This is a genomic window from Serratia sp. GW822-FHT06E05 (assembly GCF_058799445.1).
Genome location: NZ_JBXALM010000011.1, coordinates 1 through 57671, shown reverse-complemented (window position 1 = coordinate 57671; position 57671 = coordinate 1). Strand labels below are relative to the sequence as shown.

Below are 57671 nucleotides of genomic sequence, written 5' to 3'. Positions count from 1 at the left end.
CCCAGTCGGTAGCCCCCAACTCCCTGCTCGGTTTTGAGCTAACGGTGCTGGCTGCGGTGGTGCTGGGCGGCACCAGCATGACCGGTGGGCGCGGCTCCTTGACCGGCACGCTGCTGGGCGTGGTGCTGTTGGCCTTCCTGCAAAACGGCCTGACGCTGCTCAGCGTGTCGGCCTATTGGCACCAGGTGTTCAGCGGCGCGATCATTTTGATCAGCATCAGCAGCACCGCCTGGAATGAAAAACGCAAGCTGGCCAAGGAGCTATGACATGATCCAGTTAACCCGTCTGATCCCCAACGATCGGATCATCCGCCTGCAGAGCGCGATCATTATCGCCGTGGCGCTGCTGTTCGCCGGGCTGCTCGGATCGCGCTTCTTCAGCCTCGGCAATTTCCAGTCGATCGCCTCGCAGCTTCCGATCCTCGGCATGCTGGCGCTCGGTATGGGCATTACCATGCTGACCGGCGGCATCAATCTGTCGATTATCGCCGGTGCCAACGCCTGCTCGCTGGTGATGGCAGCGATTATCGTCAGCCACCCGGACCAACCGCTGTTTCTGGCGCTGGCACTGCTGGCCGGGCTGCTGGTCGCCGTCGCCATTGGCGCGCTTAACGGCGTGTTGGTCGCCTGGATTGGCGTTTCGCCCATCCTCGCTTCGCTCGGCACCATGACGCTGATCACCGGCCTGAATATTCTGCTGTCCAACGGCGCGGTGATCTCCGGCTTCCCGGCGGCGATTCAGTATCTCGGCAACGGTAGTCTGCTCGGCATTCCGGTGGCGCTACTGCTGTTCCTGCTGGTATCCGTTGGCCTGTGGCTATTGCTGGAGCACACCACGCTCGGGCGCAGCCTGTATCTGATTGGCTCCAACGAACAAGCCACCCGTTTTAGCGGCGTAAACACCGCCCGGGTACAGATTGCGGTCTATATTTTATCCGCCCTGCTCGGCTGGGGTGCGGCGCTGCTGATGATGGCCAAATTCAACTCGGCCAAGGCCGGTTACGGCGAATCCTATCTGCTGGTGACCATTTTGGCCTCGGTGCTGGGCGGCATTAACCCGGACGGTGGGTTTGGCCGGGTGCTGGGTCTGGTGCTGGCGCTGATAGTGCTGCAAATGCTGGAAAGCGGCCTCAACCTGCTGGGCGTCAGCAGCTATCTGACCATGGCCCTGTGGGGCGGTGTGCTGATCCTGTTTATCGCATTACAGAATCGAAAAGCCTGACTGGAGAAAAACAATGGCGAGCTATTTTATTGGCGTAGATGTAGGCACCGGAAGTGCGCGCGCAGGGGTATTCGATCTCAACGGTCACATGGTCGGGCAGGCCAGCCGAACCATCGACCTGTATCGTCCGAAAGCGGACTTCGTTGAGCAGTCTTCGGACAATATCTGGCAGGCGGTGTGCAACGCGGTGCGCGATGCGGTCAACCAGGCCGACATCAACCCGATTCAGGTTAAAGGACTGGGTTTTGACGCCACCTGTTCTCTGGTGGTGTTGGACAAAGAGGGCCAACCGCTGACCGTCAGCCCGTCCGGCCGCACCGAGCAGAACATCATCGTGTGGATGGATCACCGGGCCATCACCCAGGCCGAACGCATCAACGCCACCAAACACCGGGTGCTGGATTTCGTCGGCGGCATCATTTCGCCGGAAATGCAGACCCCCAAAATGCTGTGGTTGAAACAGCATATGCCGACCACCTGGGCCAATGCCGGTTACCTGTTTGACCTGCCGGACTTCCTCACCTGGCGGGCCACCCAGGACGCCACCCGTTCACTGTGTTCGACGGTGTGCAAATGGACCTATCTCGGCCATGAACAGCGCTGGGACAAAAGCTATTTCAAACAGATTGGATTGGAAGACGTGCTGGAGCACGATGCCGCCAAGATCGGCAGCGACGTCAAAATGATGGGCGAACCGCTCGGCCACGGCCTCACCCAGCGTGCCGCCAGTGAAATGGGCCTGATTGCCGGCACGGCGGTCAGCGTCTCGATCATTGACGCCCACGCCGGGACGCTCGGCACGCTTGGCGCTACCGGGGTTTCCGGTGAAGTGGCAGATTTTAACCGCCGCGTTGCGCTGATTGGCGGTACTTCCACCGGCCATATGGCGATGTCCCGTACCGCGCGTTTTATTGGCGGCGTATGGGGGCCATATTACTCGGCGATCCTGCCGGAATACTGGCTGAACGAGGGCGGCCAGTCCGCCACCGGTGCGCTGATTGACCACGTGATCCAGTCGCATCCTTGTTACCCGGAGCTGCTGGCACAGGCAAAAACCCAGGGACAGACGATTTATGAAGTGCTGAATGCCCTGCTGCGCCGCATGGCAGGTGAGCCGGAGGAGATTGCCTTCCTCACCCAGGATATTCATATGCTGCCGTATTTCCACGGCAACCGTTCACCACGTGCCAACCCGACGCTGACCGGTACTCTGACCGGGCTGAAGCTGTCGCGTACCCCGGAAGATATGGCCTTGCATTATCTGGCGACCATCCAGGCGATTGCGCTGGGTACCCGCCATATTATTGAAACCATGAACCAAAGTGGCTACAGCATCGACACCATCATGGCCAGCGGCGGCGGTACTAAAAACCCGATTTTCGTGCAGGAACATGCCAATGCCACCGGCTGCGCCATGCTGTTACCGGAAGAGAGCGAGGCAATGCTGTTGGGGGGAGCGATGATGGGCACGGTGGCAGCCGGGGTATACGACACGCTGCCGGAAGCCATGAGCGCCATGAGTCGCATCGGTAAAACCGTGACGCCACAGACCAACAAAATCAAACGCTATTACGACCGTAAATACCGCGTGTTCCATGAGCTGTATAACGACCACATGAAATACCGCCAACTGATGCAGGAGGAAGCCTGATGCAGCAGGAATGGCAGCGGGCCACTGAAGCCTGGGCAATCTACAGCCGGGAACTGGCACAGCTGAGCCAGCGCATCGACGCACAAAGCTGGCAACGGTTGCTGACGGCATTGGCCGAGTGCCGGGGGAAAATCGTGGTCACCGGCGTCGGGACTTCCGGCATCGCAGCACGCAAGATAGCCCATATGCTGGCCTGCGTGGAACGGCCAGCCATCTACCTGAACGCCACCGATGCAGCACACGGCGATCTGGGCTTTTTGCGCAGCGATGATTTGATGATTCTGATTTCGCGCGGTGGCAATTCCGACGAATTGACCCGCCTGCTGCCAACGCTGCAGGCCAAGGGTGTGCCGCTGATCGGCGTGACGGAAAATCCGGATTCGGCGATCGCCAAAGCGGCACGGTTGGTGATCCGCACCGGGGTAGAAAATGAGATAGATCCACTGAATATGCTGGCAACGACGTCTATCGTGCTGGTATTGGCAATCTTCGACGCGGCCTGTGCCTGCCTGATGGAACGCAGTGGCTACGATAAAGAAACGTTGCTGGCGGTACACCCAGGCGGTGACGTCGGCAAGCGCTTGCTGCAGGGGAAATAATCCACGGGTGTTGGTAGGGCTCAGCATACCTACGCCGAGCCCATTATCTCTATCAGGCTTTGTTAATCGCCTCGAGAATCACTAACCGATCGCTCAGGCGTTTTTTCGCCACCGGATCGCTGGCGGCGGCCAATTCTGCCTTCAATGCCGCCTGTTGCTGCTGACGGGCCTTCGGCTCGCCGATCAGCAGTGGCTTCACGTTGAACGACGCGACATTGCCGTAACGCCCATCTTCACTGGTAGGTACGCTGATTTTGCCGTCGTTCAGCAGTTTTTCGACGATTTTACGCTCACGTTCGTAGCCTTCCAACCCAACCAACTGCCAGCGCTGCACCGCCTGTCCCTGATACTGGCCTTTTTTCACTTCGGTCAGATAACGGATAGTCAGGTTGCGGATGGTTCCGGCCTCTTCGCCATATTCAGCCTTGCTGTCCGACAATACCGGGAACTGCATGCCTTCCAGTGCGCCGCCTTTTTGCGTCAGGTGCCCCATGCGATAGCTGTTCATGCCCAGACGGATCGGCGTGCTGTCAGTCACCGGCGTGCCGTCGGCCATGCGCAAATCACGGATGCGCTGCCCGACCGGTTGGCGCAGGTCGATTTTATAGGTCACGCCATCGAAGAAATCATTGGTGGAATACTTGGACGCGCGGCGCTGCGGGTTGAAGCTGTAGGTGACATCGCCGTCCTGCAGCTGATTGAAGTAGCCCGCCGACCATTCCATGTACTTCTTCAGCTCTTTGCCACTGAGTTGGTACACGGTGATCTCGCCGCCGGCATATTGATAATTGAAGGCGATATCTTTGGCCGTAATGGTACCGACGTTTAATTTCGGCCGGTCATTATCAATCTGCAGCGCGATCACCTGCGCCTGTGGCGCATAGTAACGGCTGGCTTCCTGATACAGTTTGCTGATGCCGGTATCCTGCACGTGTACCTGCGGGATCCCCTTCACGGCATCCGGCGGCACCAGATCCTGGCCGCTGAGCTGGGCAATCGGCCGGTTGGCGTTGGCGCGCAAAATCTTGTGATAAGGCTGATAAATCTCTTCCAGCTTTTTATCCGACGCGATGCCTTTGATTGGGTAGGTATAGCTGTCTTTGTTGATCAGCACGTACTTGCCGTTATGCTGCTCAAACTGCAAATCGATGCGCGACAGCGCACGGCCATATTTGTCCGGTTCGGTAACGATCACGCCGTTAATCACTTCTTTATCGACTTTGACGTGCATGTGCCCGGCGACAATCGCCGCCAGTTCCGGGTTCGCACGAGCGATATCGCCAACGCCGGTACCAGGGCGCTGGTTCTCGTTGTCGATGCCCATGTGCGCCACCAGCACGATAGCGTCCACTTCACCCTGAATTTGCTGAATGACCTGCTTCACCGCCTGCACCGGATCGGTAAAGTTCAGCCCTTTCACCCGGTCGGTGCCTTTGGCAAACTCTGCGGTCATCGGCGTATCCATGCCAATAATGCCGATTTTCACTCCCTGACGTTCAATGATTTTATACGCCGGCAGGTAGGGTTTGCCGCTCTCCCACAGAATATTGCCGGCCAATGCCGTGCCCTTGAACTGGTTCAGTGAGGTGGAAAGCGGTTTGAGGCCGAAATCGAATTCATGGTTACCCATCACCCAGACGTCATAGTCCAGCGCGTTAAACCCGAGGATCATCGGGCTGGTTTTGTCGTTTTTAAAAGTCTCGACAAAGTTGCCCTGGATGGTGTCGCCGGCATCGACCAGGATCACGTTGGGCTGCTTCGCCCGTACCTGTTGCACCTGAGTGGCGATTTGGCTCAGGCTGCCGGCCAGGTTTTCGGTGTCGGTCGAATAATCCCAGGGCACAAAGGTACCGTGCAGATCGGACGTGCCGAGGATGGTGATATTGACTGGTTCAGAAGCCATTGCAGAGGTACCCAGGCAAAGCAAAACAGCAAGGAGTGTCTTCTTCATTATCATCTAATTATAGGGAGGGGAACGAACAGGAATCATGCGATCTGGAACACAAGCTTGCCAGTATCTTTGCAAGGTAAAAAATAAAATTGGGAGGTGGATCAATGAATACCTCCCTATTTCGCCCTCTATGCCCTAAATAATTGGCGTTGTATCAAGGCGGCAAGTTTGTCAGTCCCCAGGAGCTTACTCAAGTAAGTGACTGGGGCGCACAACAAATCTGTCGGGAACAGATTTGAACAACGTTTGCGTTGGCCCCGTTACGGGGCGAGGCCCATGGACGGGCCGAGTAATGCAGCCAACACAGATACAGCCTCAAGTATGAAGGGGATAGGGCATATAAATATCGAAACGGTGACTTTTGGTGGTCGAGGCCGCATGCGCGGGCACGTTAGCCAATGGTGGAGCATAATCCGGCCGTTTAACCACCACGCGCTTGGTCGCCAGACGGCGTGCCGGCTCCAGCAGACCATCGGCATCGTCGTCGCTGCCCACCAGCGACTGGAACACCCGCATCTCTTTCTTCACCAGCGCGCTTTTCTGCTTGTGTGGGTACATGGGATCCAGGTACACCACCTCGGGGGGTGAGTCGAGCTCGGCTAACGCCGTCAGACTGGAGGCGTGCAGCAGAGTCATGCGCTCGCGCAGCCATGGGCCGATTTCCGCATCCTGATAGCCGCGTTGCAGTCCATCGTCCAGCAAGGCAGCCACCACCGGATTACGCTCCAGCATCCTCACCCGGCAGCCCAGCGAGGCCAGCACAAAGGCATCGCGCCCCAGCCCTGCCGTAGCGTCTACCACGTTTGGCCGATAGCTGCCCTTGATGCCGACCGCTTTCGCCACCGCTTCGCCACGCCCGCCGCCAAAGCGGCGTCGGTGCGCCATAGTGCCGGAAATGAAATCGACGTAGATCGCCCCCAGCTTGGGTTCGTCACGCTTACGCAACTCCAGACGTTCCGGCGTCAGCACCAGCGCCATCGTCGCGTCGTCGTCCGAAACCAACTGCCAGCGTTCCGCCAGAATAGACAAGGCGCCGGGATCGGCGCCTTCTTCACACAATAAACACACGCTCACCGGTGGGGTTATCCTTTAATGCCGTAATGGCGCAGCATAGCATCCAGCTGCGGCTCACGGCCACGGAAGCGTTTGAACAGTTCCATCGGCTCTTCGGAACCGCCACGCGACAGGATGTTGTCGAGGAAGGATTTACCGGTTTCGGCGTTGAAAATCCCCTCTTCTTCAAAGCGCGAATAGGCATCTGCCGACAACACTTCTGCCCACAGGTAGCTGTAGTAACCCGCCGCGTAACCGCCGGCAAAGATGTGGCTGAAAGCGTGCGGGAAACGGCCCCAGCTTGGAGAAGGCACAACCGCCACCATTTTTTTCACTTCTGCCAACGTCGGCAGGATCTGCGCACCTTTCTCAGGGCTGTATTCGGCGTGCATGCGGAAGTCGAACAGGCCAAACTCCAACTGACGCAGGATGAACAGCGCAGCCTGGTAGTTTTTGGCGGCCAGCAACTTGTCCAGCATCTCCTTCGGCAGCGGCTCACCGCTTTGATAATGGCCGGAGATAAACGCCAGCGCTTCCGGCTCCCAGCACCAGTTTTCCATAAACTGGCTCGGCAGTTCGACCGCATCCCATGGCACACCGCTAATACCGGAAACACCGGCGGTGTCGATTTGGGTCAGCATATGGTGCAGACCGTGGCCGAACTCGTGGAACAGCGTGGTCACTTCGTTATGGGTGAACAGCGCCGGCTTGTCGCCCAGCGGACGGTTGAAGTTACAGGTCAGATAGGCAACCGGTTTTTGCAGCTCGCCGTTGGCCTTGCGCAGGCTACCGACACAGTCATCCATCCAGGCCCCGCCGCGCTTGTTTTCGCGGGCATACAGGTCGAGGTAGAAGCTGCCGCGCAGCTCACCGTTAGCGTCGAACAGATCAAAGAAGCGCACTTCTGGATGCCAGGTATCCACATCCTTACGCTCTTTGGCAGTGATGCCATAAATGCGTTTCACCACTTCGAACAGGCCTTGTACCACACGTTGTTCCGGGAAGTAGGGGCGCAGTTGCTCGTCGCTGATCGAGAACAGGTGCTGTTTTTGTTTTTCGCCATAATAGGTGATGTCCCAGGCTTCCAGCTCATCCACACCGTAATGCTGTTTGGCAAAGGCACGCAGCTGCGCCAGTTCCTGCTCGGCCTGCGGACGGGCGCGTTTGGCCAAATCACTCAGGAAACCCAGTACCTGTTCCGGGTTTTCCGCCATTTTGGTCGCCAGCGACTTGTCGGCGTAGCTGTCAAAGCCCAGCAACTGGGCCAGTTCGTGACGCAACGCCAGCGTTTCCGCCATCACTTCACTGTTGTCCCATTTGCCGGCATTTGGCCCCTGATCGGAGGCGCGGGTAGCGAAAGCACGATACATTTCTTCACGCAGCGCGCGGTTATCGCCATAGGTCAGCACCGGCAGATAGCTTGGCATATCCAGCGTCAGCAACCAGCCTTCCTGCTCTTTGGCCTGCGCCATCGCCTGAGCCTGAGCCAGCGCGCTTTCCGGCAGGCCGCTCAGTTCGGCTTGATCGGTGATCAACTTGCTCCAGCCCATGGTGGCGTCGAGCACGTTGTTGCTGTAAGTGGAACCCAGTTCGGAAAGGCGTGCGACGATCTCGCCGTAACGACGCTGTTTTTCCGGCGACAGGCCAATGCCCGACAGTTCGAAATCACGCAGCGCGTTTTCTACCGACTTGCGCTGCGGTACCGTCAGTTGATTGAAGGCTTCGCCTTCTTTCAGGCTACGATAAGCCTGGTATAGCCCTTCGTGTTGCCCTACCCAGGTGCCGTACTCAGACAGCAACGGCAGCGCCTGCTCATAGGCAGCACGCAGTTCCGGGCTGTTTTTCACCGAGTTCAGATGGCCGACCGGCGACCAGATGCGCGACAGGCGATCGTCAGACTCCGCCAGCGGCTGACACAGGTTATCCCAGGTAAATGGCCCCGGCTGCGCGACAACGCGCTCTACCGCAGCGCGACAGTCGTCCAAGGCGGATTGCACCGCAGGCACGATATCTTCTGGGCGAATGGCGGAAAACGGCGGCAGGGAAAACGGAGTCAGCAACGGATTTGTCATAGGGCAGTCCTGATTAGCGTTGGGGCCCGCCACGACGGGCAGGCCTTAAAATGCGTATGAATATCTAACATGGTGCCAAGCGGCAGGAAAATCAATGGCCCGGCGTTGATAGATAGTGCCTTAAACCGCACTCTGACGGATCTTCGCGGCCAGCACGGCCAGATGCTCGTCGTCAGCGCGCGCCGCGTCGTGGGACGAAAGGTAACCCTCATAGCGGTCGAAGAATTTCGCCGAGGTCGATTCGATAGGCTGCCACTGTTCCAGCGCAGCGGTACCGTGCATCGGGATCAGCTTGGCATGCACATGGTCGACGCCAAAACCTTCGAACACCATGCCGCAGCGGCCCACGTCGTCAAACGCCCGGTCGAGCAACTGCGCTACCCGCTTGGTCGCCAACATCAGCTCGCTGAGTACCTCGTCCGGCAACGCAAAGGCATAGCTCTCATAGTGCGCCTTGGGGATCACTACGCTGAAACCCTCGGTATTCGGATAAATGGAAAGGAACGCCATATGACTCTCGTCTTCCCAAATTTTATGGCACGGCACTCTGCCCGCCACCATTTCGCAAAAGATGCAGCTCATCGTCTCCTCCTGAATGGGACGGCGAGCCAAGAGCCCGCCGTAAAAGCCTTTCAGCAACATAGCGGATATTTTGCCTTTTGACTGCTATTCCCCTGCATTTCCCGCCCAAACAGCCGGACGCCGTTGATGCCACGGCGCTGCCCGTTCCAGCTGCCCTGCCAACCGCAGCAGTTGATCTTCGCGGCCAAAACCGGCAACAAATTGCATGCCTATCGGCAGATTGTGCTGCGCATCATGCGCCAGCGGCACCGACATCGCCGGCACGCCTGCCACATTAAACACCGGCGTGAACGGTGAATGATCGAATAAATGCGCGGTCCACTCCAGGCCACTCATATCCGCAGTTCCGGTACCGTAGCGACCGATCCGCCAGGGCAAGTCAGGCATGGTCGGGGTCAACAACAGATCGTACTGCTGGAAATAGGCGCCCACGGCACGAGTCACCCGGTTACGCACCTCAAGCGCCGCAACCATATCCACCGCCCTGGCGGCCAACCCGTAGCGGTAACAGGCCAGCGTTTCCGGCTCCAGCATGTCGGTTGAAATCGCGCGTCCGGTGGTTTGGCTCAACCCCTCAACCCAACCGACCAGATTGGCGCACCAGATCTGCGCATTGGCGAATACCAGTTCCTGCCAGCTGACGCCGATCGGCATCTCCGCCTCAGTGACCTGATGGCCCAGCTCGCTCAGCAGCACTGCGGTGTCGTTGGTGGCCTGAACGATGTGCGGTGCAGTTTTCCCGCCATTCCACGCCTGAGTCATCATGCCAATACGCAACCGACCAGGCTCGCGGATGACCTGTGACAGCCAGCTTTCTGGCTGCGGTGCCGTGTAATAAGGTTCGCCGGGATGGGGATGTTGTAGCGCATCCAGTAAAGCGGCACTGTCGCGTACTGTGCGACTCAGCCCCAATTGAACGCCAAAGCCGTTGAACACTTCATCCATCGCCGGGCCATGTGATACCCGGCCGCGCGTCGGTTTAAGGCCGAACAACCCATTGGACGAAGCAGGCACGCGAATAGAGCCTGCAGCATCAGTGGCATGCGCCATAGGCACGACCCCGGCAGCAACCGCCGCGCCAGCACCGCCGCTGGAACCGCCCGCGCTGAAATCAAGGTTCCAGGGATTGCGCGTAGCACCGTAAAGCACCGCTTCGGTGGTGGTGCTGAACGCCATCTCCGGCGTGGTGGTTCGGCCAAAGGTCACCAGCCCCGCGCGATGGATATTGCGCATCAGATAACTGTCTTCCGTGGCAATCTGCCCCTGCGCCAACCGGCTCCCCAATTCAAGACGCTTGCCAGCCATGCTGATGGCGATATCCTTGATCAGAAAGGGAACGCCTGACAGCGGGCCGCGCCTCTCCCACAGAGGTTGTGGCCAATGCTCCACCACCGCGTTGATCGCCGGGTTTACCGCCTCAACCGCTGCCCTCGCCGTTTGCTGCAGCTCTTGTGCACTGACTTCACCCGCCTGTACCAATGCTGCCAACCCCAGCGCGTCGTAGCTAACGTACTCGCTCAGTTTCATCGTCTCTTCCTTCATCCGTTATGGTTTCGCCGGCTTTTCCGACGTCCGTTCCACGGTAGGAGGATTGGCGCTATAGTTGAAATTGATAGATTTAATACGAGGAATAGTTATCAACAATTTAAAGCGGGTCGATCTCAACTTGCTGGTCACGCTGGAAGCGCTGCTCAGCGAACGCAACGTGACGCGGGCGGCGGCACGCCTCAATCTGAGCCAGCCGTCAGTCAGCATTCAACTGGCCAAACTGCGCGAGATTTACCATGATCCCCTGCTGCTGCCCGGCCCACGAGGGATGTTGCCCACGGCGCGCGCGCTAAGCCTGTTGACGCCTCTGCGCCAGACGCTGGCCGACCTCGGCCGCCTGCTGGCGCCGGAACACCCCTTTGATCCGCTGCTGGCCGAAATGACCTGGCAACTGGCCGCCGCCGACGCAGCCGAATATGCCATCCTGCTGCCGATGCTGCCCAAACTGCGGCAGGCAGCACCCCAATCCCGCCTGGCGATCCGCGAAGCATCGCCGAAACACATGAGTCGCGATCTGGCGGATGGCGTGATCGACCTCGGTTTTTTGTCCCGGGAAGAAGCCCCCGCCGAGCTGCGCCACCGGCAGTTGTTTCGCGAGGAGTACCTGCTGGTAGGCCGCCGTGACCATCCGTTGTTGCAAAGCCCCCCTTCGCTGGAGCAGTTTTGTCAGTTGGAGTTCGTGATGGTTTCGCAAGACGGCGGCGGTTTTCGCACCCTGATTGACACGCTGTTGGAAGCGCAGGGATTAGCGCGGCGTGTAGTGATGTCGCTGCCGCACTTCCTGTTCATCCCCGCACTGCTGGCGAGATCCGATATGGTCGCGATGCTGCCTTCACGCATGCTGGGCGAACTGCTTGGCGACCTGCGCACCTGGCCGGCCCCCTTGGCAATTCCCGGCTATGACATGGTAATGGTGTGGCATGAACGCTCGCACCTGGATCCGGCCCATGGCTGGTTGCGTGAGCAGGTGGTCAACGCCCTGGAGGCCCCGTCGACATCACTGTAAAACGTCAACCAGCTCAAACTGTTGAAACACCAGCCACATCTGGGGCGAGAACGTGCCTTCACGCGTAAAAAAATCCTGGTGCCCCTGCCGCCAGAACGCCAGGCTCTTATCCCCCTCACCTTCCTGTGCCGCCATCTCGGCCGTAACGTCGCAATAGCGAATCAGCTTCAATGACAGGATCCTGATGACGCAGGCCGGTTCGCCGCGGCCGTCAAGCACGATGTTGTAATCCCCGAGCATCGGCTCTTGCTCTTGCCGATATGCAAGATAAGAACAGCAGGTGGCGGTTTTTTGCCCCTCAAGCACCCGTTGCAACAGCTCGTCCGCCAGCATGGGGCTGTCGCCGAACGCCCAGCGAGACGCGCCAGGGTATTTAGCCAAAATGGCCGCTTTAGTCATCGCCTTTCTCCTTGATTGAAGGGCTGAGGTCACGCATTTCACTTTTTCCCGCCCAGACAGTTTATACTGTGCAGAATATAAGCCTTTATTCTGTTCAGCAGGCTCCGTCGGGAGCACAAGGAATTACCACAAGCCATGTTAAGTTACCGCCACAGTTTCCACGCCGGCAACCACGCCGACGTGCTTAAGCACACCGTTCAAAGCCTGATCATCGAATCGCTGAAAGAAAAAGAGAAGCCGTTCCTGTACCTGGATACCCACTCCGGCGCAGGTCGCTATCAGCTGAGCGGTGAACACGCCGAGCGCACCGGGGAATACCTGGAAGGCATCGGTCTGCTGTGGCAACGTGATGACCTGCCGCAAGAGCTGGCAGCCTACATGAGCGTAGTGCACAACTTTAACCGCACCGAAAGGCTGCGTTACTACCCTGGCTCGCCACTGATTGCCCGTCAGCTGCTGCGTCCGCAGGATAAAATTCACCTGACCGAACTGCACCCGAGCGACTTCCCGTTGCTGCGCAGTGAGTTCCAGAAGGACGAGCGTGCCAAGGTGCAACGCGCCGATGGCTACCAGCAGTTGAAATCCCAACTGCCGCCGCTGTCGCGCCGCGGGCTGATCCTGATGGACCCGCCGTACGAAATGAAAACCGATTACCAGGACGTGGTAAAAGGCCTGCAGGAAGGCTACAAGCGCTTTGCCACCGGCACCTACGCGCTGTGGTACCCGGTGGTGATGCGCCAGCAAATCAAGCGCATGCTGAAAGACCTGGAAGCCACCGGCATCCGCAATATTCTGCAGATCGAACTGGCGGTAAGACCCGACAGCGACCAGCGCGGCATGACCGCCTCAGGCATGATTGTGATTAACCCGCCGTGGAAGCTGGAACAACAGATGAAAAACGTGCTGCCATGGCTGCACAAAACCCTGGTGCCGTCAGGTAATGGCCACCATTTGGTGAACTGGGTAGTGCCGGAATAAGCTTCCGGGGCGCGGCCTGCCGCGCCTTTACCCCACCTATCACAGCCATTGACGCAATCTTTGCGACAAACCTGCATCAGGCGTTAAACTCTTACGCTCTTCGATTCACACAATTCATGGAAATCCCAGATGACCAAACATTACGATTATCTAGCAATTGGCGGCGGCAGCGGCGGCATCGCATCGATCAACCGGGCAGCCATGTACGGCCAGAAATGCGCACTGATTGAAGCCAAAGAACTGGGCGGCACCTGCGTAAACGTGGGTTGTGTACCGAAAAAAGTTATGTGGCATGCGGCGCAAATCGCCGAGGCCATCCACCTGTACGGCCCGGATTACGGTTTCGATACCACCGTCAACGCGTTTGACTGGAAGAAGCTGGTCGCCAACCGCACCGCTTATATCGACCGCATCCATAATTCCTACGACAACGTGCTGGGTAAAAACAAAGTCGACGTGATCAAAGGCTTCGCGCGCTTTGTCGACGCCCACACGGTGGAAGTGAACGGTGAAAAAATCACTGCCGACCATATCCTGATCGCCACCGGCGGCCGTCCAAGCCACCCTGACATTCCGGGTGCAGAATACGGCATCGATTCAGACGGTTTCTTCGATCTGGACGCCATGCCAAAACGCGTTGCGGTGGTGGGTGCTGGTTATATCGCAGTAGAAATCGCCGGCGTGCTGAACGCGCTGGGGGCTGAAACCCACCTATTCGTGCGTAAACACGCGCCACTGCGGACTTTCGACCCGATGGTTGTCGAGACTCTGGTGGAAGTGATGAACACCGAAGGGCCAAGCCTGCACACGGAATCCGTGCCAAAAGCCATCGTCAAAAACGCCGACGGCAGCCTGACGTTACAGTTGGAAAACGGCAAGGAATTCACCGTCGACAGCCTGGTGTGGGCGATTGGCCGCGAACCGGCAACCGATAACCTGAACCTGGCCGTTACCGGGGTGAAAACCAACGAAAAAGGCTACATCGACGTCGATAAATACCAAAATACCAACGTAAAAGGGATTTACGCCGTGGGCGACAACACCGGCGCCGTCGAGCTGACTCCGGTTGCCGTAGCCGCAGGCCGTCGCCTGTCCGAACGCCTGTTCAACAACAAGCCGGAAGAGCACCTGGATTACAGCAACATCGCCACCGTGGTGTTCAGCCACCCGCCGATCGGCACCATTGGCCTGACCGAACCGGAAGCGATTGAGAAATTCGGTGCGGACAACGTGAAAGTGTACAAATCTTCCTTCACCGCCATGTACAGCGCCGTGACGCAGCACCGTCAACCGTGCCGCATGAAGCTGGTCTGCGTGGGCAAGGAAGAGAAAATCGTCGGCTTGCACGGCATCGGTTTCGGCATGGACGAGATCCTGCAGGGCTTTGCCGTAGCCATTAAAATGGGTGCGACCAAGAAAGACTTCGACAACACCGTGGCGATCCACCCGACCGCCGCAGAAGAGTTTGTGACCATGCGCTAAGCTTGGGCACCCGCTAAAACTCAGGCCAGGTTAACCCCCTGGCCTTTTCTTTTCGTCCTCTTTACCCTTTACTTCGACACCGCCCTCTATTTTCTGCCATTATTTTGCCTGATATATGGGCAAGGCTCATGCAAGCATCCGCGACTCTGGAGAACATTGATGCTGTTCAATCTGTTTAAAAACACGCTGTGGGCATTTTTTGCGCTGGCCATCCTTCAAACCAGCGCGCTAAGTTTCACCCTGGAAGTCGCGGGAAACATCGAAAACACCACCGATCCGGTAAAGAAAAGCTATCTGTTTACCGATAAACAACTGTTGGCAATGCCGGTGCGCAGCATCACCACCTCTACCTCCTGGACGCCGCAAAGAAAGTTCGAGGGGATTGGCGTGGCGGACATTTTGGCGCGCGTCGGCGCCAAAGGCAGCACGCTGACATTTTATGCGCTGAACGATTATTACATCGACGTGCCGCTGTCCGATGTCGAAAAATACAACATGATTTTGGCTTACAAAATGGACGGCGTTATGCTGAAGATCAGAAACTTCGGCCCGCTGTTTTTGGTTTACCCGAGGGATGCCGCCGGGCCTGAGCTAAATTCTCCGCTCTACAACTCGCGCTTCATCTGGCAAGTGGACAGGATCGTAATCAAATGAAGCTCACAGGGTTTAAAAGCGGCAGCAGGCTGGCGATCCCGGCTATCTTTGCCGCACTGTTTCTGGTTGCCTCTACGGTGACGCTGTATTACTACAGCGCGACCCTGTCGAAAAAAGGGTTGTATGCTATCGCTGGCACGCAGGAAAATTACTCCTGGTCGATCGCCAAATTCTCGATCAAGCTGGCGGAATTCGACACGCTGGTCGAACAGTTGAAAAACGCACCGCAGGTGGATAGCGAAGATCTTCGGCTCAAATTTGAAATCCTTTATTCGCGCTTTTACGTGCTGGAAACGGTCTCCGAATCCACCCAGCCGCTGTATGCCGAACCGGGTTATCCCGAAGTCGTCACGCACATGCGCGAGAAAATGGATCAGATTGATAATTTGCTGAACAGCCCGAAAATTGATTTCTCTCTGATTTCGCAGGCGATGAAGCAAATCAAGCCCTATGCGATTGAGATGGCTAACCTGACCGATCATGCCGAAGTGAAGCAGCGCACCGCTGCCTACGAAGACTATATCGAGAAACGACACATCATTTTCTATGGTCTGGTGATCGTGATGTTTTCAGTGATCGCGCTGATCGCCATCACGCTGATTGTGCTGCGTCAGCAGCGCCTGACCATCCGCCAGCAGGCCAAGGCCATTGAGGCGGAAAAAGCCACCCGCACCAAAAATGCCTTTCTGGGCGCCATCGGCCACGAGCTACGCACCTCGCTACAGAGCATCATGTCCGCCATTGATGTGCTGGTGAATACCCAGGTGTCGGCCGAGCACGCGGACACTTTCCAAAGGCTGGAAACCGCCGCACAGCAAATTGAAAGTCAGATGAAAGACCTGACCGATTACGCCCATCTCGACAGCGGTATGATGGAACTGCGTATCGCTCCCTTCGATGCCCAGCGGCTGGTTGAAGAAACGGCGAATGAAATCAAAATGCTGCGCCAGAAAGATCAGGTCACTTTGCTGTGTGAAGTGGAATGCGGCCATCTGCAGATACATTCCGATCCGCTGCGCATCCGGCAAATTATCGTCAATCTGCTGACCAATGCGTTCAAATACACCGAAAGCGGCACCATCACGCTGCATAGTTGCTTGCGCAGCCAGGCTACCGGCAGTTCGCTGATTATTGAGGTCACCGATACCGGGATTGGTATCGAAAAGGGAATGCTGGATCAGATATTCCGGCCCTTCACCCAGCTTGATCAATCACATACCCGCCAGTATGGCGGCGTCGGCATGGGGTTGGCGATTGTGCACGGGCTGGTGACGCTGCTCAACGGCACCATTACCGTCTACAGCGAAATCAAAAAAGGCAGCACCTTTATCGTCAGCATTCCGGTAGAAGTCAGTAACGAGGAGGAGTTGGGTGAAACACCGCTCCACCAGCAAAGTTTGCCGCAGAAACAGCAGCATATCTTGGTCGTCGATGACAATAAATCGGTGAGTGACGCCTTCTCGGCGCTGCTGGACAAGCTCGGCTATCAGCATGAGCTGTGCAACTCGTCTGAAAGAGCGCTGCAAAAACTGCTGCGGCGTCCTTACGACGCGTTGCTGCTGGATCTGCAAATGCCGGGAATCGATGGGGCCGCACTGGCTAAAAAACTGCGTGACCAACGTGGCCCCAACCGCCATATCCCGATTATCGGCATCAGCGCCTACACCCCGGAGCAACTGTCTGTCGAACAGCGGGCGCTGTTCGACAACTATTTAATGAAACCGGTTCGGCTGGACGCCTTGTCATCCGCACTGGCTTCACTGCTCGCTGCTAAAGGTTGAAGCACCGCAACAGTGCGGCTTCGATAACGTGGAGCCGCACGGGTTTTTCATAAGGGCCCAGCACGTCATAGTCACGCATCGCCCTGGCGATTTCAGACTCCCGCTGGTCGGTACCCAACTGACCGGTAAGCACTAAAACCGGCGCGTCTGGGTTATCCGACGCGCGGATGGTTTCAATACAGCGATCTGCCGTTTCCTGACCGATCAACCAGTCGACCACGTAACCATCGAACAGGCTTTGCTGCAGTGCCTGACAAAAGCTGCTGACGTCGTAAAATGCCACGGCATGGAAACCGCGCCCGTTTAGGTATTTGGTCAGCTCATCGGCCGCCAGATGCGAATCATCGAGCACCGCAATGCTCAAACGCTCGTCTTCGACGGCGGCGGGGCGAACCTCTATCAGTTCCACACAATAGCGTTGCCCCTGCGGTGCATCATCCGCGCGATAAATGCCCCATTGCCCAGCCTGCTGCAGTGCGACATATTCCGCAGTCCGCCCGCCAATCAGCTCATGGCCGATATAACCGACGCAGGCTAATTCCACCCCGCCCACGTAAAAGATGGCATCACGTGCAATAGTTTGCGCGGAGACGTCATGTTCAGCACCGGTATCTACGATCGCAGCCGGCGTTTCCCCTAATGCCGCCGCGACGTCGTTAATCTGCTCCAGAGTCCAGGGACTTTGCCCTTTCAGCTTGCGATGCGCATGCGAAAAACTCAGATCCAGAATACGGCTGAGCTCCTTGGCATGCTGCCGCTTACCAATCCCATAATGTACAAACAGTTCCCTGACCCGGTTTGCAATCGACTGTGAATCGAATTTCTGATGATTGTTATCCATTTTTTCCTTCGATTTTTTTGCTGTTTTTTCAGTCGTTTTCATACTTGCCGTGCAAAAAAGCGATCTAAAACTGGTATATGGTACAATGTATTATCTAAACATTGCTTGACATACCACATTATATAGTCAAACATGGTATCAGAAGAGACACACAGCAACACCACAATAAAAATATAACAATAGTGAAATCGCATCACCAATAATCACAATAACACCAGGGAAAGCTCATTTCGGTTGCTGTACTGAGAGAATGTATGCAACAGACCCTCACCGAAACTTGAGCCGTAGCGCTAATCTGTTTTACCCGCATTTGAACCGAGATCCGCAAGGGTCTCGGTTTTTTCTTGCCTTATTTTTACCTTAACCCTGCCGCTCCACACCGCCGCCTGCGGGGAAACCATGCAAAAAAATAGGGCCAGCAAGCTGGCCCTGTGGGTTTAAATCCCGAAAGTGAAATGTGTTGGATCAGAACTTCCAGGTAAAACCGGCGTTGACGCTGTTGTCCTGGTAGTTTTGCGACAGCAGCCCGCCATAGCCCAACGACAGCGTGGCGTTCTTGTTCACCGCCACTTCCGCACTGGCTTTCAGCACCGCACCGTCACGCGACGCCGACACGCTGTTCACCACGAACGGTGAGCTGCCGCCGTTGAACTTCAGCCCGGTACCGCGATCCAGATCGCCGTACTGATGCTGCCAACCCAGCTCGCTGCGCAGCGCCACCGCAGTGGTTTTGCTCGCCTGCCACTCGGTGTCCGCACGCAGCCCCAGCGTCGAGACCGTCGCGTCGGTGTGTTGCTTGTCACCGTGCAGCGCCGCCGCCCCACCGTCTTCCGCGATGCCGTTGTTCTGGAAGTTGATGTACGCCAGGTTGGCGAACGGCTCCAGATTCACCCAGGCCGCTTTTATGCTGTATCCCGCTTCGGCGAACACCTGCTCGGTGCGTGCACTGTACTTCGCGGTTTCGCGATCTGACTGCATGCCGTAGTTCACCGAGCGTGAGGTATCGAAACGGTGCCAGGTGTAACCCCCACCGGCACGCAGCGCCAGTTCACCGAACTGTTTGCCGCCGTACACCGCCAGGTGGTAGTTGTCGCTGTCAGCATTCGAGCCATAACCGCCGTCCAGCGAAGTGCGGGTATAACCGGTCGCGACCCCTAACCGCCATTCGTCCGCCAGCGGCGAGTCCAGCCCCACCAGCACGCCGTAGGTGGATGCCTGATAGCCCGTGGCATTGGCATCGCCCGACGCGTGGTCCCAGGCCCCCAGCAGTTGCGCCCAGGCGCCACCGTCGTCGTCAGCCTTGATGTCCGGCGAGGTCGCCAGCCCTTCCGCCTGACGCAAACGGCCGTTCAGCGCGTCGCGCAGGTAGCGGCTGTCGTTGACCTGTGCCGAAGCGATATCCGCGTGGATCTGCCCCGACAGCTGGCGGAACGCCTGCCGCGCTTCCCCCGCCGAACCGGCGTTGAGGATGCTTTCAAACACCGGATTACCCGCCGCCAGCGCATCTGCCGCCGCCGCCACCGCCCGCTCGTTCTGCGTTGCTGCCACGCTGGCGAAGCTGGTGTCATTACGGCCGACGTTAAGCGTTACCTGATTCGGCTGATAGGTCAGCCCGGTGCCCAAGAACAGGTAGTTCGGCGCCACAGAGTCAAACTGCCCGCGAACACCCTGCTGGGCGGTCAGAATGTTGTACTGCTGACCCAGCAGGCTGCGAACCTCGTTTTGCGACAGCAGGTTGCTGCTGTTTTCCAGCGATACCGTCACTTCACCGCCGCCGATCGTTGCCGATCCGTTACTTTGGATCCGATCGCTTTGGCCGTTCGCTGCCACTTCCACCGCGTAACGGGAGCCTGGTTCGAAGCTGACGTCACGAGTCACGTTCAGCGTGCCGATCGAATTGCCCGGCGCCACGGTACCGCCGCTGCGCGCGGTCAACGACCCTAGCGTACCGGAACCGCCCAGCACGCCGGCGCTTTGTACCGTCACGTCCGAAGTTACCGAACCATTTACCGCCAGCAGGCCGGTATTGACCCACGTCGGGCCGGAGTAGGTGTTGTTACCGGTCAGTACCAACGCCCCCTGGCCCACTTTGGTCAGGCCAGCATGACCGGAAATATCGTTGGAATACACTTCAAGCGAGCAGTGGTAGTCATCGCAGACTCTGGCATGCAACGTACCCTCATCGATGATCGCCCCCATGCCAGGAATATTGGCGACAAATTGCGACGAGCCATAAGCCACGCCCGTCGGGTCCGGAATACGAAACTCCTCGGGGATATCATCGACGGTATAGAACATGCCCGGACCGTTAATCGCCTTGCCCAGATTGATCATCCCCCAGCCATACAAGGCATCGATGCCCGGAGCCCCCATATCGGTCGCGGTCGTTTTAAGCACATCGGCAATTTGCGCCGACGTCATGTACGGGAAACGCTGCAGCAATACGGCGACTGCGCCGGTCACGTGCGGCGTCGCCATTGAGGTACCGTTTTTATTGCCATAGTCGGAGACCAACTGGTTCGGATCTGAACCGTTGGCTACCGTGCTGTAGATTTTACTGCCCGGCGAGGAGACGCAGAAGCTGGCGGTATAGCCGCAACGCGAAGAGAAGCTGCTGATGGTGTAAGGCACGCTGTTGGTGGAGGCGTCATCCTGCGCGACGCTGGCAACCGACAGCCAGTTAGGCGCAATATCCGGCACAAAATAGGCCAGGCCGCTGATCACATCCGGTTGGTTGTAGTTGCCGTCGTTACCGGCGGCGAACAACACCAGAATATTTTTACGTGCCGCATCGATAGCCCCCTGATAACCCGCCCCCGCCAGGCTGCCCAGCAAGGGTTTCACCTGATCAAACTGTTCCTGCGCGTCTTTCAGCTCGAAATGCAGCGCATCGGGTTTCTTGCCATTATCCGAAAGAAAATCCGGAATGCTGACGCCCCAACTGTTGTTGATCACCCGCACGCCGTTGTTGATCATCGCCTGCCAGCCCGCGTTGGTCACGCTGCCATCCAGCCCGAGGAACTCACCGTAGGCCGGGCCGTCATTGTCGTTATCGACGCTGATGATTTGCGAATCAAAGGCGACGCCGTGCATGCCGGTGCCGTCACGGTTGGCACCGCTGATACCGGCAACATGGACGCCGTGGTTACTTAACTGCCCCTGTGAACCACTGTAAAAATGGAAAGTACCGTCAAAGTAAAAGCGATCGCCGGCCTTAATCCCCTCACGATGCGGATCGGTATAGGCGCGATAGCCTTCGGTGACAACGTTAGTCAGCTTGCCGTCACCGGCAAATTCCGGATGCTGGTTCACCGGGGTATCGAAGATCCCCACCTTTTGCCCTTTGCCGGTATAACCTGCCGCGTAAGCCTCGTCGGCATGGATAGCCCCCAACCCCCAGTTAGCATTGAATTCATTGCTGCGCCAACTGGCCGGATCGCCGCTCCTCCCCCCTTCGGTATAGGTCGCGGCCTGTGCACCACCGGCGGCCAACAACGCGCATAACAGGGCGTTCAGTTTCCATGTCGGCGCCAATGCCGGTTTGTTGTTTCCTGCAGATTGCTTCATTCCCTTATCCCTTGTTGTTTTTGGTAAAAACCGCCCCAGCGGGACGGTTGTTCCGTTTGTTTTTTAAGATCAGAAATGCCAGGTAAAACCGGCGTTAACGCTGTTGTCCTGGTAGTTTTGCGACAGCAGCCCGCCGTAGCCCAGCGACAGCGTGGCGTTCTTGTTCACCGCCACTTCCGCACTGGCTTTCAGCACCGCACCGTCACGCGACGCCGACACGCTGTTCACCACGAACGGTGAGCTGCCGCCGTTGAACTTCAGCCCGGTACCGCGATCCAGATCGCCGTACTGATGCTGCCAACCCAGCTCGCTGCGCAGCGCCACCGCAGTGGTTTTGCTCGCCTGCCACTCGGTGTCCGCACGCAGCCCCAGCGTCGAGACCGTCGCGTCGGTGTGTTGTTTGTCACCGTGCAGCGCCGCTGCCCCACCGTCTTCCGCGATGCCGTTGTTCTGGAAGTTGATGTACGCCAGGTTGGCGAACGGCTCCAGATTCACCCAGGCCGCTTTTATGCTGTATCCCGCTTCGGCGAACACCTGCTCGGTGCGCGCACTGTACTTCGCGGTTTCGCGATCTGACTGCATGCCGTAGTTCACCGAGCGTGAGGTATCGAAACGGTGCCAGGTGTAACCCCCGCCGGCACGCAGCGCCAGTTCACCGAACTGTTTGCCGCCGTACACCGCCAGGTGGTAGTTGTCGCTGTCAGCATCCGAGCCATAACCGCCGTCCAGCGAGGTGCGGGTATAACCGGTCGCGACCCCTAACCGCCATTCGTCCGCCAGCGGCGAGTCCAGCCCCACCAGCACGCCGTAGGTGGATGCCTGATAGCCCGTGGCGTTGGCATCGCCCGACGCGTGGTCCCAGGCCCCCAGCAGCTGCGCCCAGGCGCCACCGTCGTCGTCAGCCTTGATGTCCGGCGAGGTCGCCAGCCCTTCCGCCTGACGCAAACGGCCGTTCAGCGCGTCGCGCAGGTAGCGGCTGTCGTTGACCTGTGCCGAAGCGATATCCGCGTGGATCTGCCCCGACAGCTGGCGGAACGCCTGCCGCGCTTCCCCCGTCGAACCGGCGTTGAGGATGCTTTCAAACACCGGATTGCCCGCCGCCAGCGCATCTGCCGCTGCCGCCACCGCCCGCTCGTTCTGCGTTGCCGCCACGCTGGCGAAACTGGTGTCATTACGGCCGACGTTGAGCGTTACCTGATTCGGCTGGTAGGTCAGTTCGGCCCCCAGGAAGGGAGAGAAGGTCGATGTGGAGGTAAACTGCCCACTGATACCCTGCTGGGCGGTGAGAATGTTGAACTGCCGGCCGATCAGACTGCCTGCGTTGCCCTGCGAAAGTAGATTGACGTTTTTTTCTTGCAACACTGCCACCTCACCGCCGCCGATCGTTGCCGATCCGTTACTTTGGATCCGATCGCTCTGGCTGTTCGCTGCCACTTCCACCGCGTAACGGGAGCCTGGTTCGAAGCTGACGTCACGAGTCACGTTCAGCGTGCCGATCGAATTGCCCGGCGCCACGGTACCGCCGCTACGGGCAGTTAACGAACCCAGCGTACCGGAACCGCCCAGTACGCCGTCGCTTTGCACCGTCACGTCCGAAGTCACCGAACCATTTACCGCCAGCAGGCCTTGATTGACCAGGGTTGGGCCTGCGTAGCTGTTATTGCCGGTCAGCACCAGTGTGCCGATGCCCACCTTGGTCAGACCGGCGTGACCGGAAATATCGTTGCTCCAGACATCCAACCCGCAATGAATATCGTCACACACACGCTCGGTAGGTTTGCCTTTGTCCAGTACTGCACCGATGCCTGGCAGATTCACCACAAATTGCTCCGGGCCGTAGGCACCGCTCACGCGGAACTCCTCCGGGATATCCTGTTCGGTGACAAACATCCCCGGGCCGTGGATCGCTTTGCCCAAATCAATCATCCCCCAGCCGTAAAGCGCATCAATGCCCGGTGCGCCCATATCAACCGCGGTGGTTTTCAGCACCGAAGCCACCTGTGCGCCGGTCATATAGGGGAAGCGTTCCATCAGCACTGCAATGCTGCCTGCCACGTGCGGTGCGGCCATTGAAGTTCCGCTGTATTTGGCATAGCCGGTGGTCAGGTTATCTACGCTATTGCCTTCGATAATCGAGCTGTACACCTTGCTGCCCGGAGCGGAAACACAGAAGCTGGCAGTATAGCCACAGCGGGAGGAGAAGCTGCTGATGCTGTAATCACCGGTGTTATTCGGATCCTGCAGGCTGGCGACCGACAGCCAATTCGGCGCGATCTCCGGCACGAAATAGGCCAAACCGGCCATCGCGTCCGGGTTATTCAGGTTGTAATCGTTACCGGCGGCAAAGATGGTGACAATGCCGCTGCGCGCCGCATCGATCGCCCCCTGATAAGCACCACCGGCTTTAGTACCGAGGATCTGTTTGATTTGGTCGAACTGTTTCTGCGCGTCGGCAAGGGTGAAATGCGGATAGGCTGGATCTTTACCACCCTGATCAAATTTCTCGGTAATGCCGATACCCCAGCTGTTGTTGATGATGCGCGCACCGCTGGCGATCAACGCGTTCCAACCGGCCTGATATACCGCGCCATCGTTGCCGAGAATGATGCCGTCTTCCGGCCCCGGATCCCCGTTCTCCGCACTGATGATTTGCGCGTTAAACGCCACACCGTGCATCTCGCCGCCGTCGCGGTTACCGGCGGCGATGCCGCCTACGTGGGTCCCGTGCGAGCCGAGAGTGCCGTCGGAATCCACGCTTGGCGTGCCGTCATAGCGAAATGCATCGCCTTTCTTCACCGGGATATAGGGATCGGTATATTCGCGGATCCCCGTCGTGACCAGGTTGATCACTTTGTCCTGACTGCCGAACTCCGGGTGTTTGGCATATACCGGCTGATCGAAAATGCCGAGCTTAACGCCTTTGCCGGTATAACCGGCGGCGTAGGCCTGATCGGCGTGGATGGCCCCCAGCCCCCATTCGGCATTAAATTCCTTACTGCGCCAACTGGCGGGATCGCCCTGCTTGCCATTCTCGATATAGGGCGCAGCCTGCGCCCCACCGATGGTTGCCAGGCAAAAAAGCATCGCGCTCCACTGGGCGCGGCTAACGCCAATTTCAGGCCAGCCGAAGGCCGCCTGAACAGGCTTGACTCCTCTACGTTTATTTTCCATCCCAGATACCGTCCATTGTTGTTTGCAAATGTTTTATTGGTTTTTTTGTGTAACAGTTTCGTAACACCAAATAAATAAAGCACAACAATCTCAAGCGCGCCTTATGGGTCAATAAGGCAAACGCCTAACGGGGGAACGTCATTGTTAGAAAAAAGGAAGGAAAGACATAAGGATTTTGAATGACCGAAAACGGGCGGGAAGAATGAGCCCCTCCTGGCGAGATGAAAAGCTAATCAAATGATAAATAGAAATAAATCAAATAACAAAAGCCGACAAACTCGCCTCCGTCGACCATTAAAAAAAAGCATAAAATGCGTTTATTATTTCTTTTAATTATAAGAATTATCAATATTCACTCAGTGAAATATGCTGGTTTACACGGAGCAGACCATTGAAAATTGGATTATCATGCTAACGGTTTTTTGCTGTTCATCGCATCTTCTTCAGCCTGCGGAATAATGACTTTCGCCAGTAATGAATGCCTGCACAGGCGAAGTGCGCTTCATGATCCCGGCTTGCGGTGTACCCACATTGGACGCGCCGCGGCAGCCGTTTCGGGATCCACAGGCGCTGGCCGCTTTTATCGATACGCCGGGAGCCACTGTGCGGCCCACCAGCAAAAGATGTGTTGGTAAAAACCGCTTATCATATTAATGACCCGCGTTTTGCCCAGATCGTGATCGAACAATTCTGCTCGGTTACTAGCCTGCCGAATGAGTTTCTTCCACGGGCCTTATCAACGGAAAGGTTCTTTAATCCAAAAAAAGGGCCAGAGAATTAATCTGGCCCTTTTTACTTACCGCATGAAATTATTTCTGTTCAGTCGTCATTTTCGACTTCATGTTATTCATGTGGTCCATCATTTTCTGTTCGCGTTTCTGATAATTCTCATTGTATTGTTTTTTCTGCTCTGGGGTCAGCAGGTTGTACATTTTATTTTCAGCTTTGGCGCGCTCCAGCATATGCTCGGACTGAGTTTTGCTGATGGCATCAATTTGGGCTTTCGCTTTGGCTTCATCGAAGCTGTCGGAGGCGACCAGGCTATGCAAGGCCTGACGCTCCTCTTTCATGCCCGCACCGCGTTTCTGATGCGACTCTTTCATGATATCGCGCATTTGTTGGCGCTGCTGTTCAGTCAGGTTCAGACCGGCGAATGGTCCGCCTTTACCCTCACCTTTGTGGTGCATCATTTTCATCGGAGTGGCATCTGTCGTCGCAGGTGCCGCTGTCGTATCTGCAGCGAAAGCCATGGAAGCAGAACCCAGAGCCAGAGTAGAAGCGACAAATAAAGCGGTCAGTTTACGCATGATCATTTCCTTAAAATTATTCTTCATCAGGAGCGCTGTACGTGAACAGGCTCATCTTTCGTCGGAGATAATAATAGGCCGATAAACATATAGTAATGCGATGGTGTGTAAATTTATTAAAGCCCGAAACAGGTTTATTCGACAATAATGAATGAATTATGGAGATGTTGTTTATTATCTGGAAATTTTGGTTTCCCCTGGCCTGACGATCACCTGATTTTGCTTTCCCCCCGATGGGGTTATTCCTGTCAATGCCCGTCTTTATTATAATTTAGGCTTATCCACTGCAACCGTCCTGCAACAAGATGACGACGGCATCGAAAGCAGCAATCGTACGAATCTCTCGAAAGCGCAGGTTCTCACTTACACTTAAGATTGTATCCACCCCCAGTGAGATCGTCAGGATCCGATGCGCAACGCAGCCTTCTGCAGCGGCGGCAACGCGACGTTTACACTGCAAAACTAATTATTGGTCATATAATAGTTTCATCCTCTGCCCGTGAAAAACGTGTTATATGATGGAGATACGTGCACTACGGCCACTACCGAGCCAGAATTTGCTGCTGTGCCCATCGCACAGGCTGGCTGTCGTGCCATTTTGAGGAATCATCATGTTCGCAGACCAAGGCCCTATGCTTCTTAATGCCCACTTCGGCACCAACAGCCCATATTGGCGGTTGGCGTTTGACAGCAATGCCCTGGCGCTGTCGGCAGTGAAAGGCAAAACCCATATGGCCGTGGCGCTCAGCGCCATGCAGGCAGCCAAAATCCGCCGTCTGACCGGCATTACCGCCAGCCTTGATATCACCATCACGCTGGGGGGTGAGCCGATACATCTGCATCTGGTCGGGCGCAGGATCAATAATCAGGAATGGGCGGGTACCGCCTCGGCCTTCAGCGACACCCAATCGGTCGCCCGCGATCTGGTACACGGCCTGTCTTTTGCCGAACAGGTGGTGTCAGAAGCCAATTCGGTGATTGTGATTGTTGACCAACATGGTCGTATTCAGCGCTTTAACCGACTGAGCGAAGAGTACACCGGCCTGCACGAACATGATGTTATTGGTAAAAACGTCTTTCAGCTGTTTATGAGCCCGGAAGAAGCGGCGGCATCGCGGCGAAACATCGCCGGTTTTTTTCGCAACGGATCATCCTATGAGGTGGAACGTTGGATCAAAACGGTGAAGGGGGAACGGCTGTTCTTGTTTCGCAACAAGTTCGTCCACAGCGGCAGCGGTAAAAATGAGGTGTTCCTGATTTGCTCCGGCACCGACATCACCGAAGAGCGTCGCGCTCAGGAACGACTGCGGGTATTGGCCAATACCGACATTATTACCGGCCTGCCCAATCGCAATGCCATTCAGGACAAAATCACCCAGGCAATCGCCGCACGCGACGGCAATCATGTCGGTCTGGTGTATCTCGATCTCGACAACTTTAAGAAAGTTAATGACGCTTACGGCCATATGTTCGGCGACCGTTTATTGGTGGAGGTGTCGTTGGCGGTGCTTGGCTGCCTCGCGCCAGACCAAACGCTGGCTCGCCTGGGGGGCGATGAGTTTCTGGTGCTTGCCCAGCAGGCCGATCGCGAGATGTTGCAACGGCTGGCCCAGCGCATTATCGACCGCTTGAAGACCCCCTTTCGTATCGGCCTTATCGAGGTCTATACCGGCTGTTCGATTGGCATTGCGCTATGCCCCGAACATGGTAACGATCTCGACAGCCTGATCCGCAGTGCTGATACCGCCATGTACGTCGCCAAAGAGCACGGCAAACGCACCTATACCGTGTTCTCGCCGGAAATGAACAAACGCGTCGCGGAATACATGTGGCTGGATACCAACCTGCGAAAGGGGTTGGAACAAGATCAACTGGTGGTGTACTACCAGCCCAAAATCGAGGCGCTCAGCGGCAAGGTGTGCAGCGTAGAAGCTTTGGTGCGTTGGGATTCACCCGAGCGCGGCCTGATCCCACCGTTGCAGTTTATCTCTTATGCCGAAGAATCCGGTCTGATAGGCCCACTCGGGCGCTGGGTGCTGCAAACCGCCGCCAGACAGGCCGCACAGTGGCAGCGACAGGGCTTGAATCTGCGGGTGGCAGTGAATCTTTCCGCACGGCAGTTGGTTGATGATTCCATCGTTGAAGATCTCGCTCAGGTATTGCAGTGCAATCACCTGGCCCCCTGCCTGCTCGACTTCGAACTCACGGAAAGCAGCCTGATTGAGGATGAAAAACGTGCCCGCGAAGTGATCACGCGGTTACGCGATCTGGGAGCGCAGGTGCATCTCGATGATTTTGGCACCGGCTACTCTTCTTTGGCCCAGTTGGCCCGCATTCCGCTGGATGCCATCAAGCTGGATAAAAGCTTCGTGCGCGGGGTGAATTGCAATCCGGTTTCGCAGTCGCTGGTGCGCGCCATCGTCGCGGCGGCCGAAGCGCTCAGGTTCCGGGTGATTGCCGAAGGTGTAGAGACCGAAAGCGAAAATCAGTTTCTGGATGAAGTCGGTGTGGATGAGAAACAAGGATTTCTGTTTGCGCGGCCAATGCTCCCGGACCAGTTGGAACATTGGCTGCAATCTTATTGCCCGCATCCCTCCTCAGCCTGATGCGGGCCAGGTAATGTTAGCCTGCACGACGCAGGTTTAGCGTGTGGCGGTCTTGTAGCATAACCAGACGCTCGATATAGGCACGATCTTTCTCCTCGATGGTGAAGGCCGAATGCACCCAATCCTCGGTAATATCCATCAGCTCCGAACGCGTGAGCTGCAGCACCCGCTGACGGGCGCGTAGCATGGCGCGCATCCCGTTCAATTTGGGCCGGATGGTATCGATGAAGGTGCGGGTCGCCACATAAGCATCGCCGGGCTGGAACAACTGATCGACCAGGCCACGGCTTTCAAACCATTCAGCGGTGTGCGACTCGCCCCCCCAGATCAGCTCTTCCGCCAGGCGCATACCTGCCTTGCGTGCCACCAGCGAATATCCCCCCATGCCGGGGAACAGGTTGAACGCAATTTCCGGAAAACCCATCCGCGCGTTGTTCTGTGCCAGCACGAAATGGTGTGCCAACGCCGCTTCGAAGCCGCCCCCCAGGGCGCTGCCCTCCACCATCGCAATGCTGACCGCACCGGTATCAAACCCGCGCGCCGCCGCATGCACGCAGTCAATGCAGGCACGTGCGTAAGCCATCATCGCCTCGCGCTTGCGGTTTTTAATGGCCTCGGCAAAGAACTGCAGATCGCCACCGACGTTGAACATATTGGGCACCAGCGATCCGGTGACCCAAAAATCAAACTGCATTGAAGACTCTTTTGCTGCCTGCGCCAGCGTCATGATGTCTTCGATTAACGCCTGATTGAAGCAAGGGCGCGGTTCAGCACGCAGCAGCATCCACATGATGTGCCGTTCCTCCTCATAGTAGGCGGATATCTGGGTCAAATTGCCCGCTTCGGTAAACGGGCGACAGGTGGGGTGATTAAGTAATTTCATATGACCTTCCATTTTCTCTCGTGTTAACAGTTGAAACCGTTCCAGCCCCTACGGCTGCAGTTGCGCGGCGACTGGTAAACCGCCGCGCCACATCATGAGTAAACGCTTTCTTGGTGATGAAACAGATAAAAATTGAAGGTCGGAGAATGAAAAAAACCGCGCTGGAACGCGGCTGACATAAGAATTTTACCCATCGGCAGGCTGCAACATTTCACCGGGGGAGTGAACGCGCTAAGCTCACAAATTAGCCGGTTATCGGCCCCGGCGGCCAAAACGGCGAGCCTTTTGGCTATAATCAACATTGAGACAGCCTATTTATCGTTAAGGATATCGTGACGTAATGCCTACAGGATCAGATAAAGACCCCCGTCAGCCCAACAGTGAAGCGCCGCAAAAACCGCTGATCGACATCAAGACCGGCCACCAGACCCTTGACCGGCGCATTTCCGGATTTTCACGCCTGGTCGAACGCATCAAGGCCTGGCCAAGCATCGCTCACCTGCTGCGCGCCACCGAGCGCTTTAACGATCGCCTGGGCAGCCAATTCGGCGCTGCCATCACCTATTTCTCGTTTCTTTCGCTGATCCCGATTCTGATGGTGTCATTTGCCGCCGTCGGTTTTGTGTTGGCATCCAATCCGGACCTGCTCACCGGGCTGATCAATAAAATTGTCGGCAGCATCAGCGATCCGACCCTGGCCGGCACGCTGAAAAACACCGTCAATACCGCCATTCAGCAACGTACCACCGTGGGGCTGACCGGCCTGGCGCTGGCGCTGTATTCGGGGATCAGTTGGATGGGCAACCTGCGAGAGGCGATCCGTGCACAGTCGCGTGACGTCTGGGAGCGCAATCCGCAGGATCAGGAAAAAATCTATTTCAAATACACCCGCGATTTTATCTCGCTGACCGGTCTGGTGGTGGCGCTGATTATCACCCTGACGTTGACCTCCATTGCCGGTTCGGCGCAGGCGGCGATCGTGCAGGCGCTGGGTCTGGAAGGCATAGAATGGCTGCGACCGGCCATGACGCTGATTGCGCTGTCGATCTCCATCTTTGCCAACTACCTGCTGTTTTTGTGGATCTTCTGGATGCTGCCACGGCATAAGCCGAAGAAAAAGGCGTTGCTGCGGGGCACGCTGCTTGCCGCTATCGGTTTCGAAGTGATTAAGTTTGTGATGACCATGACGCTGCCACAGGTGGCTAAATCCCCTTCCGGGGCCGCCTTTGGTTCGGTGATTGGGCTGATGGCGTTTTTCTATTTCTTCGCCAGACTGACGCTGTTTTGCGCCGCCTGGATCGCCACCGCGCAATATAAAGAGGATAAAACCCTGCCAACCTCAGAACAATCCGCGCCGTAAATCAACGCAATCATACCGGCCACTTTCATGCGGCCGGTTTTTTATTTTGCATTTAAGCAATTAAACCAGCATATAAAACTAATAAGAAACCAACTTACCTGCCAGAATCAGCATAACAAACTACAGCCTAACTTTTCTTTTCGCCTTTTACAGATGTTCAGTCTGCGAATCATTCATTTGGCAACGTTAAAATCTATGCGGAAACGCAGTGATGAAACATTAAGCTTTTTAACCGGTTAATCGCCGCATTGTACAAAGTTTCATCATTGAAAAGGCATTTTGCTGTGACTAAGATGGATTTTTACAAATTCAAAATATAAGAAATATTATGCAAGCCTCCATCGCACCAACTCTGGACGCCGACGACGCGTCAACACCGGTTAACTCACGCGGAAAAGTGATTGTCGCCTCGCTGGTCGGGACCGCTATCGAGTTTTTCGATTTTTACATTTACGCCACCGCTGCGGTGATCGTTTTCCCGCATATCTTCTTCCCACAGGGCGATCCCACGACCGCCACGCTGCAGTCGCTGGCCACTTTCGCCGTCGCTTTCGTTGCGCGCCCTATTGGTTCGGCGCTGTTCGGCCACTTCGGCGATCGCGTTGGGCGTAAGGTGACCCTGGTCGCCTCGCTGCTGACCATGGGGATTTCCACCGTGCTGATCGGCCTGCTGCCAAGCTACGAAACCATTGGTATCTTCGCACCAATCCTGCTGGCGCTGGCGCGCTTCGGTCAGGGTCTGGGCCTGGGCGGGGAATGGGGCGGCGCAGCCTTGCTGGCCACCGAGAATGCCCCGGCCAGAAAACGGGCGCTGTACGGTTCCTTCCCGCAGCTGGGTGCGCCTATCGGCTTCTTCTTCGCCAACGGGACCTTCCTGCTGCTCTCCTGGTTGCTGACTGACCAGCAGTTTATGGAATGGGGCTGGCGCGTGCCGTTTATTCTGTCCGCCGCGCTGGTGCTGATCGGGCTGTACGTACGAGTGTCACTGCATGAAACACCGGTATTCGCCAAGGTGGCAAAAGCCGGCAAGCAGGTGAAAATTCCGCTCGGCACCCTGCTCAGCAAGCACCTGAAGGTGACGATCCTCGGCACCTTCATCATGCTGGCAACCTATACGCTGTTCTACCTGATGACGGTCTACTCGATGACCTACGGCACCACGCCGCAGCCGCTGGGCTTGGGCTATTCGCGCAACAGCTTCCTGTGGATGCTGATGGTGGCGGTGATCGGCTTTGGCGTTATGGTACCGATTGCCGGTCTGCTGGCTGATGCCTTTGGCCGTCGCAAGACCATGATCGTCATTACTCTGCTGATGATCGCCTTCGCTTTCCTGTTCCCGAGCATGCTGGGTTCCGGAAACCAGGCTCTGGTGATGGGCTTCCTGCTGTGCGGCCTGAGCATCATGGGGTTGACCTTCGGCCCGATGGGCGCGCTGCTGCCGGAGCTGTTCCCGACGGAGGTTCGCTATACCGGCGCATCCTTCTCCTATAACGTCGCGTCAATCCTCGGGGCCGCGGTAGCGCCTTATATCGCCACCTGGCTGGCAACGCACTACGGCCTGTTCTATGTCGGTCTGTACCTGGCGGCCATGGCCAGCCTGACGCTGATCGCCCTGTTGTTGATGAAAGAGACCCGAGACAAGTCGCTGTAACCCCGCTTACGCGGCCCCCATCAGGCGGGCCGCACTTCCCGTATTGTCTCCTGTCATAAAATCGGACTATGCTGAACCCTTCCTCTTTGACAGAAATGGAAATCAATAATGTCTCTGCGCCGCAGACTGTTTTGGTACGTTGTGCCATTGGTGGTGATCGCCATTGCGCTGGCTGGCTGGTTCTGGCTAATACCCTCCAATTCAAACGCGCTATGGCGTATCGTCAGCCAACAGTGCCTGCCCAACCAACAAACGCATAACAACCCAGCACCTTGCGCGCAGGTAGACCCACAGGCCGGTTTTGTGGTGTTTAAGGACCGCAACGGGCCACTGCAGTATTTACTGATGCCAACGGCCAAAATCACCGGCATTGAAAGCCCGCAGGTGCTGGAAGCCACCACCCCAAACTTCTTTGAGCAAGCCTGGGCCGCACGGCATTTTATGGCGGATAAATACGGCAAAGAGATTGATGACGCCGATATTTCGCTGGCGATTAACTCGCAATATGGCCGAACGCAGAATCAGTTGCATATTCATATCTCCTGCCTGTTACCGGCGGTAAAAACGCAGTTGGCGCGATATGCGACAGAATACAGTGAACAGTGGGAACCCATGCCCGGCGGCTTGCTGGGGCACGACTATCTGGTACGTAAGGTCACCGCTAGTGATCTGAAAAAACAGGGGGCTTTCCGCCTGCTGGCAGAAGGGGTACCACGATCCGAAGGCCGCATGGGCAGTTTTGGCCTGGCAATGACCGCTTTGCCGGGCGGCAACTTCCTGCTGCTGACCACCGAACGCAGTTTGCTGCCGTTTACCCTGGCCTCGGCGGAAGAAATTCAGGATCACGACTGCCGGGTTCTGCAATAAAAATGGCCCGCAGTGCGGGCCATTAACCGTCATTTTTTCTTCTTCATCTGCTGCAGAATTTGTCCGCACTGGTTTTCCTCACCGCCTTCGCTCGGCGAAACCAGCGCCAACAATGCCGCTGCCGGCGTCAGTACCACGCCCAACGCTACCGCAGCCGCACCGCGCGCAATCAGCGGACCAGCCTTCACCCCAGCGTCCGGATGCGCGAAGGTGCCTTTCACATACAGCGGCGAACGCAGCGTCAGCACGCGCATCCCCTTACTTTCTGGATCGATGGACAGGTCCAGCCGCTCCGTGGCCAGATTGGTATTGCCGCTGATATTGATAATCGCGTTCTCGGTATCGAACACAAACAGCCGCGGTGCCGCCACACCGGTGCTGATCCCGATGTCCGCCGCAGCACAGTTAATGCCCACGACGTCGTCGCCAAAGAGCTGCGCTACCAGATAGTTACCGACGTTGAGCCCGAGAATTTCCATCAGGCTACGGCTGATAACCCCATTGTTAATCACCATCCGCAGATCGCCGCTGCTGGTCGCCAGCAAGTCCGCCACCGAGTTGCCCGTGCCGGTGAGTTTGGCATCGCCGTTCAGCTGCCCCAGGCTACGTTTCATCGATCCCACGTTCGGCAACAGCTGCTTGAGCTGGAATTTCCGCGCGTGCATATCCACCCGACCCTGCATCGGATTCTTGCTGCCGTCGAGGCGCAGGGTGGCGTTGAGGTTACCGCCCGCCACGCCGAACCGCAGCGGATCCATCAGGATGGCGCCGTTGTTCAACTGCAGATGGGTATAGAGGTCGCTCAGCGGCAGCGAGCTGCCGTGCTCAATGCGCTTGGCGGTGAATTTGACGTCCGCATCCATCACCTTCCAGCTTTGGGTTTCAAACTTTTCTACCGGCAGCACCTTGCCGGCCGGCTGACGGCTTTTTTCGCCGCGTCCGGCTTTTTCGGTGTTGGAGTCCGCGCCAATCAACGGCGCCAGATCGGCGAAGCGCAGCTGCTTCGACAGTACCTCACCGCTTAGCTTCGGCCGGGGTTTACTGGCGACATAGGTCAAATCACCGTGAATATCGCTGTCGCCGATTTTGCCGTCGAATTTTTGGTACTGGAATACGGCTCCGCCTTTCTCGTGCAGGCGAGCACTCAGGTGACCATCGGTGGAGTAAGGCGGAGTATTCGGCAGCAGCACGCCGGTAAGGCCATACAGATTCCCCAGGCTGTCACCGGAGAATTTAAGCTGCAAGTCCAGCCCGCCGAGGTTCATCGGGTCGGACAGCGTACCTGCTACCACTACCCGGGTTGAGCCGGAACGCACATCTGCCTGCAGCGGAAATGGCGAGTCGGCACTTTGTAACGACAGCATACCGCCGATCTTGCCGCTGCCGGCCAGCGGCTCACCGTTATAGGTCCCCTTCACCTTCCAACCGAAAACATAGTCAGGCGTGATGGCTTTGCTGGCGTCTTTTTTGCCCGTCACTTCGCTGAACGGCAAAGGTTTGCCGAGCGGGTCAATCTCAGCGCGGAAATCGGCCTTCAGCGTGGCGTCTTTAAAAGCAATCTGACCCTTATCGAATACGATGTCATGAACGTTCACCGTCCAGTCGGACGGGGGCTGATTGGGATCGCCGGCCAGGTTAAAGGTCCAGTTATTCTCGCCATTGGCCAGACGCCGCAGGCTCGCGTTCGGCTGCTTCAGCCAAATACGCGGGATCAGCACCTCTTTGCCCAACAACGCCAATGGCGAAATGCTGGCTTCGACGCGCTGCAACTGGACCATAGTGTCGCCCGGGATATTTTCCGGGTTACCCAGTACGATATCTTCGGCATGAATACGCGGCCATGGCACCCAGGCACGCCAACCGCCTTCATCTTTGTCGCGCGTCCAGGCCACACCCAAGTCGCCACGGATAGCGAACGGACGGTGCAATTCGGCAGACACCTTGTCGTTAATGGTCGGTTTGAGGCGATTCCAGTCGAAGGCCAGCGCAAAGATCACCAACGCGACGATGATCAGCAGCACAATACCGCCCACCCAAGTGAACGCCTTTCCTGTTTTTGTCATAATGGCTCCCTGAACGCGAAACTTGCCAACAATTGATAAGCAACTGTTATCAAGCCTAGCCGAGGATAGGCCAGAGTTCACGCTTTAGGGGACGAGGATCAGGCAGCCGGCACGGAAAACAATCTGGGCAAGGTTTGCAGAGTGTCGAAATGGGCCGGACGGGAAAGGTAGTACCCCTGCGCCGCCAGGGCACCAGAGCGCTGCACCAGCAGCCATTCCTGCTCGGTTTCCACCCCTTCTACAATCACTCCTTCGCTGTGCTGGTTCATTATTCTGACCAGCGTGGAGAGCAGTTGAATGCCATCCTCCGTCTGCTTAAGCAGGGTGAACAATTCACGCGCCACCTTGATGTATTGATAGCGCCAGGTACTGACGGCGGAGAAATTCGCCAGCCCGCTACCGAAGTCATCCAACCACAGCCGCTCGGCCCCGGCAATCTGCTGCAACGGGCCGTTCAACGCCATTCCCGCGTGCTCCACCAGCTCGAAGCGCAGATAAGGCATGCTGGCAATCTGTCGTTGCAACACGTCGTGCCGCTGAAGCGCCTGCAATGCAATGCCGTCGATATTGACCGACACCATCAACGCGTGACGGGTCAACAACGGCTGCCAGTGCTGGAGCAACGTCAGCTGTTCCTGAATGATCTGCAGGCGCTTGCGCACGTCAAGGGCGGCAAAATAGTGCTCCGGCGACAGCGGTTTGTCCGGTGCGTCAGGATGAGACACCGCCGTCAGCAGTTCGAGTGCCAGCAGAGTGCCACAGGTGCGGTAGATCGGCTGAAAAGTATACTGCCGCCGGCATTGCCGCCAAAAATGCTGTGCTTTTATATGTGTGCATACGGCAAGGAATGGCGCCAGCAGACCAGAAATCATCTTGGTTGTCATTGGGACTATCGCCATCGAAGGGACATGAAAACGCTCAGTCTGCGTGATTGCTTCCCTGGGTTTATCGGCAGCAGGCGATAAAACTTTAAGCGGCGGCAAAAGCCTTCTACAGTGAATAGCGATAACAAAAAACCAAGGAAAAAAACATGCCCTACGTAAATATCAAAATTACCCGTGAAGGTGCGACAGCGGAGCAAAAGAAACAGCTGATCGCCGGCGTGACACAACTGCTGGTGGATACGCTGGGGAAGAATCCGGCCACCACCGTGGTCGTCATCGATGAAGTAGAAACCGACAACTGGGGCATCGGCGGCAAATGCGTCACCGAGCTGCGCGCAGCCGCTAAATAACGGCGGACTCTTGTCTGCGGATCGGGAAATTTTTCAGTTTCCCGATCGTCGTCATAATTAAATTAAAACGTTGTTTTATTTTCGTTGACTCCCTCGCCCCTTGCCTTGAGACTGGATGGGTTTCGCATTCATTCACCTTCTTCTTTCAGCCAGGGCTCGTTGACTATGACCACCCAGAATCTTGCCGTGATCGGCGAATGCATGATTGAACTGTCGCAAAAAGGCGCGGACCTTAGCCGCGGCTTTGGCGGCGATACGCTAAACACCGCCGTTTACGTTGCCCGCCAGGTGGCAGAAAGCACGCTGCAGGTGCATTACGTTACCGCGCTCGGCACCGACAGTTTCAGCGATGAGATGCTGCACGCCTGGCAACAGGAGAAGGTCAATACGCGCCTGGTTCAACGGCTGGAAAACAAGCTGCCGGGCCTGTACGTGATCGAAACCGATGAGGCCGGCGAACGCACTTTCTATTACTGGCGCAATGACGCCGCCGCCCGCTACTGGCTGGCCAGCCCACAGGCGGAGACGTTATGCGAACAACTGGCCCACTTCGATTATCTATACCTTAGCGGCATCAGCGTGGCGATCCTCGACGCGGCCAGCCGCACCAAACTGCTGGCATTACTGCGCCAGTGCCGCGCCAACGGCGGCAAGGTCATTTTCGATAACAACTATCGCCCGCGGCTGTGGCAAAACCGGGAAGAAACGCAGCAGGCTTATCGCGAGGTGCTGGCCTGCACCGATATCGCCTTCCTGACGCTGGATGACGAGGATTTGCTGTGGGGCAAACAGCCGGTGGAACAGGTGGTGCAACGCACGCAGCAGTTGGGCGTAATGGAGATTGTGATCAAACGCGGGGCAGAGGCCTGCCTGGTGTTCAGCGCTGAAGGCACCGAATTTGAAATCCCGGCGGTACGGCTGCCGAAAGAAAAAGTAGTGGATACCACGGCGGCCGGGGACTCTTTCAGCGCGGGTTACCTGGCGGTACGCTTAACCGGCGGCGACGCCGTGCAAGCGGCGCAGCGCGGTCATCTCACCGCCAGCACGGTGATCCAGCATCGTGGCGCCATTATCCCACTCGCCGCCATGCCGCAATGAATCCTGTTCCGTAGAAATGCGAAAGGCCAGCAATAATGCTGGCCTTAGTCTGATGACAAACACCCGAAAAACGTGGTTTTCGGATGTTTGGGGTAAATCAGAAGACATAATCCTTTGTTTTTATTCGTCCTCAGATCAGGACTTTTAACTGCATAGGACTTTGTCAGCAATCTGAGGCCAGCAATAATGCTGGCCTTTTTATTGGGCTCGAAAACCCATCTTAATACCCTATGGATTTCAGGTTGTAGCCAGGTGCCAAGCTATCTCATCCCCAGGAGCTTACCTTAGTCAGCGACTGGGGTGTGATAGTGCAGGTAACAACGCTACAGCCTGAAAGACGACGGGTATTTAGCCTGCTACCGCGATACGTTTCATATCCGTCATATAACCACGCAGCTTACGGCCAACGGATTCGATTGGGTGATTGCGCACCGCTTCGTTCACGTCACGCAGTTGCGCGTTATCTACGGAAGTCCCGGCCACGGATTTGCCCAGATCACCCGCCTGCAGGGTAGTCATGAACTCTTTCAGCAATGGCACTGCCGCGTTGGCAAACAGGTAGTTGCCGTACTCGGCGGTATCAGAGATAACCACGTTCATTTCGTACAGACGCTTACGCGCAATGGTGTTGGCGATCAGCGGCAGCTCGTGCAGTGATTCGTAGTAAGCAGATTCTTCGATGATACCTGCATCAACCATGGTTTCAAACGCCAGCTCAACACCGGCTTTCACCATTGCCACCATCAGTACGCCGTGGTCAAAGTATTCCTGCTCGCTGATTTTGCCTTCGAACTGCGGCGCGTTTTCAAACGCCGACTTGCCGGTCTCTTCACGCCAGTTCAGCAGCTTCACGTCATCTTCTGCCCAGTCGGCCATCATGCCACTTGAGAAGGCACCGGAGATGATGTCGTCCATGTGCTTCTGGAACAGCGGCGCCATGATCTCTTTCAGTTGCTCGGACAGCGCATAAGCACGCAGTTTAGCCGGGTTGGACAGACGGTCCATCATCAGGGTGATACCGCCCTGCTTCAGCGCTTCGGTGATGGTTTCCCAACCGAACTGGATCAGTTTTTCTGCATAAGCTGGGTCGGTACCTTCAGCAACCAGTTTATCGAAGCACAGCAATGAACCCGCTTGCAGCATGCCGCACAGAATGGTCTGCTCGCCCATCAGGTCAGACTTCACCTCGGCGACGAAGGAAGACTCCAGAACGCCGGCGCGATGACCGCCCGTCGCGGCAGCCCAAGCCTTGGCAATCGCCATGCCTTCGCCTTTAGGGTCGTTTTCCGGGTGAACCGCAATCAGGGTCGGTACGCCGAAACCACGTTTGTATTCTTCACGCACTTCGGTGCCCGGACATTTTGGCGCAACCATCACCACGGTAATGTCTTTACGTACTTGCTCACCCACTTCAACGATGTTGAAGCCGTGAGAGTAGCCCAGCGCCGCGCCGTCTTTCATCAGCGGCTGTACGGCACGCACTACCGAGGTGTGCTGCTTGTCCGGCGTCAGGTTAACCACCAGGTCGGCCTGCGGGATCAAGTCTTCGTAAGTCCCTACTTTGAAGCCGTTTTCGGTCGCTTTACGCCATGAAGGACGCTTTTCGTCGATAGCTTCTTTACGCAGGGCATAAGCCACATCCAGCCCCGAGTCACGCATGTTCAAGCCTTGGTTCAGACCCTGTGCGCCACAGCCGACAATCACCACTTTTTTGCCTTTCAGGTAGCCGGCTTCATCAGCGAATTCTTCACGTGCCATAAAACGGCATTTACCCAATTGCGCCAACTGCTGACGCAGGTTCAATGTGTTGAAATAGTTAGCCATGGTGGTACTCCAGTTAGATGTTGTGTCTTGCATGTTATTTTCATTCCCCGCCTGTCTGTGCGGAGATTCGTTAAACTCAATGTATAACAGGAAACGCGTTGCTTAAATTGATATATTACGAATGTGATATTGCAATTTATGCAACACTCTTGCTGCGAGCGTACTGATATGGATTTGCGTGATTTAAAGCTGTTCCTTCATCTGGCCGAAAGCCACCATTTTGGCCGCACCGCCAAGGCGATGCACGTCAGTCCGTCGACGCTTTCCCGCCAGATCCAACGGCTGGAAGAGATCCTCGGGCAGCCGCTGTTTTTACGCGATAACCGCACCGTGCAACTCACCGATGCCGGCGAGCAGCTAAAAGACTTTGCCCAGCAGACGCTGTTGCAATACCAGCAGCTGAAGCATTCTCTCGGCCAGCACGGCCCTTCGCTGAGCGGCGAGCTGCGGCTGTTCTGCTCGGTCACCGCCGCCTACAGCCACCTGCCGCCGATCCTGGACCGCTTCCGCGCGCAACATCCGCTGGTGGAAATTAAACTCACCACCGGTGACGCTGCCGACGCCGTCGATAAGGTTCAGTCCAACGAAGCCGATCTGGGCATTGCCGGCCGGCCTGAAACCCTGCCCACCAGCGTAGCCTTCACCAAAATCGGCGAGATCCCGCTGGTATTGATTGCCCCGGCGCTGCCCTGCGCCGTGCGCAGCCAGGCATTTGCCGAGCAGCCCGACTGGGCCAATATTCCGTTTATCCTGCCGGAGCATGGCCCGTCGCGAAAACGTATCGAGCTGTGGTTCCGTCGCCAGCGCATCGCCAATCCGCTGATTTACGCCACCGTCGGCGGCCACGAGGCGATTGTTTCCATGGTGGCACTGGGCTGCGGCATCGCACTGATCCCCGGCGTGGTGGTGGACAACAGCCCCGAGCCGGTACGTAACCGCATCTCACAGTTAGAAAATATCTCTATGGTCGAACCGTTCGAACTGGGCGTCTGCGTGCAGAAAAAACGCCTCAGCGATCCGCTGATCGACGCTTTCTGGCGCTTGTTATTAACGGTCAAAAATCCTTAACACGACACCATTGCTTTTAAACACGATCATTTGAAACGCGAGATAGAAATACCCCAGGGATTTCATGCTGCAGCTAGTGCAGCCAACAACGCTGCAGCTTGAAAGACGACGGGTATTTAGAGATCTGCCGGATCGACTTGTTTCATCGCCTCTACCTGCATCAACCAATGGTAAAGCGGCTCCAACTGCTGAAAAGCTTGCGCCAGCGTCTGCGTCAGCCCGGCGTTGAATAACGTCTCCACCTGGCTGTCGGTAGCCATCACCGCAAAAGATTTGCGGTTGTACCAGGTGGCAATGTCTGCCGCCTGCTCTTTAACCAGCGGGCGTTTGTAGCTTTCTCCCACCAGCTCGAACGGCGGCTGACAACAGGCCGCGACCTCGAGAAAAGGCTGCGGCCGACGCTGCAGCGTATGACGAAACAGATCCATGGTTTGCTTGTTGGCACTGTAATAACCCAGCCCATAGCGCAACATGTCCGGCCCCAGTTCGAAGAAATAAACCGGGGCATCCTTCCAGTCTTTGCTCGGCCGTTTGAACGTCAACCACATGCGGCTGCGATAACGTGATTTATCATGAGAAAAACGCGTGTCGCGGTGTATACGCGACAGCGTTTTACCGATCGCCGGGCGGGTTTCAAACTGCGGATCGATCGCCAGCATCGTCGGGGCAAGCTCAGCCACCAGCGAGCGGAACGGCGTCAGCAGCTCACGATCGTAAACGCCGCGGTTGCCTTCAAACCATTCCTTGTCGTTCTCGATCCGCACCTGCTGAAGAAAATTCAGGCCCTGCTGGCTAAAGCCGTTAAATTTATCCGTCATGCGCCGTCCTTGTCGGTTCCCTTAGCCCTGCAAAAAGAAGCGGAACGCCGGGTTATCGGTTTCATCGTGGCAGTCGTAACCCAGCGCCTGCAAATGCTGCTCAAACTCAGGTTCGGTCTGCGACAGCTCAAAACCGGCCAACACGCGGCCAAAATCGGTGCCGTGGCTGCGGTAATGGAACAGCGAGATGTTCCAATGGGTGCCCAGAGTTTGCAGGAACTTCAGCAGCGCGCCCGGCGACTCCGGGAATTCGAAGCTGTACAGCCGCTCACGCAGGGGTTTCGAAGGACGCCCACCGACCATGTATCGCACATGCAGTTTGGCCATTTCGTCATCGGACAGATCCACCACCTGATAACCGTCGGCGTTCAGCTCGTCGATGATTTCCAGACGTTCGGCATGGCCACGCGTCAGGCGGACACCGACGAAGATGCACGCGTTGTCCGCATCGGCGTAACGGTAGTTGAACTCGGTCACCGACCGGCCGCCCAGCAGTTGGCAAAACTTCAGGAAGCTGCCTTTCTGCTCAGGAATGGTCACTGCCAGCAGGGCTTCGCGTTGTTCGCCCAATTCGCAGCGTTCAGATACATAACGCAAGCCGTGGAAGTTCAGGTTGGCACCGGACAGCACGTGCGCCAGGCGCTCGCCCTGGATGTTGTGCTGCTGAACGTATTTCTTCAGCCCGGCCAGTGCCAGCGCGCCGGAGGGTTCGGCAATGGCACGCACGTCTTCAAACAAATCTTTGACCGCCGCGCAGATAGCGTCGCTGTCGACGGTGATCACGTCGTCCAGATATTCCCGGCACAGGCGGAAGGTTTCATCACCGATGCGCTTCACCGCCACGCCTTCGGCAAACAGTCCGACTCGCGCCAAATCTACCGGATGCCCGGCATCCAGCGCCGCGCGCAGGCAGGCGGAGTCTTCCGCCTCCACGCCGATCACTTTGATCTGCGGCATCAGCTGTTTGATTAACACCGCAACACCCGCCGCCAGACCACCACCGCCAACCGGAACAAACACCCGGTCGAGATGCGCGTCCTGTTGCAGAAGCTCCATCGCCAACGTGCCCTGCCCGGCGATCACCGTTGGGTGATCGAACGGGGGAACGAAGGTCATGCCCTGCTTGTGCGAAAGCTCAATTGCCCTGGCCTTGGCTTCATCAAAGTTGGCGCCGTGCAACAGTACTTCGCCGCCGAAACCGCGTACCGCATCCACTTTGATGTCTGCGGTGGACACCGGCATGACGATCAGCGTTTTGATCCCCAGACGTTTTCCGGAGTAGGCCACGCCCTGCGCATGGTTGCCGGCCGAAGCCGTTACCACGCCGCGCGCTTTCTGCTCTTCGTTCAGGCTGGCGATCATGGCATAGGCCCCGCGCAGCTTGAAGCTGTGCACCGGCTGACGATCTTCGCGCTTCACCAGAATGGTGTTGCCGAGGCGCGAAGAAATTTTGCTCATGGCCTGTAACGGAGTGACCTGAGCCACCTCGTATACCGGCGAGCGGAGCACCGCTCGCAAATACTCCGCGCCGCAGGGGGCGTCGGGTAGGGGTTGCGATACCGCCATGATGCTTAGCCTCCCAGCTTGCTCTTGTCGCGTACTGCACCTTTGTCAGCGCTGGTTGCCAACATGGCATAGGCACGCAGCGCCAAGGAAACCTGACGCTCACGGTTTTTCGGTGTCCAGGCGCGATCGCCACGTGCCAGCTCAACTTCACGGCGTGCCGCCAGTTCGCTGTCCGAAACGTCCAGCACCATGCTGCGTTGAGGAATATTGATGTCGATCATGTCGCCATCTTCGATCAGCGCAATCAGGCCGCCGCTGCCCGCTTCCGGTGAAACGTGGCCGATTGACAGGCCCGAGGTGCCGCCGGAAAAACGCCCGTCGGTGATCAGCGCACAGGCTTTGCCCAGGCCCATGGATTTCAGGTAGGTGGTTGGGTAAAGCATTTCCTGCATGCCCGGCCCGCCTTTCGGCCCTTCGTATCGGATCACCACCACGTCACCGGCAACCACTTTGCCGCCGAGGATAGCGTCCACCGCCGAGTCCTGGCTTTCGTACACTTTGGCCGGACCGCGGAAAGTCAGGTTGTCTTTATCGACGCCGGCGGTCTTAACGATGCTGCCGTCCTGCGCCATGTTGCCGTACAGCACGGCCAAGCCGCCATCCTGGCTGAACGCATTTTCCAGCGAGCGGATACAACCCTCTGCGCGATCGTCGTCCAGCGTATCCCAGCGGCAGTCCTGCGAGAACGCCTGGGTGGTACGAATGCCCGCTGGGCCGGCGCGGAACATTTTTTTCACCGCCTCATCTTTGGTCAGCATGATGTCATACCGCTCCAGCGTCTGTGGCAGGGTCAGGCCCAGTATGTTGTTCACATCGCGGTTCAACAGGCCTGCGCGATCCAGCTCACCGAGGATCGCCAGCACGCCACCGGCACGGTGCACGTCTTCCATATGGTATTTCGGGGTGCTTGGCGCCACTTTACACAGGTGCGGCACCTTGCGTGACAGGCGGTCGATATCTTCCATGGTGAAATCAATTTCGCCCTCCTGCGCCGCTGCCAACAGGTGCAGCACGGTGTTGGTCGATCCGCCCATGGCGATATCCAGCGTCATGGCGTTTTCAAACGCCGCCTTGTTGGCGATGCTGCGCGGCAGTGCGCTTTCATCGTCCTGTTCGTAATAGCGCTTGGTCAGGGCAACGATGCGTTTACCTGCGTTGAGGAACAGATCCTTACGGTCGGCATGGGTCGCCAGCAGCGAGCCGTTGCCCGGTTGCGACAGGCCCAGCGCTTCGGTCAAACAGTTCATTGAGTTGGCGGTGAACATGCCGGAACAGGAACCACAGGTCGGGCAGGCGGAGCGTTCGATTTGTTCGCTGTCGGCGTCGCTGACGTTCGGGTTAGCCCCCTGGATCATTGCGTCCACCAGATCCAGCTTGATGATTTGATTGGAGAGCTTGGTTTTACCGGCTTCCATCGGGCCGCCGGAAACGAAGATCACCGGAATGTTCAGGCGCAATGACGCCATCAGCATGCCCGGGGTGATTTTGTCGCAGTTGGAAATGCACACCATCGCATCCGCACAGTGGGCATTCACCATGTATTCCACCGAGTCGGCGATCAGTTCGCGTGACGGCAAGGAATAGAGCATACCGCCGTGGCCCATGGCGATACCGTCATCCACCGCAATGGTGTTGAACTCTTTGGCAACGCCGCCTGAGGCTTCGATCTGTTCTGCAACCAGCTTGCCCAAATCACGCAGATGCACATGGCCCGGAACGAACTGGGTAAATGAGTTGACCACCGCAATAATGGGTTTGCCAAAATCGTCGTCGGTCATTCCGGTCGCGCGCCATAATGCGCGGGCACCCGCCATGTTGCGGCCGTGGGTGGTGGTGGCGGAACGGTACTTAGGCATGCTCTTCACTCCAAATGTATTTATTACAGGCGGCGAACGAACCGCCTGGATATTCTTGTCTGTCTGTCGTTTTACCCTAACAGGTAACGTCGTTATTTATGGGTTTACCGGATCCAGCCAGCCGTATTTGTCTTCGGTCTTGCCGGTAAACAGGCCAAAGAACGCCTGTTGAATTTGTTTGGTCACCGGGCCACATTTGCCAATGCCGACCTGGATGCCGTCGACGCTGCGCACCGGGGTGATTTCCGCCGCGGTGCCGGACATGAACACTTCGTCGGCCAGGTACAGCGATTCGCGGGACAGCACCTGCTCACGCACTTCGAAGCCCATGTCTTTCGCCAGTTTGATGATGGCGTCGCGGGTAATGCCCGGCAGCGCGGAAGAGGTGAACGGCGGGGTGAACAACACGCCGTCTTTCACTTCAAACAGGTTCTCGCCTGCCCCTTCGGAAATATAGCCGTGCACGTCGAGCGCAATCCCTTCCTGATAACCGTGGCGGCGCGCTTCGCTGCCCACCAGCAGGGAGGAAAGGTAGTTACCACCGGCTTTGGCCGCGGTGGGGATGGTATTTGGCGCCACGCGGTGCCAGGACGAAACCATCGCATCGATGCCTTGCTCCAGCGCCTCTTCACCCAGGTACGCGCCCCAAGGAAACGCCGCGATAATCACGTCTGTCTTGTAGCCGGCCGGCGGGTTAACCCCCATGCCGACGTCGCCCACAAACACCAGCGGGCGAATATAAGCGCTGACCAGGTTGTTTTTACGCAGCGTAGCGCGACAGGCTTCCATCAGCTCATCAACGCTTTGTGATACCGGCATGCGGTAGATTTTTGCCGAGTCGTGCAGGCGTTGCATATGCTCGCGGTGACGGAACACCACCGGGCCTTTATGGGAGTCATAGCAACGAACGCCTTCAAACACCGAAGTGCCGTAGTGCAGCGCATGCGACATCACGTGCACTTTGGCGTCAGCCCAGGGAACCATCTCACCATTGAACCAAATGTAATCGGCTTTCTTCGTCATTGTTCTTTATCCTTCTCACGCATCAGGCGCTTATTTGTTGTGATGTTTGCTGTTGGATCTCAACGCAGGAGACGTCCATCAGTTTGCTCAACTGAGATGACAGTAGATCCACCGGGCGCTGGCTGGCAACGGTCAATTCAATATTAATCTTGTCGGTATTTGACGCCGAAACCATATTCATAGCACAAACCTGAAAGCCACGATGACGCACGACGCGCAATACGCGCTCTAACATTTCAGGGCGAAAACGGGCCTGGATTGAGAGTTGATGCTGCATCATGAGATTTTCTCCAACATGGTTTCGTTACCGGCACCCGGCGGCACCAGCGGCCAGACGTTTTCGAGTTCATCGATCGATACATGCAGCAGGTAAGGCCCTTCGCTGTTGAATAAGGCGTCGAGCGCGTCTGCCACCTGGTCTTTACGGGTGATACGCTGGCCGGGAATGCCAAAGGCGTTGGCCAACATCAGGAAATCGGGGTTATCGGAGAGATTGGTTTCGCTGTAACGCCCGTCAAAAAACAGCTGCTGCCACTGGCGAACCATGCCTAAACGCTGGTTATCCAGTAATACGATTTTCAGCGGCAGCTGTTTGCGTTTTATGGTGCCCAGTTCCTGTACGTTCATCATGAAGGAACCGTCGCCCGATACGCAGATCACCGTATCCTCAGGGCGCGCCATCTGGGCGCCAACCGCAGCCGGCACGCCGAACCCCATAGTGCCCAGACCGCTGGAAGTGATGAAATTCTCCGGGCGCTCGAAGGTCATGTGCTGCGCACTCCACATCTGGTGCTGGCCCACGTCGGTAGTCACCACGCTGTTGGCCGGCTTGCGCTCGGACAGCTGTTTCAACAACAGCGGCGCGTAGATCGGCTGGCCCGGATGATCATAACGCCAGGTGTGGGCTTCCTTCAGCTCAACCACCCGCTGCTGCCAGGCGGCAATTTTCAGCGGCTGCTGCAACGCCGGCAGCAAGGCCTTCAAGTCGCCTTCCAGCGCGACGTGTGCCTGGCGCAATTTGCTCATTTCCGCCGGGTCGATATCCATGTGGATCACCTTGGCATGCGGCGCAAACGCATTCAGTTTCCCGGTCACGCGGTCGTCGAAACGCGCGCCGACAGCGATCAGCAGATCGCACTCCTGCACCGCCAGGTTGGCACCCTTGGTACCGTGCATGCCCAGCATACCGAGGTAATACGGGTGAGCAGCATCCGCCGCGCCCAACCCTTTCAGCGTGACAACGTTGGGCATTTGAGTCACTGCGATAAACTCACGCAGTGCCGGTACCGCCTGCGCCATGCCTACGCCGCCGCCGATGTATAACATCGGTTTGTGAGCCTGCGCCAGCAACTCGGTGGCTTGCGCCACCTCCGCCGCCGGGTAATGCAACTCTTCGACGACCGGTACCAGGTGCGGGTGCAGCTCGCCGTGGGCCAGTTGGATGTCTTTCGGGATGTCGATCAGCACCGGGCCAGGGCGGCCGCTACAGGCGATGGCAAAAGCTTCCGCCATGATGCCCGGCAGCGCGTCCAGTGATTCCACCAGGAAGCTGTGTTTGGTGCAGGCCAGAGACAGGCCGAGAACATCGATCTCCTGAAAGGCATCGGTGCCAATCAGCGCGGAACCCACTTGGCCGGTGATGGCCACTACCGGAACCGAATCCAGCAGCGCATCGGCCAGGCCGGTGATCAAATTGGTGGCGCCGGGACCAGAGGTGGCGATACAAACGCCGACTTTGCCGGTTGCGCGGGCATAACCAATGGCAGCCATTGCGGCGCCTTGTTCGTGGCGGCACAGTAGGTGTTCTACCCCACCGTCATACAATGCATCGTAGACCGGCATGATTGCGCCACCTGGATAGCCGAATACCTTATCAACTCCCTGTGCACGCAATGCTTGTACTACCCACTGAGCCCCGTTCATAGTTATTTCCCCGCCTTACTTCGACAACTGCAGGATTTTGTTCTGTTATTCATATTCTTATCCTCGCTTCACTTTTCTCTTGCCAATAAAAAACCCCCGGACCTTTCGGTGCGGGGGTTCTCTTGCGATTCCGGCTTGTTTTCTAAGCCATTCTTCGTCCAAGTGCAGCCCCGCACGGTGGGATAATAATCACCACCACGCTAATCACGACTAGGCTAATCACTTGGGCAAAGGCTTTCATAATGGGTTTGTTCACTGTGCTCGTTTCGAACTAATACCTACAGAGGTACCATAGTCCCGCGCGGCATGACAACACTTTTTTTGCGTTATTATTCGGCGCAATCTGGTCATACCTCGTGCAAAATGTCCGGTATTCAAACGTTAGCCTGCACGCCTGAGGACTTCACGGCACCCGAGATCGCTTTACCGCGCGTGTCCTTGCCGAAGAACACCAACAACGCAATCACGATCGCCACCGTACCGGCGATAATCGCCATTGCCAGCCCATAATTATGGCCATGATGCTCGGCTATCGTCGCCTGCAGCGTGGCGTTGACCGAAGCAATCAGATTACCCAATTGATAAACAAACCCCGGCAGTACCGCGCGGGTATTGGCCGGCACCAATTCGGTAAGGTAAGTCGGCACCACGCCCCAGGCCCCCTGCACCATGAACTGCATCAGGAATGCGCCAATCCCCAGCATCAGCGAACCGCTGGAAAACGCCCACAGCGGGATCACCGGCAACGCCAGCAAGGCGGCAATGATGATCGCCTTCTTACGGCCGATTTTTTCCGACAGTGCCCCAAAGAAAACGCCACCAATGATTGACGCGATATTGTAGCTAATGGCAATGATACTGACGGTTTTAGGGTCGAAACCGTGCTGAACTTTCAAAAATACCGGATACATATCCTGAGTACCGTGCGAGAAGAAATTGAACGCCGCCATCAGCAGCACCAGGTAGCCGCACAGCTTCCAATGGCTCTTCAGCACCGGCAGCAATGCGCTGCTTTCCTTGCGTTCTCGGGCCGCCAGCCACACCGGCGACTCCTGCACGCAGTAGTAAATAAACGGCAGCAATAAAATGGGTGCCGCGCCGATTACGAACATGCCGCGCCAGCCGATAATTTCAAACAGCAGGCCATACACTACCGCCGCCAACAGATAACCAAAGGGGTAGCCGGCCTGGAAAATCCCCGACATCAGGCCACGCGAACGATCGGGAATGGTTTCCATCGCCAGCGATGAGGCCACACCCCAGATCCCGCCCATCGCCACGCCGTACAGTACCCGCAGCAGCAGGAATATCGTCAACGAGGGTGCCGCCGCGGACAGCAGTTCAAACACCGAGAAGAACACGATATTCAGCATCAAAATCGGTTTGCGGCCATATTTTTCCGCCGCACGGCCAAAGATCAGCGCACCAATCGGGCGTACCGCCAGCGTCAGCAGGATCGCCAGCGTGACCTCTTCCATACCGACATGGAAAGATTGCGCGATATCGCTGAGCAGAAAGACCAGCACGAAGAAATCGAAAGCATCAAGCGTCCAGCTTGAAAAGCTGGCGATAGCTGCATTGCGTTGCAGCGGTGTCCAACCAAACATAATGTTATCCCTACCGTAGAGTACGAAGTCATGAGGTTTAGCGGCTGCCGCGGCAGAATGCAGCGGCGGTCGGATTGTGTTAAATAGGTGATTTTTATTTTAATCAATTGTTAAATACACCCATTTCCCCTCCGGTCGCAACATGGTTAGCCTGCTAATGTGTTGCAGCGTTCGCGTAATTGTTAAGGGGTATTGCCGCCCTTTGCGAAGCCCTGCACAAAAAACGGCTATCTATCTGAAACCAATAATTTTAATTACGGCTTATCGCGCAAATATTCCAAGGGTAAAGCGCGACGTCGCAACACATCCCGCATCATGTTGCCTTCAGCAAGGAGAGCAATATGTCACTGGCAGTGATCTATACCCGGGCCACACTGGGCGTTCAGGCCCCTTCGGTTACGGTGGAAGTGCATATCAGCAATGGGTTGCCCGGCCTGACGATGGTCGGCCTGCCGGAAACCACGGTTAAAGAGGCGCGTGATCGAGTGCGCAGCGCCTTGATCAATAACGGTTTCACCTTTCCCGCACGGCGTATTACCGTCAATTTGGCACCGGCCGATCTGCCCAAGGAAGGCGGTCGCTATGATCTACCGATTGCGCTGGCTATCCTGGCGGCTTCCGAACAGCTGCCAGCCGATAAGCTGGCTCACTATGAATTCCTTGGCGAACTGGCATTATCTGGCGCTCTACGGGGCGTCAGCGGAGCCATCCCCGCCGCGCTGGCCGCCATGGAGTCAGGACGGCAATTGGTTTTGGCGGCCGCCAATGGGCCGGAGGTGGGGCTAATTACGCAGAGCAAAACCCTGGTGGCGGACCACCTGTTGGAGGTGTGCGCCTTTGTGTTGGGTAAAGCGGATTTACCGGTAGCCCATGCGCCGCCGGCAATGAACAACGCGCCCGAACCAGCCGATCTGCAGGATATTCTGGGTCAGGAACAGGCAAAGCGCGCGCTGGAAATCGCCGCTGCCGGCGGCCACAACCTGCTGCTGGTTGGCCCGCCAGGGACCGGGAAAACCATGTTGGCCAGCCGCCTGAATGGCCTTCTCCCGCCGCTGACCGATCAGGAAGCACTGGAAAGCATCGCGGTGGCCAGCCTGCTGCATCATGCTGCGCAAGCGCTGCCGTGGCGACAGCGGCCGTTTCGCGCACCGCACCATAGCGCCTCGATGGCCGCTCTGGTCGGCGGGGGTTCGCTGCCGAGGCCGGGTGAAATTTCCATGGCGCACAATGGCGTCCTGTTCCTGGATGAACTGCCCGAATTCGAAAGGCGGGTACTGGATGCGCTGCGCGAACCGCTGGAGTCCGGCGAGATCGTGGTTTCACGCGCCAGCGCCAAAGTCTGCTTCCCGGCACGGGTACAGCTGATCGCCGCCATGAACCCCAGCCCTACCGGGCATTATCAGGGCATGCATAACCGCGCATCGCCACAGCAGGTCCTGCGCTATCTGGGGCGGCTTTCAGGGCCCTTTCTAGACCGTTTCGATCTCTCGATTGAAGTGCCATTGTTGCCACCAGGTCTGCTTAGCAAAAAGCGCATTGCCGGTGAAAACAGCGCTCAGGTACGGGAACGAGTGCTGTTGGCGCGTGAAAGGCAGCTCAGTCGAGCGGGGAAGATTAATGCCCTGCTGAACAATCATGAGGTCGAACGGGATTGCCGACTTAACGACGCGGACGCGGATTTTCTTGAAACGACGTTAAACAGGTTGGGATTATCGGTTCGCGCCTGGCAGCGGATCCTGAAAGTGGCTCGCACGCTGGCGGATTTGGCGGGAGATCGGGCTATTGATAAGCGACACTTGAGTGAAGCGCTTGGCTACCGCAGTATGGATCGCCTGCTGCTGCAGCTGCACCGCAGCCTTGAATAATAATGGGGCCCAAAGGCCCCATTAAAATCAATCCTCGCTGTCGGTGTAATCTTCCACCGCATCAGCCTGCGGCTTACCGCCGGACAGAGTATGGAATTTTTTCGGGCGACGTGTGCGCGCCAGATATTTAGCCCATACTTTTTCCTGCTCGGTAACCGGCTCGCGCTCACCGTGGCACACTGCGACGAACAACTGTTCTTCTTCAGTGGCCGGCTGGCGTTTACCCGTATCCAGCTCGTTGAACGCATACCCGAAACGCTCTAGCAATTGCGCTTCTTTAATGGTGAAATCGCCGTGACGGGAGAACCCGCGAGGGTAATGTTTATTATCAAAAAATCGACTGGTCGTGGTGAAGCTATCCGCCATCTGACACGCTCCTAATTCTCTCATGGCCGTGCTGTTTATGGCGCGGAGTATTAGATAGGCTTGACATTGTGTAAAACAAAACATTTAAATCTTAACGATAAAAATTACTGGAGATGGGTGTGGATACCGAATTACTGAAAACCTTTTTGGAGGTCAGTAGAACGCGTCACTTTGGCCGAGCCGCAGAATCCTTGTACTTAACGCAGTCTGCCGTCAGTTTCCGCATCCGCCAGTTAGAAAACCAATTGGGCGCGAATCTGTTCACCCGTCACCGCAACAATATCCGCCTGACGCCTGCTGGAGAGCGGCTTTTGCCCTATGCAGAGAGCCTGATGATGACCTGGCAACTGGCGAAAAAAGAGGTGGTGCGTTCACTGCAACATACCGAGTTATCCATCGGTGCCACGGCGTCATTGTGGGAGGCTTATTTGACCCCCTGGCTGCAATCGCTCTATCAGCAGCGTGAGGCGTTGCAGCTGGAGGCCAGGGTGGCGCTACGGCACTCTTTGGTAAAACAGCTGCATGAAAGACAGCTCGATTTGCTCATCACCACCGAGCCGCCAAAGATGGATGAACTGGCCAGCCAGCTGTTGGGGAATTTCTCGTTGCGGCTGTTCTCTTCCACCCTGCGCGATCAACATGCGCCGATGCCCTATATCAAGCTGGAATGGGGGGCGGATTTCCATCAGCAGGAAAGCCGCATGCTGGAGAGCGACACTCTGCCGGTGCTCACCACTACCTCTGCGCATCTGACCCGGCAACTGCTGGAAACCACCGGTGGCTGCGCCTTCCTGCCCAGTCAGTGGGAGAATGATTACCCGCAGTTAACCGCCATCGCCGAGATCCCGGCCATTATCCGCCCGCTGTACGCCGTCTGGCTGCAAAATAGCGACCAGCAGCCGCTGATCCGGCAACTGCTGAAAATACCTTTGAAAACCTCAGCATGAGGCGCTATAACGGCTTCAAACGAGGATGCCGGGGTTGGGTTCGCCTGCTGAGCCAAAACGCGCTTATCGCCTTCTGAAGGCCGATAAAGCAGAACAGCAGAATACCGATAACGATTTTGGTCCACCACGAACTGAGCGTGCCGTCGAAGGTAATGTAGCTCTGAATCAATCCCTGGATCAGCACGCCAAACAGCGTGCCTAAAACGGTGCCCACACCGCCGGTCAACAAGGTACCGCCAATCACGACGGCAGCAATGGCATCTAACTCCACGCCGCTGGCCGCCAAGGCATAACCTGCCGAGGTATACAGCGAGAAAATGATCCCGGACAGTGCCGCCAGCGTGCTTGAGAGCATATAAATCAGCACGGTGGTACGCTGTACCGGTACGCCCATCAGCGCGGCAGAGACCCGATTACCGCCGATGGCGTAGACGTTATGCCCAAAGCGCGTACGGTGCGCCAGCACCATGCCGACCGCCACAACCAATAGCATCACCAGCGCCAACAATGTAAAGCGCCCACCGCCCGGCATTTTCCAGGCATAGTTCGCCAGCGTCACATACAGCGGATGATCGATGGGAATCGACTCCTCTGAAACAATAAAACTCATGCCCCGTACGAAGAACATTCCGGCCAGCGTAATAATAAACGCCGGTAGCTTCAGCACATCAATGATCCAACCCATCAGCGCGCCGAACGACGCCCCCATCAACAGCGCGATGATGAACGCATAACCCGGTGCAATGCCGTAAGTTCCGATCAACTTGGCCAGCAGCACCCCGGTGAAGGCGATCACCGAGCCGACAGACAGATCGATACCGCCGGAAAGGATCACAAACGTCATGCCGACCGCGACGATGCCCAGAAAGGCGTTGTCGGTCAGCAAATCGCACCACACCCGCGTTGAGGCAAAACCGGGAAACTGCGTGAGACAAAAAGCGTAGCCCAGAAGGAACACCAGGACGGTAATCAGCAGCGGAAGATTACGTTTGATCATGGTTTTCTTCTCCCAAGCAGGTGGCGCAGCGTGAAGCTGGGCGATTGCACCATCAACACCACAATCGCCTTCAACACCAGATTAAACTCAGGCCGATAGCCGGACAGCAGAATGCCGGTATTCATCCCCTGAATAATTAATGCCCCCACTACCGACAGCAACAGGTTAAAACGACCGCCCAACAGTGAACCGCCGCCAATCACAACCGCCAGGATCGCATCCAGCTCCAACCACAACCCGGCATTGTTGGCATCAGCGCCACGGATGTCCGCCGTGACGATAACGCCGGCAACGGCGGCGCACAGCCCGCAGATCACATACACCGCCATCACCACCCAGCCGGTGCTGACACCTGCATTACGCGCGGAACGCAGATTGATGCCTACGGCTTCGATAAACAGTCCCAACGCCGTTTTACGCGTTAACAGCCAGATCAACAGCAGCATGACCGCAGCAATGATCGCCGGCATCGGCAAATACATCAGCGTACCGCTGCCGAGCCACGCCAACCCCTCTCGCTCAAAGGTGACGATTTGCCCTTCGGTAATCAGTTGGGCAATGCCGCGCCCAGCCACCATCAGCATCAGCGTGGCAACAATCGGCTGTATCTGCAGCACCGCCACCAAAAACCCGTTCCACAGGCCACACAGTGCGCCAACCGCCAGGGCGGCTGCCAGTACATAGCTCAGCGGATAACCGGCGCTGGTCAGCGTTGCCGCCGTGGCACCGGCTATCGCCATCACCGCTCCCACCGAAAGGTCGATACCACCGGTGGCGATTACCAACGTCATACCCAATGCCAATAACGCGACCGGTGCACCGCGATTAACAATGTCGATTACGCTGCCAAACAGTCGACCGTCTTGAATATGTAGGGAAAAGAAATTCGGGGCGACCAGACTGTCGATAAGCAAAATCACCGCCAGCGCCCCCAGTTGCGTTGCTCCGGCAGGGATGACCCACCTGACTTTACGCGGCCCACTGGTCATGGAGAAACTCCTGAGGTTCATCCTGCCCCCTGTTGTGCGGATATTACCTGCATGATTGCAGGTACCGTAATGGCGTTATGTTCAAGCTGCGCTACGTGTTTCCGGTCTCGAAGCACAACGATGCGATCGGCATAACCCACCAGTTCTTCCAGTTCGGAGGAGATCACCAACAATGCCAGACCTTCGTCACAGAGCTTTTCGATCAAGCGAATGATTTCGGCATGCGCACCAACGTCAATGCCGCGCGTCGGTTCATCCAGGATCAGAAAACGGGGTTTCGTCGCCAGCCAACGTGACAGCAGCACCTTCTGCTGATTACCGCCAGACAGATACTGGATTTGCTGTTCTGGCCCAGGAGTACGAATGCCCAACAGTTGGATATAGCTTTCAGTAATGCGGGTTTGCTCTTTCAGCGAGAGCGGCCTTAGCCAGCCGCGTTGAGCCTGCAGGGCCAAAATGATATTTTCCCGCACGGTCGCAGCGCCGATGATTCCATCGGTCTTACGATCTTCGGGGCAATACCCGAAGCCGAGGCTGGCAGCGTTACGCGGCGTCCGGATGTTCACCGCACGCCCTTCGACTTTTACACTGCCGTTGTCGCGCGGTTTGATACCGAATATGAGCTGGGCCGTTTCGGTACGCCCCGATCCCAGCAGCCCGGCCAGCCCTACAATCTCACCCGGGCGAATCTGCAGATCAAAGGGCTCAACCATCCCGCGCCGCCCATAACCGCTGAATTCAACCAACGATGGCGCCTTTGAGGGCGTATGCTCGCTGCGTTTCAGTAATGACTCATCAAACGCGTGGCCGAGCATCATCTGTACCAGTTCCATACGCGGTAAGTCGGCGGTGGCTTTCGTTCCCACTAACTTACCGTTGCGCAGTACGGTGATGCGATCGCTGATGCGGTAAACCTGATCGAGAAAATGGGTAACAAAGATCATTCCCATTCCCTGACTACGGAGCTGGCTGAGAATATCCAGCAGCATGCTGACCTCTTTGGCATCCAGGCTGGCGGTTGGCTCATCAAGAATCAAGACTTTGGCGGACAGATCGACGGCCCGCGCGATAGCGATAATCTGCTGGATGGCAATGGAGTAATTACCCAGCGGCTGGCTGACGTCCAACTGCAGCCCATACCCCAGTAAAAGCTGCTGAGCCTGGCGCAGCAGCTTTTTTTGATCGATCAGGCCGAAGCGCGTGGGCTCTCGCCCGATGAACAGGTTGGCGGCCACCGAGATGTTCGCCAGCAGGTTAACTTCCTGATAAACCGTACCAATGCCCAATGTCTGCGCCTGCGCGGTGCTCTGCGGGGTAATGGCGATGCCTTCCAGTAATACCTCGCCGGCGGAACGCTGATAAACCCCGGTCAACGCTTTGATCAGCGTGGATTTCCCCGCGCCATTTTCGCCCAGCAGCGCCATGATCTCTCCGCGCTGCAACGTGACATCAACCTGCTCCAGCGCTTTTACGCCAGGAAATTCAACGGATAATCCCTTAATCGTCAATAATGTCGTCTGAGAGTTAGCCATCTGCTGTTCCGCCGGTGAGTAGATTAATAACCCATGCTTTTCTTCAGCTCGAACTCCTGTTTAGCCGTATCCGGTTGCAGCAGCTTGGACTCGGTCTGGATAAACTTCGGCGGCGGGGTACCGTCTTTCTTCATCGCCAGCAGCGCATCAAACGCCGGCCCGGCCATATTCGGGGTTAGCTCGACCGTGGCATTGGCTTCACCGTTCATCATTGCCTTAAATATGTCAGGCACACCGTCGATAGAAACGATTTTGATCTGTGAGCCCGGCTTTAAACCCGCCTCTTTGATCGCCTGGATGGCGCCGATTGCCATGTCGTCGTTATGTGCATAAACGGCGCAAATATTTTTGCCGTTTTGCTCAGCCTTGATGAAGCTTTCCATCACTTCTTTACCTTTGCTGCGCGTAAAATCACCAGATTGCGAGCGGATGATCTTAACGTTGGCGGCGGAGGCTATGCCGTCAGCAAAACCTTTCTTACGGTTGAGGGCAACGCTGGCGCCCACGGTGCCCTGTAGCTCGACTACGTTGCAAGGCTTGCCGGCGACCTCTTTCACCAGCCATTCTCCTGCGACTTTACCTTCGTGCACGCTGTCAGAAGCCACCGCCGCGGTATACAGCGAAGGGTCGTTTACCTCAATCATTCGGTCGAGCAGGAATACCGGGATCTTGGCTTCTTTGGCTTCCTGCAGCACAGGCGTCCAGCCGGTGGCGACAACCGGTGCAATGAAGATGGCGTCAACACCCTGAGCAATGAAAGATCTGACCGCTTTGATTTGGTTTTCCTGTTTTTGCTGCGCATCGGCGATTTTCAGCGTGATACCCCGCTTTTCCGCTTCCTGTTTCGAAACCTTGGTTTCCGCCGAACGCCAACCCGATTCGGAACCAATCTGTGAAAAGCCGACGACCAGCGGTGCCGCCTGTCCCGTACCTACCAAAGCGCCAGTAATGGCGGCCGCTAACAGCAGACGTTTAACCATGTTGTTCTCCTCGCGTTGCCTTGGCATGGAACCACGCCGGGCAGGGATTATCGTTGTTGTGTATGCTGCATTTTTTCTGGTGAAGTGGGTGTCCTTAGGGTTGGACACACATTAGGTGTAGTCGAAAATCGGGCAGGAATAATGCGCAGCATCACATCACGGCAGAACAACCATTTTGTACATGGATCCAGCTAAAAATGTCTAAATTGGGAACGATTTCGGTGCGAGTTTTAAGCGATCTTTCAGGGGAATTATGGGAGATGGGGAAATTTCACGCAAAAAAAAACCCTTTGCTTTCGCAAAGGGTTTCTAATATGGCAGGGGCGGAGAGACTCGAACTCGCGACACCCGGTTTTGGAGACCGGTGCTCTACCAACTGAGCTACGCCCCTAAATCTCGCTTAACATTATGCCTGCTAAGATAGCAGGCATAATTTAAATAAGTGGCGGAACGGACGGGGCTCGAACCCGCGACCCCCTGCGTGACAGGCAGGTATTCTAACCAACTGAACTACCGCTCCACCGATTCTTTTACGTCACATCTTTCGATGTGGGCAAAACCGCGCTTGGCGATCCTGCTCATTACCAGTTGTCAGGCTGATAACGTTTATTTGATGCCTGGCAGTGTCCTACTCTCGCATGGGGAGACCCCACACTACCATCGGCGCTACGGCGTTTCACTTCTG

The 57671-nt window shown here is 56.7% G+C and carries 45 protein-coding genes, 2 tRNA genes and 1 pseudogene (1 of these 48 running past the window's edge); 19 read left to right on the top strand and 29 right to left on the bottom strand.

Annotation, left to right across the window (positions count from 1 at the left end):
• The 4 genes in view from AC1RKC_RS21035 to AC1RKC_RS21020 are tightly spaced (at most 13 nt apart) and all read left to right on the top strand, a layout consistent with a single transcriptional unit that may run on beyond the window.
• Positions 1-266, top strand: the end of a protein-coding gene (locus tag AC1RKC_RS21035; protein ID WP_046374939.1) for an ABC transporter permease. 724 nt of this gene lie to the left of the window's left edge; only the last 266 of its 990 coding nucleotides appear in the window; its start codon lies off the left edge, out of view; its stop codon occupies positions 264-266.
• A 1-nt stretch (position 267) separates the two neighbouring features.
• Positions 268-1221 (top strand): ABC transporter permease, encoded by a 954-nt coding sequence (locus AC1RKC_RS21030; RefSeq protein ID WP_020837442.1) that lies wholly within the window; start codon positions 268-270, stop codon positions 1219-1221.
• Between the two features lie 13 nt (positions 1222-1234).
• Positions 1235-2872, top strand: coding sequence for an FGGY-family carbohydrate kinase (locus AC1RKC_RS21025; protein WP_020837444.1), 1638 nt, complete (start codon positions 1235-1237; stop codon positions 2870-2872).
• Positions 2872-3471 carry a KpsF/GutQ family sugar-phosphate isomerase gene (locus tag AC1RKC_RS21020; RefSeq protein ID WP_020837445.1) on the top strand — a complete coding sequence of 200 codons (600 nt, stop codon included), beginning with the start codon at positions 2872-2874 and terminating at the stop codon, positions 3469-3471. Before AC1RKC_RS21025 ends, AC1RKC_RS21020 begins: the two co-directional genes overlap by 1 nt.
• 52 nt (positions 3472-3523) lie before the next feature.
• On the opposite strand, the gene AC1RKC_RS21015 is transcribed toward AC1RKC_RS21020, so the two are convergent.
• The 5 genes from AC1RKC_RS21015 to AC1RKC_RS20995 all read right to left on the bottom strand — a co-directional run bounded on the left by AC1RKC_RS21015 (position 3524) and on the right by AC1RKC_RS20995 (position 10656).
• On the bottom strand, positions 3524-5422 hold the full coding sequence (locus AC1RKC_RS21015; protein WP_262259545.1) for a bifunctional metallophosphatase/5'-nucleotidase: 1899 nt from the start codon (positions 5420-5422) through the stop codon (positions 3524-3526).
• 315 nt (positions 5423-5737) lie between these two features.
• Positions 5738-6496: a 16S rRNA (guanine(1516)-N(2))-methyltransferase RsmJ gene (gene rsmJ, locus AC1RKC_RS21010; RefSeq protein WP_046374937.1), complete on the bottom strand. Its 759-nt coding sequence runs from the start codon at positions 6494-6496 to the stop codon at positions 5738-5740.
• Between the two features lie 8 nt (positions 6497-6504).
• Positions 6505-8547 carry an oligopeptidase A gene (gene prlC / locus AC1RKC_RS21005; protein WP_046374936.1) on the bottom strand — a complete coding sequence of 681 codons (2043 nt, stop codon included), beginning with the start codon at positions 8545-8547 and terminating at the stop codon, positions 6505-6507.
• A 120-nt stretch (positions 8548-8667) separates the two neighbouring features.
• Complete coding sequence (locus AC1RKC_RS21000) at positions 8668-9129, bottom strand: HIT family protein (protein ID WP_046374935.1); 462 nt, start codon at positions 9127-9129, stop codon at positions 8668-8670.
• An 84-nt stretch (positions 9130-9213) separates the two neighbouring features.
• Positions 9214-10656, bottom strand: coding sequence for an amidase (locus tag AC1RKC_RS20995; RefSeq protein WP_493092711.1), 1443 nt, complete (start codon positions 10654-10656; stop codon positions 9214-9216).
• A 109-nt stretch (positions 10657-10765) separates the two neighbouring features.
• On the opposite strand from AC1RKC_RS20995, the gene AC1RKC_RS20990 reads away from it, so the two are divergent.
• Complete coding sequence (locus AC1RKC_RS20990) at positions 10766-11683, top strand: LysR family transcriptional regulator (RefSeq protein WP_041415740.1); 918 nt, start codon at positions 10766-10768, stop codon at positions 11681-11683.
• Here the strand turns inward: AC1RKC_RS20990 and AC1RKC_RS20985 are convergent.
• Entirely contained in the window at positions 11675-12082 is a 408-nt protein-coding gene (locus AC1RKC_RS20985) for an ASCH domain-containing protein (protein WP_493092710.1), read from the bottom strand. The two genes, AC1RKC_RS20990 and AC1RKC_RS20985, sit on opposite strands and share 9 nt — an antisense overlap.
• Positions 12083-12217: 135 nt before the next feature.
• Here AC1RKC_RS20985 and AC1RKC_RS20980 point away from each other — a divergent pair, with 135 nt between their 5' ends.
• The 4 genes from AC1RKC_RS20980 (at position 12218) to AC1RKC_RS20965 (ending at position 16977) form a co-directional block, all read left to right on the top strand.
• Positions 12218-13060, top strand: a complete 843-nt coding sequence (locus tag AC1RKC_RS20980) for a 23S rRNA (adenine(2030)-N(6))-methyltransferase RlmJ (protein ID WP_020837454.1) — start codon at positions 12218-12220, stop codon at positions 13058-13060.
• A gap of 129 nt (positions 13061-13189) precedes the next feature.
• Positions 13190-14542 carry a glutathione-disulfide reductase gene (gene gorA, locus AC1RKC_RS20975; RefSeq protein WP_046374911.1) on the top strand — a complete coding sequence of 451 codons (1353 nt, stop codon included), beginning with the start codon at positions 13190-13192 and terminating at the stop codon, positions 14540-14542.
• Between the two features lie 159 nt (positions 14543-14701).
• Complete coding sequence (locus AC1RKC_RS20970) at positions 14702-15196, top strand: putative pterin-binding protein (protein WP_020837458.1); 495 nt, start codon at positions 14702-14704, stop codon at positions 15194-15196.
• The gene (locus tag AC1RKC_RS20965) at positions 15193-16977 is read left to right on the top strand and encodes an ATP-binding response regulator (protein WP_493092709.1); all 1785 of its coding nucleotides are present in this window, start codon (positions 15193-15195) and stop codon (positions 16975-16977) included. Before AC1RKC_RS20970 ends, AC1RKC_RS20965 begins: the two co-directional genes overlap by 4 nt.
• On the opposite strand, the gene AC1RKC_RS20960 is transcribed toward AC1RKC_RS20965, so the two are convergent.
• The 3 genes from AC1RKC_RS20960 to AC1RKC_RS20950 form a co-directional block, all read right to left on the bottom strand.
• Positions 16967-17818, bottom strand: coding sequence for a helix-turn-helix domain-containing protein (locus tag AC1RKC_RS20960; RefSeq protein WP_044554851.1), 852 nt, complete (start codon positions 17816-17818; stop codon positions 16967-16969). The genes AC1RKC_RS20965 and AC1RKC_RS20960 overlap by 11 nt on opposite strands.
• 465 nt (positions 17819-18283) lie before the next feature.
• Positions 18284-21385 carry an autotransporter outer membrane beta-barrel domain-containing protein gene (locus AC1RKC_RS20955; protein WP_493092707.1) on the bottom strand — a complete coding sequence of 1034 codons (3102 nt, stop codon included), beginning with the start codon at positions 21383-21385 and terminating at the stop codon, positions 18284-18286.
• A 69-nt stretch (positions 21386-21454) separates the two neighbouring features.
• Positions 21455-24469 (bottom strand): autotransporter outer membrane beta-barrel domain-containing protein, encoded by a 3015-nt coding sequence (locus AC1RKC_RS20950; protein WP_493092729.1) that lies wholly within the window; start codon positions 24467-24469, stop codon positions 21455-21457.
• 561 nt (positions 24470-25030) lie between these two features.
• On the opposite strand from AC1RKC_RS20950, the gene AC1RKC_RS20945 reads away from it, so the two are divergent.
• Complete coding sequence (locus AC1RKC_RS20945; protein WP_404780612.1) at positions 25031-25210, top strand: Tm-1-like ATP-binding domain-containing protein; 180 nt, start codon at positions 25031-25033, stop codon at positions 25208-25210.
• A gap of 155 nt (positions 25211-25365) precedes the next feature.
• Here the strand turns inward: AC1RKC_RS20945 and spy are convergent, their stop codons facing one another.
• Complete coding sequence (gene spy, locus AC1RKC_RS20940) at positions 25366-25863, bottom strand: ATP-independent periplasmic protein-refolding chaperone Spy (protein ID WP_020837467.1); 498 nt, start codon at positions 25861-25863, stop codon at positions 25366-25368.
• Between the two features lie 611 nt (positions 25864-26474).
• Between spy and pdeR the strand changes: the two genes are divergently transcribed.
• A complete protein-coding gene (pdeR, locus tag AC1RKC_RS20935) occupies positions 26475-28469 on the top strand; it encodes a cyclic di-GMP phosphodiesterase (RefSeq protein WP_046374906.1) in 1995 nt (664 codons plus the stop codon).
• Positions 28470-28485: 16 nt separating this feature from the next.
• Here pdeR and AC1RKC_RS20930 read toward each other — a convergent pair whose 3' ends face one another.
• Positions 28486-29352: a crotonase/enoyl-CoA hydratase family protein gene (locus AC1RKC_RS20930; protein ID WP_493092706.1), complete on the bottom strand. Its 867-nt coding sequence runs from the start codon at positions 29350-29352 to the stop codon at positions 28486-28488.
• A gap of 340 nt (positions 29353-29692) precedes the next feature.
• Here AC1RKC_RS20930 and yhjD point away from each other — a divergent pair, with 340 nt between their 5' ends.
• The 3 genes and pseudogenes from yhjD to AC1RKC_RS20915 form a co-directional block, all read left to right on the top strand.
• The gene (gene yhjD / locus AC1RKC_RS20925; RefSeq protein WP_020837471.1) at positions 29693-30712 is read left to right on the top strand and encodes an inner membrane protein YhjD; all 1020 of its coding nucleotides are present in this window, start codon (positions 29693-29695) and stop codon (positions 30710-30712) included.
• 328 nt (positions 30713-31040) lie between these two features.
• Positions 31041-32363: an MFS transporter gene (locus AC1RKC_RS20920; protein WP_020837472.1), complete on the top strand. Its 1323-nt coding sequence runs from the start codon at positions 31041-31043 to the stop codon at positions 32361-32363.
• A gap of 99 nt (positions 32364-32462) precedes the next feature.
• Positions 32463-33230 (top strand): annotated as a pseudogene (locus AC1RKC_RS20915) (CDP-diacylglycerol diphosphatase); the annotation flags it as partial.
• 29 nt (positions 33231-33259) lie between these two features.
• Here the strand turns inward: AC1RKC_RS20915 and AC1RKC_RS20910 are convergent.
• Both AC1RKC_RS20910 and pdeH read right to left on the bottom strand, forming a co-directional pair.
• Positions 33260-35293, bottom strand: coding sequence for an AsmA family protein (locus AC1RKC_RS20910; protein ID WP_187962047.1), 2034 nt, complete (start codon positions 35291-35293; stop codon positions 33260-33262).
• A 98-nt stretch (positions 35294-35391) separates the two neighbouring features.
• Positions 35392-36177, bottom strand: coding sequence for a cyclic-guanylate-specific phosphodiesterase (gene pdeH / locus AC1RKC_RS20905; RefSeq protein WP_082144866.1), 786 nt, complete (start codon positions 36175-36177; stop codon positions 35392-35394).
• Positions 36178-36323: 146 nt separating this feature from the next.
• On the opposite strand from pdeH, the gene AC1RKC_RS20900 reads away from it, so the two are divergent.
• Positions 36324-36527 carry a 2-hydroxymuconate tautomerase family protein gene (locus AC1RKC_RS20900; RefSeq protein ID WP_020837477.1) on the top strand — a complete coding sequence of 68 codons (204 nt, stop codon included), beginning with the start codon at positions 36324-36326 and terminating at the stop codon, positions 36525-36527.
• A 165-nt stretch (positions 36528-36692) separates the two neighbouring features.
• Entirely contained in the window at positions 36693-37625 is a 933-nt protein-coding gene (gene kdgK / locus AC1RKC_RS20895) for a 2-dehydro-3-deoxygluconokinase (protein ID WP_116691607.1), read from the top strand.
• A gap of 348 nt (positions 37626-37973) precedes the next feature.
• On the opposite strand, the gene ilvC is transcribed toward kdgK, so the two are convergent.
• Complete coding sequence (gene ilvC / locus AC1RKC_RS20890; protein ID WP_046374902.1) at positions 37974-39449, bottom strand: ketol-acid reductoisomerase; 1476 nt, start codon at positions 39447-39449, stop codon at positions 37974-37976.
• 168 nt (positions 39450-39617) lie between these two features.
• On the opposite strand from ilvC, the gene ilvY reads away from it, so the two are divergent.
• Positions 39618-40517, top strand: coding sequence for an HTH-type transcriptional activator IlvY (gene ilvY / locus AC1RKC_RS20885; RefSeq protein ID WP_020837481.1), 900 nt, complete (start codon positions 39618-39620; stop codon positions 40515-40517).
• 116 nt (positions 40518-40633) lie between these two features.
• Here ilvY and AC1RKC_RS20880 read toward each other — a convergent pair whose 3' ends face one another.
• The 8 genes from AC1RKC_RS20880 to AC1RKC_RS20845 all read right to left on the bottom strand — a co-directional run bounded on the left by AC1RKC_RS20880 (position 40634) and on the right by AC1RKC_RS20845 (position 49310).
• The gene (locus AC1RKC_RS20880; RefSeq protein ID WP_020837483.1) at positions 40634-41335 is read right to left on the bottom strand and encodes a DUF2461 domain-containing protein; all 702 of its coding nucleotides are present in this window, start codon (positions 41333-41335) and stop codon (positions 40634-40636) included.
• 21 nt (positions 41336-41356) lie between these two features.
• Positions 41357-42901: a threonine ammonia-lyase, biosynthetic gene (gene ilvA / locus AC1RKC_RS20875; RefSeq protein ID WP_041415091.1), complete on the bottom strand. Its 1545-nt coding sequence runs from the start codon at positions 42899-42901 to the stop codon at positions 41357-41359.
• A 5-nt stretch (positions 42902-42906) separates the two neighbouring features.
• Positions 42907-44757 carry a dihydroxy-acid dehydratase gene (gene ilvD, locus AC1RKC_RS20870; RefSeq protein ID WP_048762615.1) on the bottom strand — a complete coding sequence of 617 codons (1851 nt, stop codon included), beginning with the start codon at positions 44755-44757 and terminating at the stop codon, positions 42907-42909.
• A gap of 96 nt (positions 44758-44853) precedes the next feature.
• Positions 44854-45780 carry a branched-chain-amino-acid transaminase gene (gene ilvE / locus AC1RKC_RS20865; protein ID WP_020837487.1) on the bottom strand — a complete coding sequence of 309 codons (927 nt, stop codon included), beginning with the start codon at positions 45778-45780 and terminating at the stop codon, positions 44854-44856.
• Positions 45781-45802: 22 nt separating this feature from the next.
• Entirely contained in the window at positions 45803-46060 is a 258-nt protein-coding gene (gene ilvM / locus AC1RKC_RS20860; RefSeq protein WP_020837489.1) for an acetolactate synthase 2 small subunit, read from the bottom strand.
• Positions 46057-47703, bottom strand: coding sequence for an acetolactate synthase 2 catalytic subunit (ilvG, locus tag AC1RKC_RS20855; RefSeq protein WP_392455027.1), 1647 nt, complete (start codon positions 47701-47703; stop codon positions 46057-46059). The genes ilvM and ilvG overlap by 4 nt, the downstream gene beginning before the upstream one ends.
• A gap of 142 nt (positions 47704-47845) precedes the next feature.
• Positions 47846-47944, bottom strand: coding sequence for an ilv operon leader peptide (gene ilvL / locus AC1RKC_RS20850; protein ID WP_015962288.1), 99 nt, complete (start codon positions 47942-47944; stop codon positions 47846-47848).
• 133 nt (positions 47945-48077) lie between these two features.
• A complete protein-coding gene (locus AC1RKC_RS20845; protein WP_020837491.1) occupies positions 48078-49310 on the bottom strand; it encodes an MFS transporter in 1233 nt (410 codons plus the stop codon).
• 341 nt (positions 49311-49651) lie between these two features.
• Here AC1RKC_RS20845 and AC1RKC_RS20840 point away from each other — a divergent pair, with 341 nt between their 5' ends.
• Positions 49652-51175, top strand: coding sequence for a YifB family Mg chelatase-like AAA ATPase (locus AC1RKC_RS20840; protein ID WP_046374899.1), 1524 nt, complete (start codon positions 49652-49654; stop codon positions 51173-51175).
• Positions 51176-51202: 27 nt separating this feature from the next.
• On the opposite strand, the gene AC1RKC_RS20835 is transcribed toward AC1RKC_RS20840, so the two are convergent.
• Positions 51203-51541 carry a MaoP family protein gene (locus AC1RKC_RS20835; RefSeq protein ID WP_020837497.1) on the bottom strand — a complete coding sequence of 113 codons (339 nt, stop codon included), beginning with the start codon at positions 51539-51541 and terminating at the stop codon, positions 51203-51205.
• A gap of 119 nt (positions 51542-51660) precedes the next feature.
• Here AC1RKC_RS20835 and hdfR point away from each other — a divergent pair, with 119 nt between their 5' ends.
• Positions 51661-52488: an HTH-type transcriptional regulator HdfR gene (gene hdfR / locus AC1RKC_RS20830; RefSeq protein ID WP_041415741.1), complete on the top strand. Its 828-nt coding sequence runs from the start codon at positions 51661-51663 to the stop codon at positions 52486-52488.
• A gap of 4 nt (positions 52489-52492) precedes the next feature.
• Here the strand turns inward: hdfR and yjfF are convergent, their stop codons facing one another.
• From yjfF to AC1RKC_RS20800, 6 genes are all read right to left on the bottom strand, one after another.
• Positions 52493-53485: a galactofuranose ABC transporter, permease protein YjfF gene (gene yjfF / locus AC1RKC_RS20825; protein ID WP_048762617.1), complete on the bottom strand. Its 993-nt coding sequence runs from the start codon at positions 53483-53485 to the stop codon at positions 52493-52495.
• The gene (ytfT, locus tag AC1RKC_RS20820; RefSeq protein WP_493092705.1) at positions 53482-54474 is read right to left on the bottom strand and encodes a galactofuranose ABC transporter, ATP-binding protein YtfT; all 993 of its coding nucleotides are present in this window, start codon (positions 54472-54474) and stop codon (positions 53482-53484) included. Before ytfT ends, yjfF begins: the two co-directional genes overlap by 4 nt.
• A 17-nt stretch (positions 54475-54491) precedes the next feature.
• On the bottom strand, positions 54492-56006 hold the full coding sequence (gene ytfR / locus AC1RKC_RS20815) for a galactofuranose ABC transporter, ATP-binding protein YtfR (protein WP_488765729.1): 1515 nt from the start codon (positions 56004-56006) through the stop codon (positions 54492-54494).
• A 23-nt stretch (positions 56007-56029) separates the two neighbouring features.
• Positions 56030-56986 (bottom strand): galactofuranose ABC transporter, galactofuranose-binding protein YtfQ, encoded by a 957-nt coding sequence (gene ytfQ, locus AC1RKC_RS20810; RefSeq protein ID WP_020837505.1) that lies wholly within the window; start codon positions 56984-56986, stop codon positions 56030-56032.
• 315 nt (positions 56987-57301) lie between these two features.
• Positions 57302-57377, bottom strand: a tRNA-Trp gene (locus tag AC1RKC_RS20805).
• Positions 57378-57429: 52 nt separating this feature from the next.
• A tRNA-Asp gene (locus tag AC1RKC_RS20800) sits at positions 57430-57506 on the bottom strand.
• Positions 57507-57671 lie beyond the last annotated feature (165 nt).

Bases quoted from the DNA above. Each gene is read 5' to 3' on its own strand.
- AC1RKC_RS20900 (WP_020837477.1), top strand. From the start codon at position 36,324: ATGCCCTACGTAAATATCAAAATTACCCGTGAAGGTGCGACAGCGGAG.
- ilvD (WP_048762615.1), bottom strand. From the start codon at position 44,757: ATGCCTAAGTACCGTTCCGCCACCACCACCCACGGCCGCAACATGGCG.
- yjfF (WP_048762617.1), bottom strand. From the start codon at position 53,485: ATGATCAAACGTAATCTTCCGCTGCTGATTACCGTCCTGGTGTTCCTT.
- ilvL (WP_015962288.1), bottom strand. From the start codon at position 47,944: ATGAAAGCCTTTGCCCAAGTGATTAGCCTAGTCGTGATTAGCGTGGTG.
- ilvE (WP_020837487.1), bottom strand. From the start codon at position 45,780: ATGACGAAGAAAGCCGATTACATTTGGTTCAATGGTGAGATGGTTCCC.
- AC1RKC_RS21000 (WP_046374935.1), bottom strand. From the start codon at position 9,129: ATGAGCTGCATCTTTTGCGAAATGGTGGCGGGCAGAGTGCCGTGCCAT.
- AC1RKC_RS20845 (WP_020837491.1), bottom strand. From the start codon at position 49,310: ATGTTTGGTTGGACACCGCTGCAACGCAATGCAGCTATCGCCAGCTTT.
- AC1RKC_RS20910 (WP_187962047.1), bottom strand. From the start codon at position 35,293: ATGACAAAAACAGGAAAGGCGTTCACTTGGGTGGGCGGTATTGTGCTG.
- AC1RKC_RS21030 (WP_020837442.1), top strand. From the start codon at position 268: ATGATCCAGTTAACCCGTCTGATCCCCAACGATCGGATCATCCGCCTG.
- AC1RKC_RS20930 (WP_493092706.1), bottom strand. From the start codon at position 29,352: ATGAAATTACTTAATCACCCCACCTGTCGCCCGTTTACCGAAGCGGGC.
- AC1RKC_RS20950 (WP_493092729.1), bottom strand. From the start codon at position 24,469: ATGCTTTTTTGCCTGGCAACCATCGGTGGGGCGCAGGCTGCGCCCTAT.
- AC1RKC_RS20970 (WP_020837458.1), top strand. From the start codon at position 14,702: ATGCTGTTCAATCTGTTTAAAAACACGCTGTGGGCATTTTTTGCGCTG.
- spy (WP_020837467.1), bottom strand. From the start codon at position 25,863: ATGCGTAAACTGACCGCTTTATTTGTCGCTTCTACTCTGGCTCTGGGT.
- AC1RKC_RS21020 (WP_020837445.1), top strand. From the start codon at position 2,872: ATGCAGCAGGAATGGCAGCGGGCCACTGAAGCCTGGGCAATCTACAGC.
- ilvA (WP_041415091.1), bottom strand. From the start codon at position 42,901: ATGGCGGTATCGCAACCCCTACCCGACGCCCCCTGCGGCGCGGAGTAT.
- AC1RKC_RS20880 (WP_020837483.1), bottom strand. From the start codon at position 41,335: ATGACGGATAAATTTAACGGCTTTAGCCAGCAGGGCCTGAATTTTCTT.
- ilvG (WP_392455027.1), bottom strand. From the start codon at position 47,703: ATGAACGGGGCTCAGTGGGTAGTACAAGCATTGCGTGCACAGGGAGTT.
- ytfT (WP_493092705.1), bottom strand. From the start codon at position 54,474: ATGACCAGTGGGCCGCGTAAAGTCAGGTGGGTCATCCCTGCCGGAGCA.
- ilvC (WP_046374902.1), bottom strand. From the start codon at position 39,449: ATGGCTAACTATTTCAACACATTGAACCTGCGTCAGCAGTTGGCGCAA.
- yhjD (WP_020837471.1), top strand. From the start codon at position 29,693: ATGCCTACAGGATCAGATAAAGACCCCCGTCAGCCCAACAGTGAAGCG.
- AC1RKC_RS20920 (WP_020837472.1), top strand. From the start codon at position 31,041: ATGCAAGCCTCCATCGCACCAACTCTGGACGCCGACGACGCGTCAACA.
- ytfR (WP_488765729.1), bottom strand. From the start codon at position 56,006: ATGGCTAACTCTCAGACGACATTATTGACGATTAAGGGATTATCCGTT.
- AC1RKC_RS20945 (WP_404780612.1), top strand. From the start codon at position 25,031: ATGAATGCCTGCACAGGCGAAGTGCGCTTCATGATCCCGGCTTGCGGT.
- AC1RKC_RS20980 (WP_020837454.1), top strand. From the start codon at position 12,218: ATGTTAAGTTACCGCCACAGTTTCCACGCCGGCAACCACGCCGACGTG.
- AC1RKC_RS20840 (WP_046374899.1), top strand. From the start codon at position 49,652: ATGTCACTGGCAGTGATCTATACCCGGGCCACACTGGGCGTTCAGGCC.
- gorA (WP_046374911.1), top strand. From the start codon at position 13,190: ATGACCAAACATTACGATTATCTAGCAATTGGCGGCGGCAGCGGCGGC.
- AC1RKC_RS20995 (WP_493092711.1), bottom strand. From the start codon at position 10,656: ATGAAACTGAGCGAGTACGTTAGCTACGACGCGCTGGGGTTGGCAGCA.
- pdeR (WP_046374906.1), top strand. From the start codon at position 26,475: ATGTTCGCAGACCAAGGCCCTATGCTTCTTAATGCCCACTTCGGCACC.
- kdgK (WP_116691607.1), top strand. From the start codon at position 36,693: ATGACCACCCAGAATCTTGCCGTGATCGGCGAATGCATGATTGAACTG.
- ilvY (WP_020837481.1), top strand. From the start codon at position 39,618: ATGGATTTGCGTGATTTAAAGCTGTTCCTTCATCTGGCCGAAAGCCAC.
- pdeH (WP_082144866.1), bottom strand. From the start codon at position 36,177: ATGACAACCAAGATGATTTCTGGTCTGCTGGCGCCATTCCTTGCCGTA.
- AC1RKC_RS20955 (WP_493092707.1), bottom strand. From the start codon at position 21,385: ATGAAGCAATCTGCAGGAAACAACAAACCGGCATTGGCGCCGACATGG.
- ytfQ (WP_020837505.1), bottom strand. From the start codon at position 56,986: ATGGTTAAACGTCTGCTGTTAGCGGCCGCCATTACTGGCGCTTTGGTA.
- AC1RKC_RS21025 (WP_020837444.1), top strand. From the start codon at position 1,235: ATGGCGAGCTATTTTATTGGCGTAGATGTAGGCACCGGAAGTGCGCGC.
- ilvM (WP_020837489.1), bottom strand. From the start codon at position 46,060: ATGATGCAGCATCAACTCTCAATCCAGGCCCGTTTTCGCCCTGAAATG.
- prlC (WP_046374936.1), bottom strand. From the start codon at position 8,547: ATGACAAATCCGTTGCTGACTCCGTTTTCCCTGCCGCCGTTTTCCGCC.
- AC1RKC_RS21015 (WP_262259545.1), bottom strand. From the start codon at position 5,422: ATGAAGAAGACACTCCTTGCTGTTTTGCTTTGCCTGGGTACCTCTGCA.
- AC1RKC_RS20835 (WP_020837497.1), bottom strand. From the start codon at position 51,541: ATGGCGGATAGCTTCACCACGACCAGTCGATTTTTTGATAATAAACAT.
- AC1RKC_RS20960 (WP_044554851.1), bottom strand. From the start codon at position 17,818: ATGGATAACAATCATCAGAAATTCGATTCACAGTCGATTGCAAACCGG.
- AC1RKC_RS20985 (WP_493092710.1), bottom strand. From the start codon at position 12,082: ATGACTAAAGCGGCCATTTTGGCTAAATACCCTGGCGCGTCTCGCTGG.
- AC1RKC_RS20965 (WP_493092709.1), top strand. From the start codon at position 15,193: ATGAAGCTCACAGGGTTTAAAAGCGGCAGCAGGCTGGCGATCCCGGCT.